The organism is Tabrizicola sp., from assembly GCF_041919135.1.
Taxonomy (GTDB): domain Bacteria; phylum Pseudomonadota; class Alphaproteobacteria; order Rhodobacterales; family Rhodobacteraceae; genus Tabrizicola.
The window spans coordinates 1-54,638 of the sequence record NZ_JAYRUJ010000011.1 but is presented as its reverse complement, the minus strand read 5'-3'; the positions used below and the strand labels follow the sequence as shown (position 1 = coordinate 54,638).

Genomic DNA, 54,638 nt, shown 5'->3' with positions numbered 1-54,638 from the left:
GCTGGCGCGGCTGGGGCGCGGCGGAAAGCCATGTCGCGCTGGCCCATGGCGGAGAGCGGCTCGACCTCAGGCTGCGCCACCTCGGGCCGGGAGAGTTCACCGCCTCCAGCCCGCTGGGCGAGACGGCGCTGAAGGTCATCGACCATCGGTCGGGCGCTGTCCGCTTCCTGTCCGGGGGCGTGCAGCGGACGGCGCATGCGGTGGCCTGTCCCGGCCGCGTTTCGCTGTTCCTCGACGGCGTGAAGCACGATTTCTCGGTGCCGGACCCGCTGCTTGGCGGCACGCACGACCATGACGGCGGCGATGCGATCATCGCGCCGATGCCGGGCCTTGTCGGCCCGCTGCGCACCAGGGCCGGCGAGCGCGTCCGGAAGGGCGAGCCGCTCCTCCTTCTGGAAGCGATGAAGATGGAGCATGTCCTGGCCGCCCCCCGCGACGGGGTGGTGGCCGAGGTCCTGGTCGCGGAAGGTGATCAGGTCGGCGACGGCACGGTCCTGCTACGGATGGAGCCCGGGGATGCCTGACCACGTCACCCTCTACGAGGTCGGCCCCCGCGACGGGTTGCAGAACGAGGCCCGGCAGATCGCAACCGCCGACAAGATCCGCCTGGTCGACCTGCTGTCGGACTGCGGTTTCAGCCATATCGAGGTGACCAGTTTCGTCAGCCCGAAATGGGTCCCGCAGCTGGCCGACGCGGCCGAGGTCATGGCCGGGATCACGCGCCGGCCCGGCGTGCGCTATGCCGCGCTGGTGCCCAACCTCCAGGGCCTGGAACGCGCCCTCGCCGCCGGGGCGGACGAGGTTGCGGTCTTCGCCTCGGCTTCGGAAGGGTTCTCGCGGCGCAACATCAATTGCTCCATCGCCGAAAGCCTGGACCGCTTCCGCCCGGTGCTGGCCCGGGCGGCGGAAAAGGCGATCCCGGTCCGGGGCTATGTCTCCTGCGTCACGGATTGCCCCTATGACGGCCCGGTCGCGCCCGGGGCGGTGGCCGATCTGGCCGCGGCTCTGGCGGCGATGGGCTGCCACCGGATCAGCCTGGGCGACACCCTGGGCGCGGGCACGCCCGAAACCATCGGCCGGATGCTGAAGGCGGTGCTGGACCGCCTGCCCGCCGACCGCCTTGCCGGGCACTATCACGACACGCGGGGCCTGGCGGTGCAGAACATCGCGACCAGCCTCGACCTTGGGCTGCGGGTCTTCGACACCTCGGCCGGCGGCCTTGGCGGCTGCCCCTATGCGCCCGGCGCGAAAGGCAATGTCGCAACCGAGACGGTGGCCGCCTTCCTGCAGTCCCAAGGCCTTGCCACCGGCCTTGATCCCGACCGGCTGGCCGCAGCCGCCGGCTTTGCCCGCAGCCTGAGGAGCGCGCCATGACCTGGCAGACCCTGGACGTCACCACCGATCCGCGCGGCGTGGTCCGGCTGGTCCTGAACATACCCGAGCGGCGCAATGTCCTGTCCCCCGCCATGATCGCCGAACTGACCGAATTCGCCTCCACCGTCGGGCAGGACCCCGCGACGCGGGCCATCGTTCTGTCCGGCGCGGGCCCCGTCTTCTGCGCGGGCGGCGACCTTGCCTGGATGAAGGCCCAGGTCGAGGCCGACCGGGCGCAGAGGATCCGCGAGGCTGGGAAACTGGCCGGGATGCTGCAGGCGCTGAACACGATCCCCGCGCCGCTGATCGGCAGGCTGCACGGCGGGGCCTATGGCGGGGGCCTCGGCCTCGCCTGCGTCTGCGACGTGGCTCTCGCGGCGCGGGGCACCGGCTTCTGCTTTTCCGAAACCCGCCTCGGCCTGATCCCCGCGACCATCGGTCCCTATGTCCTGGCCCGGATCGGCGAGGGCCGCGCCCGCCGCGTCTTCATGTCGGCCCGCGCCTTCGACGCGGACGAGGCGGAACGGCTGGGTCTCATCGCCCGCGCGGTGGAACCGGACGCGCTTGACGCCGCCATCGAGGCCGAGGTCGCGCCCTATCTTGCCGCCGCCCCCGCCGCCGTCGCCGCCGCAAAGCGGCTGGCCCGCGCGCTTGGCCCGCGGATCGACGCGGCGGTGATCGAGGACAGCATCCGCCGCCTCGCCGACATCTGGGAAGGCGAGGAGGCCCGTCTCGGCATCGCGGCCTTCCTGGACCGCAGACCCCCGCCCTGGAGCCGCCGGGACTAACCCTGCGGCGTCATCGCCTTTCTTTGCCGCGCCCGCTCCAGCCCCAGCCTGCGCTCGCGCCAGATGATCAGGATTCCGGCCGTCACGATCAGCGCCGCGCCGGCCAGCATCGGCAGGGTCGGCACCTCGGCAAAGACGAAATAGCCGATTCCCAGCGCGAACAGCATCGAGGCATAATCGAAGGGCGCCACCAGCGAGGCATCGGCCTCGCGGTAGCTCGAGGTCAGGAGGATCTGCCCCACTCCGCCCAGAAGCCCCGCCGTGACCAGCAGCGCGGCCTCGGCGGGCGTGGGCCAGACCCAGCCGAAGGGCAGCGTGACCAGCGACAGAAGCGTCGCGGTCAGCGAGAAGTAGAAGACGATGGCCGCCGTCACCTCGGTCTGCACCAGGCGGCGGACGAAGACCTGCGCCAGCGCGGCAAAGACCGCGCCGCCCAGGACCAGCATCGCGCCCAGGGTCTCGGCGATGCCGGCGCTGCCGGGGTCGATGGACAGGCGCGGGGCCAGCACGATCAGCACCCCGACCATGCCCAGGATGACCGCCGAGACGCGGAAGGCCCGCACCTCCTCGCCCAGGAACATCGCCGCGAAGATCACCGTCAGCAGCGGCGCGGCATAGCCGATGGCGGTGACCTCGGGCAGCGGCAGATAGCCCAGGCCCGCGAAGCCCAGCCCCATCGCCATGGTGCCCACCACCCCGCGCCAGAGATGCCCCATCGGATTGGCCGTCTTCAGCCCCGTCCCCAACTCGCGTTGAAAGGCAAGCCATGCGACGATCACCGGGATCGCAAAGAAGGACCGGAAGAACACCGCCTGCCCCGCGGGCACATGCTGCGCCGTCGCCTTGATCAGCGAGGACATCACGATGAACACCAGGACAGAGGCGAGCTTGAAGGCAATGCCGCGCAGGGGGCGCATGGAAAGGTCCGTTTCGGTCACGGCCACTGGACGCCGCATCGGCTTTCAGGTTCCCTGATCGGAAAGGAGAATGCCATGTCGAAATCACCCCTCGCGGACAGAATTGATCAGGGTCGCGGCCTTGTCCCCGCCGATCTGGTGCTGAAGGGGGGGCGGGTCTTCGACCTGATCACCGGCGATCTGGTGGAAACCGACGTGGCGATCTGCGGCGACACCATCGTCGGGGTCTTCGGGACCTATGCGGGGCGGCGCGAGATCGACGTCTCGGGCCGGGTGCTGGTGCCGGGCTTCATCGACACGCATCTGCATGTGGAAAGCTCGCTGGTCACCCCGCACGAGTTCGACCGCTGCGTGACCCCGCGCGGGGTGACGACGGCGATCTGCGACCCGCACGAGATCGCCAATGTCTGCGGGATCGAGGGCATCCGCTTCTTTCTTGAGTCCGCATCGCAACTGGTGATGGACCTGCGGGTGCAGCTGTCGTCCTGCGTGCCCTCGACCCATATGGAAACGACCGGGGCGCGGCTGTCCGCAGCCGATCTGGTGCCCCTCATGGACCATCCCAAGGTCATCGGCCTGGCCGAGTTCATGAACTATCCCGGCGTGCTGATGAAGGATCCGGGCTGCCTGGAGAAGCTGGAGGCGTTCCGGGGCCGCCACATCGACGGCCACGCGCCCCTGCTGCGCGGGCTGGACCTGAACGGATATATCGCGGCAGGAATCCGCACCGAGCATGAGGCGACCACCCATGACGAGGGGCTGGAGAAGCTGCGCAAGGGGATGCGGGTGCTGATCCGCGAGGGCTCGGTCTCGAAGGACCTGCACGCGCTGGCGGGACTGCTCACCGAACGATTCGCCCCTTACCTCTGCCTCTGCACCGACGACCGGAACCCCTTGGACATCGGCGAGCATGGGCATCTCGACTACATGATCCGCACCGCCATCGAACTGGGGGCGCCGCCGCTGGCGGTCTACCGGGCGGCTTCCCTGAGCGCGGCCGAGGCCTTCGGGCTGAAGGACCGCGGCCTGATCGCGCCGGGCAAGCGGGCGGATATCGCGGTGATCGACAGCCTGGAGGGGTGCCATGCCAGCCTCGTGCTGGCGGGGGGCGTGGCGGCCGATGACGCGGCCTTCGCGGCGCGGGCCACGACGGCGCCCGTCGCCCGGCACTCGGTCAAGGCCCCGCCGGTCGGGGCCGGGGATTTCCGGACCGGGGGCAACCGGGCCGAGACGCCGGTGATCGGCATCCTGCCGGGCAAGATCATCACCGAGCACCGGACCTTCGACCTGGCCCCGCAGGACGGGGACAAGAAGCCGGACCTCGCGCGCGACCTGGTCAAGATCGCGGTGATCGAGCGGCATGGGGTGAACGGGAACCGGGCGACGGGATTCGTGCAGGGCTTCGGGCTGAAACGCGGGGCGATCGGCTCCACCGTCTGCCACGACCACCACAACATCGCGGTGGTGGGGGCGGATTACACCGACATGGCGCTGGCGGCGAACCGGCTGGGCGAGATCGAAGGCGGCTTCGTGGTGGTCGAGGGCGGCCGGGTGCTGGCCGAACTGGCGCTGCCGGTCGCCGGGTTGATGAGCCTGGACAGCTTCGAGGCGGTGCGGGAGCGCCTGGTGGCGCTGCGGGCTGCCGCACGGTCGCTGGGGGTGGTGCTGGAGGAGCCGTTCCTGCAACTCGCCTTCCTGGCCCTGCCGGTGATCCCGCATCTGAAGATCACCGATTTCGGGATGGTCGACGTGGATCGGTTCGAGGTGATGGCGTGAGGTCTGCCTAAGCGTCGGGGATCTGGAAAGGCTGCTCGCGGCCGGCGGGCGTCCGGATGGTGCGCTGTAGCGCACCCTGCGACAGGCGTCAGGCGTCGCGGACCGGGTTCTGGTCGATCAGGTAGCGCAGCGAGAGGGGGACGGCGGCGGCGCCGAGGGCGCGGGCCTGGGCCCCGACCGTGCCCTCGCGGATCGCGGGCGGCGCGATGCCGGAAAGGTCGAGGCGGTAGAGCGCGGCCTCGGTCCGCCGCGTCACCTCGGCCCGCACGGTGGCCGGCATCCAGCCGTCGATCAGCACCGCCTCGATCTCCAGCAGGGCGGAAGCGGTAAGCGCGGCCGCCGCCAGCCCCTCGGCCGCGCCGGTCATCCAGCCGTCCAGCAGCCCCTGGTCCACCTGCCAGCTTTCCGGGCTTTCCCAAAGCGGCGCCGAGGATCGGCCCGCCGCCTCGATCTGCGCGGCAAGGACCGAGATCGAGGCGACCGACAGAAGCCTGCGCATCCGCCCGTCCGGCCCGGGCACCGGCATCGGCCCCACGCCTGCGGCATTGCCCCCCCGCCCGGTGAAGAGCTGGCCGTTCAGCACCAGCCCGCCGCCGATGAAATAGCCGAAGTAGAAGTAGAGGAAATCCTTCGGCCGCTCGCCGGTGCCGAAGACGAGTTCCGCCCCGCAGGCGGCCGATCCGTCGTTCTGGACATGCACCGGCAACCCGGTCAGCGCCGCAAGCTCGGCCTGGATATCGCGGTGCCGCCAGGCATCCATCTCGGCCTGGGGGGCGCCGATCTGCTCGACCCAGGACCAGAGCTGGAACGGCATGGCCACCCCCATGCCCCCTACCCTTCCGCGCTGGCCCGGCGGCAGCGAGGCGAGGAGCGCCGGCAGGGCCTCGGCCACGAAGGCGGTCACGGCGTCGGGGGTGGGATAGCGATAGATGCTGCGCCGCGCGCCCCGGACCCGGCCCAGGAAATCGACCAGCGCAAGGTCGGCCGACCGCCGCCCGAGCTTCAGGCCGATGAAGAAGGCCCCCTCGGCATTCAGGGACATCGGCACCGAGGGCTGGCCGATCTTGCCCCGGATGGGTTCGCCCCGGACCAGAAGCCCGTCCTGTTCCAGCGCCCGCATGATGACGCTGACGGTCTGCGCCGAAAGCCCGGTCATCCGCGCGATGTCGGATTTCGCCAGCGCCCCGTGCTGGCGGACAAGGCTGAGCACCAGCCGTTCGTTCCAGGCCCGCATCCCCGACTGGTTCGAGCCGCGCAGCCCCATCGCCTCGGGGCCGGGGCGCGGATCTGGCGCGGGTTCGACATGGATCTTCAAGGCATGGGTCCTGCGGTGCATTTCACGCCAGAGTGGGTCGTAGCGGCCCGCCTTGTCAATAATAAATCAGAGTGATTTAATTATCTTGACGCAGCGACGGGAATCAGGTTTCCTTTACCGCGGCACGGGCAAGAACCCCGGCTGAGCGAAGACCTGTTCGTCGGGACCGGAAATGGCCCGATCCTTGGGAGGAACCACATGAAACTGATCACCAAAGCCCTGATGGGCGCGGGCGCGCTGGCGCTGTCGGCGGGCATCGCCTCGGCGCAGGACGGCGTTTCGGCCTGCCTGATCACCAAGACCGACACCAACCCGTTCTTCGTGAAGATGAAGGAAGGCGCCGAGGCCAAGGCGGCCGAACTGGGCGTGACGCTGAAATCCTATGCCGGCAAGATCGACGGCGACCATGAAAGCCAGGTCGCCGCCATCGAGGCCTGCGTGGCCGACGGCGCCAAGGGCATCCTGATCACCGCCTCGGACACCAAGGCGATCGTCGATTCGGTCAAGGCCGCGCGCGACGCGGGCGTGCTGGTCATCGCGCTGGACACCCCGCTTGACCCGATCGACGCGGCGGACGCGACCTTTGCCACCGACAACTTCCAGGCGGGCCTGCTGATCGGCCAGTGGGCCAAGGCGACGCTGGGCGATGCGGCGGCCGATGCGAAGATCGCGATGCTCGACCTCGGCATCAGCCAGCCCTCGGTCGACGTGCTGCGCGACCAGGGCTTCCTGACCGGCTTCGGCATCGACACCAAGGACATCGCCAAATGGGGCGACGAGGAGGATCCGCGCATCGTCGGCAACGAGGTCACCGCCGGCAACGAGGAAGGCGGGCTGAAGGCGATGGAGGCGCTTCTGGCCAAGGACGCCGGGATCAACGTGGTCTACACGATCAACGAACCCTCGGCCGCCGGCGCCTATGAGGCGCTGAAGGCCGCCGGCAAGGAAGGCGTGCTGATCGTCTCGGTCGACGGCGGCTGCCCCGGCGTGGCCGATGTGAAGGACGGCGTGATCGGCGCCACCTCGCAGCAATACCCGCTGATGATGGCGTCGCTGGGCGTGGAGGCGATCGCCAAATATGCCGCCGACGGCACCAAGCCCGCGCCGACCGAAGGCAAGGACTTCTTCGACACCGGCGTGGCGCTGGTGACGGACAAGCCGGTCGAGGGGGTCGACTCGATCGACACCGCCAAGGGCACCGAGCTTTGCTGGGGCTGAGCCCGTTTCGCGATTGATCGGTGCGGCCGGCATGGCCAGACTGCAGTCAGGGGCGGCCCTCGCGCCGCCCCTGATCCGAACCGGGCCCCGGGCCCTTGGGAGGGGATCGCATGTCCAACGACGCAAGGTCGGTCTCGGGCAGCTATGAGGCAGGCCTGAAGGGCGCTGCCGAGGCCGTGGCCGAGTTCCACGAGCCCGAAAGCGCGTTGAAGAAATTGCAGCACTGGCTGCACCAGACACCCTCGGCGGTGCCGATGATCGTGCTGGTGGTGGCGCTGCTGGTCTTTGGCGTCCTGGCCGACAATTTCTTCAAGGCGGGAACATTGTCGACGATCCTGCAACAGATCGCCATCGTCGGCATCCTGGGCTGCGCCCAGACCATCGTGGTTCTGACGGCGGGAATCGACCTGTCGGTCGGGGCGATCGCGGTGTTTTCCTCGGTGCTGATGGGGCAGATCACCTTCCGCTACGGGGTGCCGGCCGAGTTCTCCATTGTCATCGGCCTGATCCTCGGCACCGCGATGGGGGCCCTGAACGGTATCCTGATCGCCCGGCTGCGGCTGCCGCCCTTCATCGTGACGCTGGGGACCTGGCAGATCCTGCTGGCGGCGAATTTCATCTATTCCGCGAACGAGACCATCCGCTCCTCCGACATCCAGGAACAGGCCGCCGCGCTGCAACTCTGGGGCGGCTCGATCAACCCCGGCGGGGTGAAGGTGCTTTACGCCGTCTTCCTGATGATCGCGCTGGTGGCGGTCATGGCCTATGTGCTGCGCCACACCGCCTGGGGCCGGCACGTCTATGCCACCGGCGACGATCCGGCGGCGGCCGAACTGGCGGGGGTGCCGACCAGACGGGTGCTGGTCCAGGTCTACGCCCTGGCGGGGCTGTTCTGCGCCATCGCGGGCTGGGTGATGATCGGCCGCTTCGGCTCGGTCTCGCCCACCGCCTCGACCGGGCAGCTTGGCAACATCCAGTCGATCACCGCCGTGGTGATCGGGGGGATCTCGCTGTTCGGCGGGCGCGGCAGCATCGTCGGGATGTTCTTCGGCGCGCTGATCGTCGGCGTCTTCGAGATGGGCCTGCGCCTGGTCGGCACCGACCCGCAATGGACCTTCTTCCTCATCGGCGTGCTGATCATCTTCGCCGTGGCCGTGGACCAGTGGATCAGAAAGGTGGCTGGCTGATGGAACCCATCCTCAAGGCGCGCGGGCTGACCAAACGCTACGGCAAGGTCACCGCGCTGAACGACTGCGACTTCGAGCTGATGCCGGGCGAGATCCTGGCCGTCATCGGCGACAACGGCGCGGGGAAATCGACGCTGATCAAGGCGATCTCGGGCGCGGTGGTGCCGGACGAGGGCCAGATCTGGCTGGACGGCCAGGAAGTCGCCTTCAGGACCCCGATCGAGGCCCGCGCCGCCGGGATCGAGACGGTCTACCAGACCCTTGCCATGTCCCCTGCCCTGTCGATCGCCGACAACATGTTCATGGGCCGCGAACTGCGCGCGCCGGGGATCATGGGCAGCCTGTTCCGCAAGCTCGACCGTCCCCGGATGGAGAAATTCGCGCGCGAGAAGCTGAGCGAACTGGGGCTGATGACGATCCAGAACATCAACCAGGCGGTGGAAACCCTGTCGGGCGGCCAGCGCCAGGGGGTGGCGGTGGCGCGCGCGGCGGCCTTCGGCTCCAAGGTGGTGATCCTGGACGAACCGACGGCGGCGCTTGGCGTCAAGGAAAGCCGCCGGGTGCTGGAGCTGATCCGCGACGTCAAGAACCGGGGGATTCCGATCATCCTGATCAGCCACAACATGCCGCATGTGTTCGAGATCGCCGACCGCATCCACATCCACCGGCTGGGGCGCAGGCTCTGCGTGATCAGGCCGCAGGATTACAGCATGTCGGACGCGGTGGCCTTCATGACCGGCGCGAAACTGCCCGAAGGCGTCACCGAACTGGCCTGACCTTCGGCAGCGGCAAGATCAGAACGGCGCCCGCCTGTCTCTGCGGTGCCCGGCCCGAGGCTTCGGCCCGGCAGGAAATGGCAGTCCCCGCCCGCGCGGCCGGAGCCTCCGGCGGGGATATTTCTTCCAGTATGAAAGACCTGAGTGCTTTCATACTGGTGCAAATATCCTGGGGGTTTGGGGGTGAAACCCCCAACGCCCGAGGAGGAGGCGAAGCCCGACGACGAGACAGGAGGCTTGCGCGGAACGCGCTCGATTCAGCGGCCGTCCGTCACCCGGCGGCTTCGTCTGCCTCGTAGGCCTCGATGATCCGGCCGACCAGCGGGTGGCGCACCACGTCGCGCGAGGTGAAATAGTTGAAGCTGACGCCCTTCACCCCCTTCAGGATCCGCTCCGCATCGGCCAGGCCCGAGGCCGTGCCGCGCGGCAGGTCGACCTGGGTGCGGTCGCCGGTGATCACCATGCGGCTGCCCTCGCCCAGGCGGGTCAGGAACATCTTCATCTGCATGGTGGTGGCGTTCTGCGCCTCGTCCAGCACGATGAAGGCGTTCGACAGCGTCCGGCCGCGCATGAAGGCCAGGGGCGCGATCTCGATCCGCTTTTCCTGCATCAGCTTTTCCACCTGCTTCGACGGCAGGAAGTCGTTCAGCGCGTCGTAGAGCGGCTGCATATAGGGATCGACCTTCTCCTTCATGTCGCCGGGCAGGAAGCCCAGACGCTCCCCGGCCTCGACCGCCGGGCGCGACAGGACGATCTTCTCGACCGCGCCGGAGATGAACATGGTCACGCCCACCGCGACGGCGAGATAGGTCTTGCCGGTCCCGGCCGGACCGATGCCGAAGCCGAGTTCATGCTGGAACAGGTTGGCGACATAGGCCTTCTGGGCCTCGGTCCGGGGCTCGATCGGCTTCTTGCGGGTGCGCAACTCCATCCCGGTCGAGAACAGCTCGATCTGCTCGGCGCTGTCGGCATCGACCGGGCGGCCCATGCGCAGCGCGCCGTCGATGTCGCCCGCGGCCACGCCGCGGCCCGATTCAAGCCGGGCGTAAAGCGAACGCAGCACCGCGGCCGCCTGCTCGCGCGCCGGTTTCTCGCCGATGACTGCCAGGCGGTTGCCGCGCCGCAGGATATGCACCCCCATCTGGTGCTCGATCTGGGCGAGATTGCGGTCGAATTCGCCGCAAAGGTCGATCAGCAAGCGGTTGTCGGGAAATTCGAGGACGGTCTCGACGATATCCTCGGCGGTCGGGGGGGTCAGCGCGCTGATGCCCAAGCGGGCGCTCCTTCTCTCAAGGGCCACAGGATGAAGTCTGCGCCCGGACACGAACTCTGGCAAGGGAAACCCGCTGCCCCCACAATTTGTTGCGCTTCAGGGTGCAATTTTTGTGACGCCGGCCGCAAAAAGACGAGGGGGCCCCGGCCGCGCCGGAGCCCCCTTTACCGTCGCGCCGGATCAGTCGGTCTGCGCCGGACCGGAGACGCGGTCGGGGAAGGGCGCCGAGGCGGTCTCGTAGACGCCAAGGACCGTGCCGGGGGGATATTTGCCGTCGCAGACCGGCAGGCCGGTCTTCGGGTCGAAGCGCGGCGAGGCATAGCCCTCGATCCCGTCGTCGATGATCCAGACCTGGCAGCCATCCGGGTCATAGGCGATGGCGGCGACGCCGTCCCTCAGCGAGACATTGTCGACGCCCTGGTCCTGGCCGGTGGCGATGACCGAGTCGGGACCGCCATAGCCTTCGGTCCCCTCGAAGCCGAAGCCCTCGGTATAGCCGCCGCAGCCCGACAGGGCGGCGGTGATGGCCAGCGCAAGCGCGGCACGCGGATGGTGTCTTCCTGCAAGCATCATCTGGTCAGCCCTTCTTGCAGACGACTTCGACACGGCGATTGGCGGCCATGCCTTCATCCGTGGCGTTCGTGGCGACGGGCCGGGTCTCGCCCTGGCCGGTGACATTCTCGACCACGGCGCCGACGGAACGGGCGACCTCGGCCACGCTGGCGGCGCGGGCCTCGGAGAGGGCCTGGTTGTCGTCCGTGCTGCCGCGGCTGTCGGTATGGCCGGTGATGATGTAGGAAAAGGCGTCCGAACTGGTGAAGAAGGCTTCCAGCTTGCGCCGCCCCTCGTCGGTCAGCGTGGCGCTGGCGGTGGCGAAATGGGCATCCGCCCGGGCGGTGAGGCAGCTTGTCTCTTGCAGGCAGACCGGCTTGCCGGTCCGCGGGTCGCGGCGCGGCACCATATAGCCTTCGGTCCCGCCGTCGGCCCACCAGTGCTGGCAGCCGTCCGCGTCGATCCAGACTCCCCATTCGATCTTGCCCGTGACCGGCGCCTCCTGCGCCATGGCCATCGGAGCGACAGCAAGGCATATGCCTGCCAGGGCCAACGCGAAGGCGCGCCGCGACCTGCTTCCGTTACTCACACCGAACTCCCTTCAACCCGCCCCACTTTCCAAGACCCGCCCGAGTTAAGCAGGGCGAGGCGGCAAAAGAGAAGCCGTCTCGTCGCCGCCGGCCTGCGTTTCCGGGGGATAACTCGATGGCCGGGCGGGATTGGGCGGCCGCCGCGGCGGTCAGAGCGGCTCGGCGGCCAGCGAGTTCGTGGAGGAGGCGGTGATGCGGACACGGACCAGCTGGCCGATTCGGCCCGCCGGATCCTGGACGTGGACGGCGTGGAGGTGGTCGGACTTGCCCACCATCTGCCCCTCCTTGCGACCCGGCTTCTCGTAAAGGACCGAGACCTCGCGCCCGACCATCGCCTCTTGCGCGGCGCGTTGCTGGGCGGTGACCAGGGCCTGAAGCTCGTGCAGGCGGGCATCGGCGATCCCGGCCGGGACCGGGGGCTTTTCGGCGGCCGGGGTGCCGGGGCGGGCGGAATAGCGGAAGCTGAAGGCGGCGCCGTAGCCGACGGCGCGGATCAGCTCCATCGTGGCCTGGAAGTCGGCATCGGTCTCGCCGGGGAAGCCCACGATGAAATCCGAGGACAGCAGGATGTCGGGCCGCGCCGCCCGGATGCGCTCGATCAGGCGCAGGTAGCTCTCGGCGCTGTGCTTGCGGTTCATCGCCTTGAGGATGCGGTCGCTGCCGGACTGCACCGGCAGGTGCAGATAGGGCATCAGCTGCGGCAACTCGCCATGGGCGGCGATCAGCTCGTCGTCCATGTCGTTGGGGTGGCTGGTGGTATAGCGGATGCGCGCCAGCCCCTCGATCTTCGCCAGCTCGCGCACCAGCCGGGCGAGGCCCCAGCTGCCCCCCTGCCCTTCGCCGTGATAGGCGTTGACGTTCTGGCCCAGCAGCGTGATCTCTCGCACGCCCTGCGCGACCAGCGCCCGCGCCTCGTCCAGCAGCCGTGCCGCGGGGCGGCTGACCTCGGCGCCGCGGGTATAGGGCACCACGCAGAAGGCGCAGAACTTGTCGCAGCCTTCCTGCACGGTCAGGAAGGCGGTCGGGCCGCGCAGGGCCTTGCGCGCGGGCAGCAGGGTGAACTTGTCCTCGACCGGAAAGTCGGTGTCGACCTGCCGCCCCCCGGCCTCGACCATGGCGGGCAGGCGGTGATAGGCCTGCGGGCCGACCACGAGGTCGACGACGGGCGAGCGGCGCAGGATCTCCTCGCCCTCGGCCTGCGCGACGCAGCCCGCGACGCCGACCTTCATCCCCGGACGCGCGGCCTTCAGCGCGCGCAAGCGGCCAAGGTCGGAATACAGCTTCTCGGACGCCTTCTCGCGGATGTGGCAGGTGTTGAGAAGGACCATGTCCGCCTCCTCGACCGCCTCGGTCGTCACATAGCCCTTCGCGCCCAGGGCCTCGGCCATGCGTTCGGAGTCGTAGACGTTCATCTGGCAGCCGTAGGTCTTGACGAACAGCTTCTTGGCGTCGGTCATGGGCCATGTCCTTTCGGGATGACCGGCCGTTTACACCCTGACGCCGGGCGCGGCAACGCCGGGTTCAGGTCGCGGCGGTCACGACGCCGGGACCGTCGCCGGGATATTGCGGCAGGCCGTCGCCGATCGCATAGAACCCGGGCCGGCCAGCGGTGCAGATGTGGTGGCCGGGGTGCAGGCAGTCCGGCCGGTCGAAGGCCCCCGCCAGGATCGCATAGCGCGCCTCATGGTTCGGCTTCCAGAACAGAAGCGTCCCGCAGGTGCCGCAAAAGCCGCGCCGGGCGAAGTCCGAGGCGGCGAACCAGGTGATCTCGGCCTCGCCCTCCAGCGTCAGCCGGTCGGCGGGGATGCTGGTGGCGGCGAAATACAGCCCCGACTGGCGGCGGCATTGCGAGCAATGGCAGAACACCACCTCGCGCAGCGGGCCATGGGTGGTGAACCGCACCTTGCCGCAAAGGCAGCCCCCCGTCTCGTGTTCGCTCATCCTGCCCTCCAATCTCCGCACGGCCAGGCTGGCAGCAAACGGCCGCTGCCGACCCGACAAAGCCGACACCGGCGGCCGGCGAGACGACACCTTGCGCCGCCGCCCCGGATCGCGGAATCTGGCGCCATGCGCTATCCCTCGCTTGCCTCGCTTCTGGCCGCCAAGGCCCCGGATCTTGCCAGGGGGCCCCTGTCGCTGGTCATGGCCGAGGATGCGGTCGAGGTCGCTTCGACCCTCGCGCACCAGCTGAAATGCGGCTTCCGCGACGTGGTGCTGTTGGCGCCCGAAGGGATCACGCCGGGGCCGGAGCTTTCCGACCGGGTCCATGTCGTCACCCATGACGTCTTTGCCGAGGATGCGCTGGTCGGCGCCGTCAACCAGATGATCGACCGGGTCGCTGGGGCCTGGCTGCACTACTGCCACAACACCGAATACCTGTTCTTCCCCTTCTGCGAGACGCGGCGCGTCGGCGAGATGCTGACCTTCCACGCCGAGGAACGGCGCGAGGCGATGCTGACCTATGTCATCGACCTTTACGCCGGCGACCTTGGCGCCCATGGCAATGCGGTCGACCTGCAGGACTGCTGGCTCGACCGCTCGGGCTATTACGCGCTGGCCCGCAAGGACCCGGCGCGGCACAATCACCCGAAAGAGCGCCAGCTGGATTTCTACGGCGGCCTGCGCTGGCGCTTCGAGGAGCATGTCCCCCCGGCCCGGCGGCGGATCGACCGGATCTCGCTGTTCCGCGCCAGGCCGGGCCTGCGGCTTCTGCCCGACTTCACCCTGTCGGAAGAGGAGATGAACACCTATGCCTGCGCCTGGCATCACAACCTGACGGCGGCCGTCTGTTCCTTCCGCACCGCCAAGGCGCTGCGCAGCAATCCCGGCTCGCGCCATGCGATCCCCGGCTTCCGTTGGCACAACTCGGCCCCGTTCCGCTGGGAGAGCCAGCAGTTGATGGACCTTGGCCTGATGGAGCCGGGGCAATGGTTCTGACCCCTTGTCGGGGGGCGGCCCGAGGCGCGACGCGGCATCGGCCGCCTTTCGCTGCGGGCAAGCGGTGCGGGCGGGGGCTACCCCCGGTCCCGCCCGGCGCGTCTCAGGCCTTGCGCAGGCGGATCACCACATCGACGCGGGAGACGGCCATCCCCTCGGGCACCTTCGGCAAGGAGGCGATGCTGAGTTCCTCGGCCGGGGCGTCGGTCAGGCTGTGGCTGTCTTCCCAGTAGTAATGCGGATGATCGTCGGTGCGGGTGTCGAAATAGCTTTTCGAGCCATCGACCACGACCTCGTTCATCAGGCCGGCCTCGCAGAAGGCGCGCAGCGTGTTGTAGACGGTGGCAAGGCTGACCCCCTCGCCCGCAGCGCGCGAGGCGGCGTGCAGGCTTTCGGCGGTGACATGCCGGTTCTCGCCATCGCCGACCAGAAGCTCGGCCAGGGCGATGCGTTGCCGCGTCGGGCGCAGCCCGGCCGAGGCCAGCCATGCGGTGCTGCGCTGCGTCTGCCGGGGATCAAATGCCTGGGTCATCGGTTTTCCTGTGCATCCCTCCATATAAGGGGTTCTGCGGCCCGGTTTCAAACCCTAATCCCCCACCCGGCAAGGTGACGCACCCCAAGGCCGGGCGGGCTGGACGCCGGGCGGGCCAGACTTGCCACTCTTCGCGCCCGGATGCTAATCAGGACCAGATGTAACGAGGGGATCACGAGCGATGGCGTCCTATCCGACCTTTTTCGACAAGGAGGCGCTGCTCGCCTGCTCGCGGGGGGAGCTTTTCGGCCCCGGCAACGCGCAATTGCCCGCGCCGCCGATGCTCATGATGGACCGGATCACCGACATCTCCGAAGACCGGGGCGAGCATGGCAAGGGCCATGTCGTGGCCGAATTCGACATCACGCCCGACCTCTGGTTCTTCGCCTGCCACTTTCCCGGCAACCCGATCATGCCGGGCTGCCTGGGGCTGGATGGCCTGTGGCAGCTGACCGGCTTCAACCTCGGCTGGCGCGGCTGGCAGGGGCGCGGCTATGCGCTTGGCGTGGGCGAGGTCAAGCTGACCGGCATGGTGCGGCCGGACCGCAAGAAGCTGACCTATTTCGTGGATTTCACCAAGGCGATCCAGACCCGCCGCCTGACGATGGGCGTGGCGGACGGGCGCGTCGAGGCGGATGGCGAGACGATCTATCTCGTCAAGGACATGAAGGTCGCGCTGAGCGAGGCCTGAGTCACGGTCCCGCATCGCGGGGATGCAGCGTCATGCCGGGGAACGGGGGCAACCAGCCCTCGCGCCGGATGCACCATAGCTCATAGGTCGGTCGGAACTGGTCGGGGGCGTCGAGGGTGCCGAGGTTGACCTCGACCTCGTCGCCGCTGCGGCCCAGGACCGAGGAGCCGCAGGCCGGGCAGAAGCAGCGGCCCTGGTAGTCGCGCAACTCTCCCGTCACCCTGACGGCCGGGGCCGGGAAGATCGCCGAGGCGTGGAACAGCGTGCCGTGGTGCTTGCGGCAGTCGAGGCAATGGCAGATGCCCACCCGCAGCGGCGGTCCCGCCGCCGTCAGCCGCACCGCGCCGCATTGGCATCCGCCGGTCACCGGGTCCATGAGCGCACCTCCTGCCCCGCAGGATCGGCCCGCAAGGCCCGGCGCGCAAGACCGAAAACGGGGCCCGCGCGGGGCCCCGCCCGACGGGCGTCAGATCACGCCCAGCATCCGCATCGCCTCGGCCACCCGGACGAAGCCCGCGATGTTGGCGCCCAGCACATAATCGCCCGGCGCGCCGTATTCCTCGGCGGTGGCGTGGCAGGTGTCGTGGATGTTGCGCATGATCGTGGCCAGCCGCGTCTCGGTCTGCTCGAAGGTCCAGCTGTCGCGGCTCGCGTTCTGCTGCATCTCCAGCGCCGAGGTCGCGACCCCGCCCGCATTCGCCGCCTTGCCCGGCGCGAACAGCACCCCGGCCTCCTGGAAGATGCGCACGGCTTCCGGCGTGCAGGGCATGTTCGCGCCCTCGCCCACCGCGATCACGCCGTTCTTCACCAGCGCCGTCGCATCCTTGCCCGACAGCTCGTTCTGCGTGGCCGAGGGCATGGCGACATCGCAGGCCACGTCCCAGACCGACCCCTTGTCGGCCGGCACGAAATGCACCCCCGCCCCGCGGCGACGGGCATATTCCGAGATCCGCTCGCGCCGGACGTCCTTGACCTCCTTCAGAAGCGCGAGGTCGATCCCGGCCTCGTCCACGACATAGCCGCTGGAATCCGAACAGGCGAGGACCTTGCCGCCGAAGGACTGGACCTTCTCGATCGTGTAGATCGCGACATTGCCCGACCCCGAGACCACGACGCGCTTGCCGTCGAACGAGGTGCCCCTGGTCTGCAGCATCGCCTGGACGAAATAGGTGTTGCCGTAGCCCGTCGCCTCGGTCCGCGCGCGCGAGCCGCCATAGGCCAGCGCCTTGCCGGTGAAGACCCCGGCCTCGTAGCGGTTGTTCAGCCGCTTGAACTGGCCGAACATGTAACCGATCTCGCGGCCGCCGACGCCGATGTCACCGGCCGGCACGTCGGTATATTCACCGATGTGACGATGCAGCTCGGTCATCAGCGACTGGCAGAAACGCATGATCTCGGCATCGGACTTGCCCTTGGGGTCAAAGTCCGACCCGCCCTTGCCGCCGCCGATCGGCATGCCGGTCAGCGCGTTCTTGAAGGTCTGCTCGAAGCCGAGGAACTTGATGATCCCCACGTTCACCGACGGATGGAACCGCATCCCGCCCTTGTAGGGACCGATGGCCGAGTTGAACTGCACCCGGAAGCCGCGGTTGATCTGCACCCGGCCCTTGTCGTCGACCCAGGGAATGCGGAAGATGATCTGACGCTCGGGCTCGCAGATCCGCTCGATCAGGGCGAGGTCGAGGTATTGCGGATGCTTGGCCACCACACGGCCAAGGCTTTCAAGCACTTCATGGACGGCCTGGTGGAACTCCGGCTCGCCGGCATTGCGCCGGATCACCTCGGCCAGGATCGGCTGAAGCTTTTCGTCAATCTTGTTCATCGCTGCACTTTCGGGCGGGATTGGACTGGGATGTATCCGGTCAAGGCCGGGCAGACCTCCCGCCTAGAGCAATTTCCCGGCAGACTGAAAGGTATTTTCCCCATTTCCTTGCAAAAAAACGACACGCCGCGCCGAACTGGCGAAGAATCGCGACGCATGGCCGCAGGCGGTCGGCGGGATGCGCGGCTTTCGGGACGCATCCGGCAGCGGCACTCTGCCCCGGCGGGGGAATCGGCGGCCCGCGGCGTGCCAACCTCCTTGCCCACTCCCCCCCTCTGCCCTAAACAGACCTGAAGTCACGAAGGGAGGCCGCATGCGCCGCGTCGTCATCACCGGGATCGGGATCGTCTCGTCCATCGGCAATTCGGCCGCCGAGGTCGAGGCCAGCCTTCGCGCCGGGAAATCCGGCATCGTCTTCGCCCCCGACTATGCCGAGCATGGCTTCCGCTGCCGCGTCCACGGCCAGCCGAACATCGTGCTGGAGGATCATATCGACAAGCGCGACCTGCGCTTCATGGGCGATGGTGCCGCCTATACCTTCATCGCGATGGACCAGGCGGTGAAGGACTCCGGCCTTTCCGAGGCCGACATCTCGAACGACCGCACCGGCATCATCGTCGGCTCCGGCGGGCCGTCGACCAAATCCTTCTTCAAGGCGCACAACATCGTGCGCGAGACCGGCAGCCCCAAGCGCATCGGCCCCTTCGGCGTGACCAAGGGCATGTCCTCGACCGTCTCGGCCTGCCTGGCGACGCCGTTCAGGATCAAGGGCGTGAACTACTCGATCACCTCGGCCTGCTCGACCAGCGCGCATTGCATCGGCAACGGCACCGAACTGATCCAGATGGGCAAGCAGGACATCGTCTTCGCCGGCGGCGGCGAGGAGCTGGACTGGACGCTCTCCTGCCTGTTCGACGCGATGGGCGCGATGTCGTCGAAATACAACGACGCCCCGGAAACCGCCTCGCGCACCTATGACGCCAACCGCGACGGCTTCGTGATCGCGGGCGGCGGCGGCATCGTCGTGCTCGAGGAACTGGAGCACGCCCTGGCGCGCGGCGCGAAGATCTATGCCGAGGTGACGGGCTACGGTGCGACCTCGGACGGGCATGACATGGTGGCCCCCTCGGGCGAGGGCGGCGAACGCGCGATGCGGCTGGCGCTCTCGACCCTGCCGCAGGGGCGCAAGGTCGATTACATCAACAGCCACGGCACCTCGACCCAGGTCGGCGACATCGTCGAGGTCGAGGCCATCCGCCGCGTCTTCGGCCGCGGCGCCACGCCGCCGATCGCCTCCACCAAGTCGCTCACCGGCCATTGCCTGGGAGGCGCGGGCGTGTGGGAGGCGATCTATTCGCTGCTGATGATGAACGGCAGCTTCATCGCCGCCTCGGCCAATGTCATCACCCCCGACCCCGCGCTGGACCCCGGCGAGATCGTGACCAGCCTGCGCGAGGGCGTCGAGATCGACTCGGTCCTGTCGAACAGCTTCGGCTTCGGCGGCACCAACGCCACCCTCGTCATGTCCAAGTATCTCGGGTAACGCATCATGGCCGAACTGATGAAGGGCAAGCGCGGGCTTGTCATGGGCGTGGCGAACGAGCGTTCCATCGCCTGGGGCATCGCATCCGCCCTGGCGGCCGAGGGGGCGGAGCTTGCGTTCAGCTACCAGGGCGAGGCTTTCGGCAAGCGGGTGCAACCGCTGGCGGCCAGCGTCGGCTCGGACCTGCTGATCGACGTGGACGTGACCGACGAGGACAGCCTCGACGCCTGCTTCGCCGAGATCGGCCGCCGCTGGGGCACGCTGGACTTCATCATCCACGCCATCGCCTTTTCCGACAAGAACGAGCTGACCGGGCGCTTCATCAATACGACCAAGGGCAACTTCCTGAACTCGCTGAACATCTCCTGCTTCAGCTTCATCGACGTCGCCCGCCGGGCCGAGGCGCTGATGCCCCAGGGCGGCACGCTGATCACCCTGACCTTCCAGGGGTCGAACAAGGTGGTGCCGAACTACAACGTGATGGGCGTGGCCAAGGCGGCGCTGGAATCGGCGACGCGCTATCTGGCGAACGACCTCGGGCCGCAGAAGATCCGGGTGAACGCGATCTCGCCCGGCCCGATGAAGACGCTGGCCGGATCGGCCATCGGCGGCGCGCGGGCCACCTTCCGCCATACCGAGGACAATGCCCCGCTGCGCGCCAATGCGACGCTGGAGGCGATCGGCGGCACGGCGGTCTGGCTCTGCTCGGACTATGGCGCCTGCACGACGGGCGAGATCGTCCATGTCGACGGCGGCTTCCACATCCTCGGGATGCCGCAGGCCGACAACCTGTGATCGACCCATCCCCGGTCGGCTGGCCTCCCCGTCGGCCAGCCCGCGACGCGTGAAGAGGCCATCGGCCGGATGGCAGGCCGGATATCAGGGCGGTGGAAGTCCCTGACGAATCCTTAACGCCCGCGGCCAACCCCTTGATTGCAAAGGGAAGCGAGGCGCTGTCCACTGTGGACAGGCAAGTCGGATCCGGACAGGAAGGCTGGAGCGGGTGACGGGAATCGAACCCGTGTCTCTAGCTTGGAAGGCTAGGGTCTTACCATTACACAACACCCGCGCTGCCTTTCAGATAGCATCGCCCCGCCCCGACCTCAAGCCTTGGCCCGCGGAATCTGCGCCCGCCGGCGGCAGGATCGGCCCCTGCCCCCCTCGCGGCCCGGATCCCTCGTCGTTCGACTTCGTCTCCTCCTCGGCAGACCCCGCGCGAGGAGTGACGAAGTCATCGACGAGCAGAGACCCGGTTACTGCCCCAGCTTCCTGATCCGCCCCTCGACCGCGACATTCACCGTGCCCAGCTTCTCGACATAGGCCATCACGTCATTGGCCACGAGCTGCCCGGTCGGCCCGTCCGTCAGGATCCGTCCGCCGCCCAGCGCGGCATAGCCGTCGCCGCCGCCCAGGATGTAATCGTTGACCGCGACCTTGTAGAGCTTGTCGGCCTCCAGCGGCGCGCCCCCCACCATGACCTCGCTGACCCGCGACCCCGCCGGGGCCGAGGCGTCGAAGGCATAGGTCAGGCCCGAGACCTGGGCGAAGCGACCCGCGCCGTTCTCGACCTGGCTCACCCCGTTTTCCAGCGCCAGCAGCACCTGGCTGCCCGGCAGTTCCGTCACCACGGTGACGTTGCCGAAGGGCAGTTCGGTCAGGATGTCGCGCCGCGTCAGCTTGCGCCCCGCCTCATAGGTCGTGTCGCCCCGGATGCCGCCACCGTTCATGATCGCGATATCCGCCCCCGTCGCGTCCCGCATCGCATCGGCGATCAGGTTGCCCATCGTCGCTTCCTCGGCCCGCACCACGTTACGGCGGCTGTCCAGCGGCGCCTCGACCGTGCCGATCTCGACATTCAGGTTCTGGTCCATCGTCGCCCGCAGCTTGTCGGCCATCGCGACCGATTCCGGGTCGGGCTCCACCGTCGCCGTGTCGATGAAGCGGAAGGCCGGGGTCCAGCTGATCTCGCGCTTGCCGTCCTTCTCCTCGACCTCGACCGCCAGGTCGATGGGCGTCAGGAACTGCCCGTCGATACTGGTCTCGACATAGGCCGTCCGCCCGTCATAGGCCGTGGCATAGGAATGGTCGTCGCCCGACAGGATCACGTCGAAGGCCCCGCTCGCCATCAGCGCGCGGTCGTTCTCCATGTTGGTCTGCACCACGCCGACGACGATATCCGCCCCCTCCTCGCGCGCCTTCTCGGCCGCCGCGACGCCGGTCTCGACCGTCGGCAGGAACTTCAGGCTGCCGGTCGAGCTGACCTCGGGCGAGGTATCCTGCGCCACCGGGATCAGCGCCACCTTCAGGCCGCCGACCTCCTTCACCATGACGCCGCCCAGCCCCTCGATGACCGACCCGTCGTCATTGGTGATGTTGATCGCCGCCCAGGGGTATTTCGAGGCCTTCATCTTCTGGAAGAAGTTCTCCGGGCCGAAATCGAACTCGTGGTTGCCCGGCACCGCCAGGTCGAAGGGCACCAGGTTGGTGAAGTCGATGGTGTTCTGGCCCTGGTCGAACCCCGAGGCCAGCGAGGGCGAGAGCATGTCGCCGTTGAACAGGTAGAGCGTGTTCGGATTCGCCGCGCGCTCGGCCCTGGCCACCGCGTTCAGCCGGGCGAAACCGCCGCGGCCGTCCTCCTCCTCGAAATTGTAGACGTCCCCCACGCCCAAGAGCGTCAGCTTCACCGTCTCGGCCTGCGCCGCCGAGGCCATCAGTGCCACGACAACCGCCAATCTCGAAATCCCATGCATCGCGAGTCTCCTTTTGATCGGTCCCCGAGGTCGAGACTGCGCCAGATTCCGCGCCGCTGTCAAAGCCGCGTTGTGCGTGGCCAGCCCGACTCGCGTGCTGGGGGCGCGGCGACACAACCCCTGGTAAGTGCGGCATATTGCCGCCGCAAATTAACCTTTCGTTAACCCCGATCCAGTCACCGAACGGCCGTGTCACGCGCGCAAAAGTATGGCTTGAACGACGAAAGGAATAGCAATAAAACAATTGCTGCTTGCGTGTACTTTCGTAACGATTGCGTTGAGTGCCAGTGCGGAAACAAAAGGCCCGAATGAGTGTCATTATTCCGACAAGAAAGATAACAATGACGAAGGATGGATGAGGTCGGATTGCGCCCAAAGTTCGGGCGACCACAACGCGCCATCCCGCCATCCGGTCGGGCCGGGGACCAAGCCGGATCCGGTGCCGACGCCCGAACCGGACGTCGAGGAACCGGACCCGCAACCGGAGCCTGAACCAACCCCGGATCCTGGTCCGACCCCAGACCCGGAACCGACCCCGGATCCTGGTCCGACCCCGGATCCGGAACCGGCTCCGGACCCGGAACCGGAACAGACGCCGGACCCGTCCCCCGACGATGGGAACAACGGCCACGGCAACGATCCGGGCGGCGACGACCCCAGCAACCCCGGCCAGGGTCAGGACAATGGCAATGGCAACCCGGGTCAGGGTAACGGCAATGGCAACGGGAACCAGGGCCAAGGCAATGGCGATCCGGGAAGCCAGGGCGACAACGGCCACGGCAACGATCCGGGCGGCGACGACCCCAGCAACCCCGGCCAAGGTCAGGACAATGGCAATGGCACCCCGGGCCAGGGTAACGAAAACGGTAACAACGGCAACAACGGTAACAACGGGAACAACGGGAACGGGAACCAGGGCCAAGGCAATGGCAATCCGGGAAGCCAGGGCGACAACGGCCACGGCAACGATCCGGGCGGCGTCGATCCCAGCAACCCCGGCCAGGGTCAGGCCAATGGCAACCCGGGCCAGGGTAACGGTAACGGTAACAACGGTAACAACGGTAACGGTAACGGTAACGGTAACGGTAAAGGCAAGGGCAAGAACAACTGACGCCCGGCAACAAGGGACACGGCGCGCCGGGCGCGCCGTGTCCGATTTTCCGGCTGTGAGCCGCCGCATACCGGCGCCGGACGACGGGCTCCATTGCCAGCATCCCCGAGCTTCGCTATTTCGGCAGCCATGCTCATCCTCAAGATCCTCCGCCGCTCCGAATGGGATGCCTTCCGCGCCGCCGGCGAGACGCTGGGCGCGCCGGTGGACCTTGCCGACGGCTTCATCCATTTCTCGACCCCCGCCCAGGTCGCCGAGACCGCCGCCAAATGGTTCGCCAGCGAAAGCGACCTGGTGCTGGTGGCCTTCGACCCCGACCGGCTCGGTCCGGAACTGAAATGGGAGCCTTCGCGCGGCGGACAGCTTTTCCCGCATCTCTACCGGCCGCTGAAACTGGAGGAGGTGGTCTGGGACAAGTCCCTGCCGCTGGGCGCCTCTGGCCATATCTTCCCCGAGGGCCTGTTGTGAGCCTCCTGGAACGCACGGGCCTGGCACTTCTGCACCGGCTCGACCCCGAGCGCGCGCATGGCCTGTCGCTGCGCGCCCTGCGCTCGGGCCTGGCTCCGCTGCCCGGCCCGGTGACCTCGTCCCGGCTGGCGACCACGCTTGCGGGTCTGGCGCTGCCGAACCCGGTGGGCCTTGCGGCGGGCTATGACAAGAACGCCGAGGCCATCGCCCCCCTCGCGCGCGCGGGCTTCGGTTTCATCGAGGTCGGCGCCGCCACCCCCCTGCCGCAGCCCGGCAATCCGCGGCCGCGCCTGTTCCGGCTGACCGAGGATCGCGCCGCGATCAACCGCTTCGGCTTCAACAACCAGGGCGCCGAGGCGATCGCGGCCCGGCTTGCCCGCCGCACCCCCGGCCCGGTCCCGGTCGGGCTGAACCTTGGCGCGAACAAGACCAGCGAGAACCGCGCCGCCGATTTCGCCCGCGTGCTGGCGCTTTGCGGCCCGCATGTCGATTTCGCGACGGTCAACGTCAGCTCGCCCAATACCGAGAAACTGCGCGACCTGCAGGGCCCCGCCGCCCTTGCGGCGCTGCTGGCCGGAGTGATGGAGGCCCGCGCCACCCTGCCGCGCCCGATCCCCGTCTTCCTGAAGATCGCCCCCGACCTTACCCAGGGCGAACTGGCGCAGATCGCCGGGGTCGCACTACAGGCGGGGCTTTCGGGCATCATCGCCACCAACACCACACTCTCGCGCGAAGGTTTGAAATCTGCAAATCGAGAGCAGCAGGGCGGGCTTTCCGGCGCGCCATTGTTCGAAAAGTCCACCCGCGTGCTGGCGCAATTGTCGCAACTGACCGAGGGCAGGCTGCCCCTGATCGGGGTCGGCGGCGTGGCCACGGCCGAGCAGGCCTATCAGAAGATCCGCGCCGGGGCCTCGGCGGTGCAGCTTTACACCGCCATGGTCTATGAGGGGATCTCGCTTGTCCCGCGGATCGCGACCGGCCTTGACGCACTCCTGGCCCGCGACGGCTTTGCCAGCGTCGCCGACGCCGTGGGGACCGGCCGCACCGGCTGGCTCTGATCAAGAAGCCAATGGGCCGGGGGGCGTGAACCCCCCGGGGCCCACCGCAGTCAGAATGCCTTGAAGGTCATCGTCGTCAGCGTCCGCTGGATGCCCGGGATGTCGAACAGCCGGGACGACAGGTAATGGCCCACGTCCTGATCCTCGGGGATATAGACCTTGGCGATCAGGTCGTAATCGCCGCTGGTCGAGTAGAGTTCGCTCACCACCTCACGGTCCCAGATCGCATCGGCGACCTCATAGGTCTGGCCGGGGGTGCAGCGGAACTGGACGAAAACCAAAGCCATGTGGAAGCTCCTTCTTTGCGCAAAGGATAGGCCAGTTGCCGCGCAAGCTGAACAGCGGGCGCCAAAATTTTTCGACGAAAAATTTTGGCTACTCCCCCGCGTCCAGCGCCAGGGGGGCGGGCGGGCGCTTCAGGTCCTCGATCGACAGCGGCGCCTGCGGCCGGGCGAGGCGATTGCGGACCACCCAGTAAAGCCGGTGCTGCGCCCGGGTGATCGCGACATAGGCCAGCCGCTTCCAGAGCGGCACCCCGGCCTCGGACCGGCCCGACCAGGCGGCGGCGGAAAGGTCGGGGGCAAAGACCTGCACCTCCTCCCACTGGCTGCCCTGCGCCTTGTGGATCGTCACCGCCGCCCCGTGCAGGAAGGCCGCCCCCATCCGCGCCGCATGCGGGATGAAGGGTTCCTCCTCGTCCGGCTTCTCGATCTTGATGATGCTGGCCGCCGAAACCTGCGGCTCCAGCGCCCCGACTACATGCAGCCGCGCGAATCCGTCGCGGGTGCCCTCGCCCAGATAGATCACCTGCGCGCCCTTGATCAGGCCCCGCGCCTCCAGGTCGTTGCGCTTGTTGCGGTGCTTCAGTGGCAGTTCGATCCCGTCGCAGATCAGGGGTTCGCCCGGCAGCAGCCGGTCCTCGGGCGCGCCATAGGCGCCGCGGAAGGCCTGGATCAGCCGCACCCGCGTCGCGTTGCGCCAGACAAGGACCGGAGAGCGCGCCATCAGCCCCGCTTCCACCCGCTCCGCCCAGACCACCCGGTCGTCCCCTTGGGCCTTTTCCCGCACCATCGCCTGGAAATCGTCGAACCCCAGCCCCTCGTCGGCCAGGGCATGGGCGAGGTCGAGGATCGGGTTGTCCTGCGTCTGGCGGTGGATGCGGTGCAGGATCAGCTTGCGGCCTTCGGGCAGCCGGTCGAACACCATCTCGCCCGACTGCCCGACCGGGGCCAGCTGCGCCGGATCGCCGAACAGCACCAGCGTCGGGAAAATCTCGCGCAGATCCTCGAACTGGCGTTCGTCCAGCATCGAGCTTTCGTCGACGAAGCCCACGTCCAGCGGCTCCTCGCGCCGCTTCCAGCCCTTGATGAAATCGCTGCCCTTCAGCCCCGCCGCCGCCAGCGCGCCGGGGATCGACGCTACCTGCTGGTAGAAGGCATGCGCCCGGTCCAGAGCCAGGTCGGTCAGCCCGGCGATTGCCAGGTTGCCTGCCACCGGCCGCGTCCCGGTCCCGGCCAGCCATTCGGCAATCTTCTCGTATTCCGGGTCATAGACCGGGGTATAGAGAATCCGGTGGATCGTCGTCGCGGGAACCCCGCGCAGCCGCAACACGCTGGCCGCCTTGTTCGTCGGGGCAAGGATCGCCAGCGTCCGGCGGTCCTTGCGCTTCTTGCCCTCGTAATCGCCCGAGATCACCTCGACCCCGGCCGCCTTCAAGCCCTTGTAAAGCTCGGCCAGCAGCATGGTCTTGCCGGATCCGGCCTTGCCCACCACCGCCAGAACGGATGTCCGCCCCTCGGCCGCAGGCGCAAGCGTGCCCTCGGCCAGGTCGATCCCCGCCCCCAGAAGGGCGGCGGCCAGGCGGTCGTAGGCTTCGGCCTGGTCGTCGGAAAAGGTCAGCGCGGGCAGTTGCATCGCCGCAACCTAGCCCTTTCGCGCGCCGGGCGTAAGGTCAATGCGCAGGCCGGGACAGGCGCGGCGGAACGGGGAATTCCTCGCCATCAGCCAGGGCCACCTCCCAGCGCGCCATGGCCAGCGTCTCCTTCAGCTTCAGGGCCAGTTCTTGCAGGTCATTGCTTTCGGCATAGGCGTGCAGGTCCGACAGCACATCGAAAATCCAGTCGTGGCGCATGAACCCCTCGGGTCGATCCAGCTTGCGGCGGCCGAGAGACTGCACCCGTCCCCGCGGCAATGCCAGAGGGTCCGGGTCAGGCAACCCCGCGGCGACAGGTTCGCCGCCGCGGGTAAATCCATGATTAACGGTTGTGGATCAGCGGCCCCCGCTCGCCTCCAGCGTATCCGCAAAGGTCCGAAGCCCGGTCCGCGGCGCCTGCACCAGCACCGCCATGTTGCCCGGCTTGTGCTGGTTCTTCCACATCAGCGTATGCGCGCGCGGGATCTCGGCCCAGGGGAATACCTCGGACATGCAGGGATCCAGCCGCCGCTCGCACATCAGCTTGTTCGCCGCCGCCGCCTGTTTCAGATGCGCGAAGTGGCTGCCCTGCAACCGCTTCTGGTGCATCCACATGTAGCGCACGTCGAAAGTGCAGTTGAAGCCGCTGGTCCCGGCGCAGATCACCACCATGCCGCCCTTCTTGCAGACCAGCGACGAGACCGGGAAAGTCGCCTCGCCCGGATGCTCGAACACCATGTCGACGTTCACGCCCTTGCCGGTGATGTCCCAGATCGCCTTGCCGAAGCGGCGGGCCTCCTTCAGCCAGGTGTTGTATTCCTCGCTGTTGACCTTGGGCAGTTGGCCCCAGCACTTGAATTCGTTGCGGTTGATGACGCCCTTCGCGCCCAGGCCCATGACGAAATCGCGCTTGGTTTCATCGCTGATGACGCCGATCGCATTCGCCCCCGCCGTATTGATCAACTGGATCGCATAGGAGCCGAGGCCGCCCGAGGCCCCCCAGACCAGCACGTTCTGCCCCGGTTGCAGGTCATGCGGCGCATGGCCGAACAGCATCCGGTAGGCCGTCGCCAGCGTCAACGTGTAGCAGGCCGATTCCTCCCATGTCAGGTGGCGCGGACGCGGCATCAACTGCTGCGCCTGCACCCGGGTGAACTGGCTGAAGCTGCCATCCGGCGTCTCATAACCCCAGATCCGCTGGCTGGGCGAGAACATCGGGTCGCCGCCGTTGCATTCCTCGTCGTCGCCGTCGTCCTGGTTGCAGTGGATCACCACCTCGTCGCCGACCTTCCAGCGTTTGACCTTGTCGCCCACCGCCCAGACGATCCCCGCGGCATCCGAGCCGGCGATGTGATACTCCGCCTTGTGCCCGTCGAACGGGCTGATCGGCTGGCCCAGTCCGGCCCAGACGCCATTGTAGTTGACGCCCGCCGCCATCACCAGGACCAGCACCTCGTGGCTGTCGATCTTCCAGGTATCGACGACCTCCTGCACCATGGCCTGTTCGGGCGGCCCATGCCGGTCGCGGCGGATCGCCCAGGCATACATCTTCGCCGGCACATGGCCGAGCGGCGGCATTTCGCCCAGTTCGTACAGGTCCTTCTTCGGAGCGTCGTAGATCACGGGTGCGTTTTGCGTATCCAAAGCCAACAGAGCCTCCAACCAGATGCCGCGCCGCAGAATCGCCGCGCTGTTTCCTGCAGCTAAACTTTCATCGCGCAATAATGCAATAGTCTGATCCAGTATTCTTGAAACTTTATGTCTGCCGCGTCGCAGCGGCCCCAGGCTCCGGCACCGAGGCGGCGTAGAAGTCCAGAAGCGGCCGCGCGCCCGGCAGCGGCTGCAGCTCCGCCCCCACCAGCCCCCGGCGCTGCAGCGGCGCCAGCCCCTCGTCCAGCGTCGCCGCCATTTGCGGCGGCAGTTTCAGCACTGCCCCCGCCGCGGTCAGCTTCGCGACCAGCGCCTCGATGCGCGCCAGGAGTTCCTCGCGGCTGGCCGCCCCCTCGCCCAGCGCCTTGGCCACCAGCGGCACCGGCAGGACCGGCACCACCGCCGCAATCGCCGCCATCAGCCGCGCGCCAAGCGTATCCACCGTCCCGCCCGCCGCCAGATGCCCGCGCAAACCGACCGGGGCGCCGAACCCCGCCGCCGCGGTGCCGAAGCCCCTGGTCCGGCCCCGGAACCGCGCCCAGAGGAACCGCATCGCATGCCAGGCCACCCAGAGCGGCCGGTTGCGGAACCGCCGGGTCCCGGCCTTGGCCGCCTCGACCAGCACCCGATCCTCCAGCACCCGGTCATAGGCCAGCCCCACCGGCACGAAGACCACATCCCGCTCGCCGGGGTTCCAGCCCTCGACGACATAGCTCAGAAGCCCGAGTTTCGCCGGCCCGACCCGCCCGTCCAGCGACAAGCCGCCCTCGGGAAAGATCGCCTGCGTCGTCCCCGCCTCGGTCGCCATCTGGACGTAGCGCGCCAGCACCTTGCGATACAGCGCGTTCCGGCTGCCGCGCCGGATGAAATAGGCCCCCATCGACCGGATCAGCGCGCTCAGCGGCCAGACCCGCGCCCATTCCCCCACCGCATAGCTGACCGCCGAGCGCCCCGCGACCAGCCAGGTCACCAGCACATAATCCATGTTGCTGCGGTGGTTCATCACGAAGATCACCGTGGCCTGCGGGTCGATCGACCGAAGCGCCTGGTCCACCTTGCCGACCCTTACCCGGAACAAGAGCCGCGACAGCCATTTCGCCGCCCGCGTGCCGAATCCGAAATAGACCGTGGCGGAAAACCCCGGCACGATCTCGCGCGCATAGCGGCGCGCCTCCTCGAAGGCCACCTCGCCCGGCACCCCGGTTTCGGTTGCATGGGCCATCGCCGCCTCGACCACCTGCCGGTCATAGGCCAGCCGCGCCACCATGTCGGCATGCTCGGCCAGCTTGAACAGGTCGATCTTCCGGTCCAGCCGGGCATTCAGCCGCGCCAGCGCCTTTTCTGCCCTCCGGCGAAAGACCCAGCGCACCGAGGGGAACAGGAAATGCGTGGCAAGGCTGATCGCGGCAAAGCCCAGGATCAGGACAAGCAACCAGACCGGAACCGCCACCGTGCCGAACATCGGCGCAGCCTGCCCGAAACCCGGACCCTCGTCGATGACTTCGTCACTCCTCGCGACGAGGCGGCGAAGTCGAACGAGGAGCAACGCCGCAGCGCAGCGATTGACATTGGCACGATCTGTCGCATATCCATTTCGCAACGCAATAAAATTACCCGCGCGACTCACGAGGCCGACATGACCCAAGAGAAACCCTGGCTTTTCCGCACCTATGCCGGCCATTCCACCGCCGCGGCCTCGAACGCGCTCTACCGGACCAACCTGGCCAAGGGGCAGACCGGCCTTTCCGTCGCCTTCGACCTGCCGACGCAGACCGGATATGATAGCGACGACCCCCGCTCGCGCGGCGAGGTCGGCAAGGTCGGCGTCCCGGTCGCCCATCTCGGCGACATGCGCGCGCTGTTCCACGGGATCCCGCTGGAGCAGATGAACACCTCGATGACGATCAACGCCACCGCCCCCTGGCTGTTGGCGCTGTATATCGCCGTGGCCGAGGAACAGGGCGCCGATGTCTCGAAGCTGCAAGGCACCGTGCAGAACGACATCATCAAGGAATATCTCTCGCGCGGGACCTACATCCTGCCGCCGCAGCCCTCGCTGCGCCTGATCACCGATGTCGCGGCCTATACCGGCAGGCACCTGCCGAAGTGGAACCCGATGAACGTCTGCAGCTACCACCTGCAAGAGGCCGGGGCCACGCCGGAACAGGAACTCGCCTTCGCGCTGGCGACCGCCTGCGCCGTGCTGGATGATCTGAAAGTGAAAGTCCCGGCCGCGGAATTCCCGGCAATGGCGGGCAGAATGTCGTTTTTTGTCAATGCGGGCATCCGCTTCGTGACCGAACTCTGCAAGATGCGCGCCTTCACCGCGCTTTGGGACGAGCTTCTGGAATCCCGCTACGGCATCACCGACGCCCGTTTCCGCCGCTTCCGCTACGGCGTGCAGGTCAACTCGCTGGGCCTGACCGAGCAGCAGCCGGAAAACAACGTCTATCGCATCCTGCTGGAGATGCTGGCCGTCACCCTGTCCAAGAACGCCCGCGCCCGCGCCGTCCAGCTTCCGGCCTGGAACGAGGCGCTTGGCCTGCCGCGCCCCTTCGACCAGCAATGGTCGCTGCGGATGCAGCAGATCCTGGCCTATGAGACCGACCTTCTGGAATACGACGACCTTTTCGACGGCAACCCTGCCGTGGACCGCAAGGTCGACGCGCTGAAGAAAGGCGCGCTGGAGGAACTCGCCCATATCGACGCCATGGGGGGCGCCGTCGCCGCCATCGCCTACATGAAATCCCGCCTGGTCGAGGCCAATGCCGAGCGCCTGGCGAAGATCGAATCCGGCGAAACCACCGTGGTCGGCGTCAACCGCTTCACCACCACCGAGCCTTCCCCCCTTGCCTCCGGCGAAGGCGCGATCATGCAGGCCGACCCCAGGGCCGAGGCCGACCAATGCGCCCGCCTTGCCGACTGGCGCGCCGGGCGCGACCCGCAGAAGGTCGCCGAAGCCCTCGCCGCCCTGCGCAAGGCCGCCCAGACCGGCGAGAACATCATGCCCGCCTCCATCGCCGCGGCCCGCGCCGGCGTCACCACCGGCGAATGGGGCGGCGCGATGCGCAGCCTCTACGGCGAATACCGCGCCCCGACCGGCGTCAGCCAACACCCCTCGAACCGCACCGAGGGGCTGGAGCCGGTCCGCGATGCCGTGGCGCAGGTCGCGACGAAACTCGGCCGCCCGCTCCGCCTTCTCCTCGGCAAGCCCGGTCTCGACGGCCATTCCAACGGCGCCGAGCAGATCGCCGCCCGCGCCCGCGACTGCGGCATGGAGATCACCTATGACGGCATCCGCCTGACGCCCGAGGAGATCGTCGTCGCCGCCGCCGAGAAACGCCCCGATGTGATCGGCCTGTCCATTCTCTCCGGCAGCCACCTGCCGCTGATCGGCGAGACGCTGGAGCGGATGCAGGCGGCCGGCCTGTCGCAGACCCCGCTGGTCGTCGGCGGCATCATCCCCGAGGATGACGCCAGGACCCTGCGGGGCATGGGCGTGGCCCGGGTCTATACGCCCAAGGACTTCCAGCTGAACCGGATCATGCTGGACCTGGTGGCCCTGGCCGATCCCGAGGCGGTGGCGGCCGAATAGCGGCCCCGGCGAAACTTGACGCAAATCAAGGCATGCCGGTCCCCGCCGGCTATCCTGCATGTCAAGTTCCCGGCCAAGGACACTGCCATGTTCGACCGCATCCGCACGCTGCTTCACCGCCTGCAAGAAGTGCAGCAGGTCAGCGCGCTCTCCGACCGCGATTTCGCCGATCTCGGGCTTAGCCGCCATCAGGCCATGGATTTCCTTCGCATGCCGCGCGACATCGACGCGCGTGTCATTGCCATGGGCAAGGTCTTTGGCGTGCCCGAGGAAGATCTCAAGCGCGATTACGAGCAATGGGTCGAGCTTCTGACCACCTGCGGCCATTGCACCGACCGGGCGATCTGCGCCGCGACGCTGGCCGGCGCGCATCCGGTTCCGTCGCAATGCAGCTTCTGCGGCAACCGCGACAGCTTTGCCGATCTGGCTGCCCATCCGCACTGACGGCCCCTTGCGAAGCACCCCGCGCCCCGCCTTAATGGCCGGGCCTGACCGGCCGCAGGGGGAGAGAGAATGACCGTCCATATCGCTGCCAGACCCGGCGAGATCGCCGAGACCGTGCTTCTGCCCGGCGACCCCTACCGCGCCCGCTGGGCCGCCCAGACCTTCCTCACGGATGCGGTCCTGGTGAACGAGGTGCGCGGGATGCTGGGCTATACCGGCACCTGGCGTGGCCACCGGGTCACCATTCACGGCACCGGCATGGGGATGCCGTCGCTTTCGATCTACGCCAACGAGTTGATCCGCGACTATGGCGCGCGGACGCTGATCCGCGTGGGCTCGGCCGGGGCGCTGCCCGAACATGTCAGGGTCCGCGACGTGATCCTGGCGCAGACCTGTTCCACGGCAGGCTCGCCCTCGCGCACCCTCTTCAAGGAGATGAACTTCGCCCCCTGCGCCGATTTCGGCCTGTTGTCGAAGGCCCATGCCGCCGCGACCGCCAAGGGCACCCCGGTCCATGTCGGCGGAATCTTCTCCTCGGACACCTTCTACGACGAACGCCCGGACCTGACCGAACTGCTCCTCCGCCACGGCTGCCTTGGCGTCGAGATGGAGGCGGCCGAGCTTTACATGCTCGCCGCCCGCCACGGCGCCCGCGCGCTGGCGGTGCTGACCGTCTCGGACCACATCACCACCGGCGAGGCGCTGCCCTCGGACCAACGCGAGAAGAGCTTTGGCGCGATGATCGAGATCGCGCTGGAAGCGGCTTTCGCCTAGGCCCCCAGGAAGGCGGCCACCCGGGCCACGGCGCTGCCCCGCTCCATCGCCCGCGCCGACCAGAGGCGGAACCCGGCCCCGAGCGGCACCCGTTGCGGAAAGGGCGCGACCAGCGCCCCCCGCTCCAGTTGCGCCGCGACCAGCGGCCCGTGCCCCATCAGCACGCCCGCGCCGTTCACCGCCTCCTCCACCGCCAGCGCGTAAAGCGAGAAGACCGGCCCCCGCACCGCCACCTTCGCCCCGACCGCGTGCAGCCAGACCTCCCAATCCCGCGCCCAGACCGAATCCGACAGGCAGGGCAGCCGGCCAAGGTCCTCCACCCCTGAAAGCCGCTCTGCAAGCGTCGGGGAGCAGACGGGGAAAAGCTCATCCGCCGCCACCAGCCGGCCGCCGCTTTCAGCCGGAAACAGGCTCAGGTCATGCAGGCTGCGCTTGAGGTTCGGCGCCGCCTCCAGCGCGGTGATCGACACCGAAATCTCCGGCGCCGCCGCCCGCAACGCCGGCAACCGGGGCGACAGCCACAACTGCGCAATCGCGGGCAGGGTGGCGACATGCACCTCGCGCGGCAGGGCCAGCGCGCGCAGCCGCGCCTCGGCCCCGGCCAGCGCGTCGAAGGCCCCGGTCAGCTCCCCGGCCGCCGCCAGCCCCAGCGCGGTCAGCCGCACCCCCCGCGCCTGCCGCTCGAACAGGGGCGCCCCCAGCCGCTCCTCCAGCGCCTTCACATGCGCCGTCACCGCGCCAGGGCTCACCCCCAGCTCCGCCGCCGCCAGCGTGAACGCCCCCGTCCGCGCCGCCGCCTCGAAGGCACGCAGCGCGTTCAGCGGCAGGCGGGTCAGGGGCGGCGGGGCAACTGGCATGGCTTAGCTTTCCTGACCCTAATTTTCCGCAGAACTGATTTGTCCGCAAGCCCCTGGCCCCCTACCCTGCCACAAAAGGAGACCGCCATGCCCCATCTCGCCCCCCGCCCCTGGGTTCCCGCCGCCTGCGAAACCCATATCCAGCGCCTCGCCAGCGATGCCGGCAAAGCCTCCGCGCAGGTCGCCAACCGGCTCGACGCCCTGATCGCGAAGAACCGCGAAATCCACGACCAGGACTGCTTCAACCTGAACCCCGCGACCAATGTGATGAACCCCAGGGCCGAGGCGGCGCTGGCCTCCGGCATCGGCTCGCGTCCCTCGCTCGGCTATCCCGGCGACAAGTACGAGATGGGGCTGGAGGCAATCGAGGAGATCGAGGTCATCGCCGCCGAACTCGCCGCCGAGGTCTTCGGCGCGCGCTACGCCGAAATCCGCGTCGCCTCCGGGGCGCTGGCCAACCTCTACGGCTTCATGGCGCTGGCAAAGCCGGGCGATGCGATCATCGCGCCCCCCGGCAGCATCGGCGGCCATGTCACCCACCATGCCGCCGGCTGTGCGGGCCTCTACGGGTTGACGACCCACCCCGCCCCGATCGACAGCGACGGCTATACCCTTGATCTGAAAGGCCTGCACGACCTTGCCCATGCCGTCCGGCCGAAGGTCATCACTGTCGGCGGCAGCCTGAACCTGTTCCCGCATCCGGTGGCCGAGGTCCGCAAGATCGCCGATCAGGTCGGCGCCAAGGTCCTGTTCGACGCCGCCCATCAATGCGGCATCATCGCCGGCGGCGTCTGGGCCAATCCGTTGACCGAGGGCGCGCATCTGATGACGATGTCGACCTACAAGTCGCTCGGCGGCCCCGCCGGCGGCCTGATCGTCACCAACGATGCCGCGATTGCCGAGCGGCTGGATGCCATCGCCTTCCCCGGCCTGACCGCCAATTTCGACGCCGCCAAATCCGCCGCCCTGGCCTATACCCTGCTCGACTGGCGCGACCACGGGCGGGCCTATGCCCGGGCCATGGTCGATCTCGCGCGTGCCCTCGCCTCGGAACTCGGCAGGCTCGGCCTGCCGGTCTTCGCCGCCGACCGGGGCGCCACCGCCTCGCACCAGTTCGCCATCGAGGCCGCAGCCTTCGGCGGCGGGCAGGCAGCCTCGAAAACCCTGCGCAAGGCCGGGTTCCTGGCCTGCGGCATCGGCCTTCCGATCCCGGACGTCGCCGGCGACCTGAACGGCATGCGCATCGGCACGCCCGAGTTGGTGCGCCGTGGCGTCACCCCCGCCGATGCCCCCGCCCTCGCCGCGCTGATCGCCGAGGGCCTGCGCTCGAACGCGCCCGAAACCGTCGCCCCGCGCACCAAGGCCCTGCGCGCCCGCTTCCAGGGGATGCATTTCGTCAACTCTTGACCTCCCCCTCCTGCCACGAAATCGCAGGAGACGGGGCATGAAACGACCCGGGCAGCGCGGCCCCCCGCCCCGGCCCGGGGCGACCGCCACGACGGGCATCGGCAGGCTATCCCTGACGGTCCCGCAGGCAATCCCTCGGCTCGCGCCCCCGCGCGGTCGCCCCGCAGGCGACGCAGCGCCAGAAATCCGGCGCGACGCTCCGGTCCAGCCGCCAGCGGCAGTCGCGCGTCAGGGTCGAGTTGCGCCGCGTGATCCAGAGATAGAGGAAGACCGAGACCCCCAACGCCAGCAGGAGCAGCGGCACGGGCGGATCACACCACCCGCTCGACCATCATCTTCTTGATCTCGGCGATCGCCTTCGCGGGGTTCAGCCCCTTGGGGCAGGTCTTGGCGCAGTTCATGATCGTGTGGCAGCGATAGAGCTTGAACGGATCTTCCAGCGCGTCCAGCCGCTCGCCCGTCGCCTCGTCCCGGCTGTCGATGATCCAGCGATAGGCATGCAAGAGCGCCGCCGGGCCAAGATACCGATCCGAGTTCCACCAGTAGGACGGGCAGGCGGTGCTGCACGAGGCGCACATCACGCATTCGTAAAGCCCGTCCAGCTTCTTGCGATCCTCGATCGACTGCCGCCATTCCTTGGCCGGGCGGTTAGTCTTGGTCTCCAGCCAGGGCATGATGCTGGCGTGCTGGGCGTAGAAATGCGTCAGGTCCGGGATCAGGTCCTTGACCACTTCCATATGCGGCAGGGGATAGATCCGGACATCGCCCTTCACCTCGTCCAGCCCGTAGATGCAGGCCAGCGTGTTGATCCCGTCGATGTTCATCGCGCAGGAGCCGCAGATCCCCTCGCGGCAGGACCGGCGGAAGGTCAGGGTCGGGTCGATCTCGTTCTTGATCTTGATCAGCGCGTCCAGGACCATCGGGCCGCATTGGTCCATGTCGATGAAATAGGTGTCCACCCGCGGGTTTTCGCCGTCATCGGGGTTCCAGCGATAGATCTGGAACTTGCGGACGTTCTTGCCTTCCGGCTTCGGCCAGGTCTTGCCGGTGCGGATCTTCGAGTTCTTGGGCAGGGTGAGCTGGACCATGGGAAATCAGCCTTTCCAGTCGGGTCTTGCATAAAGCGGACGGCTGGGCGGCTCGCCCGTCCTTGCCATCACGCAGGTCTCGTAGATGGCCGAGGGATCACGGCCGAGCAGGAAGTCCGAGCTTACCGCCAGTTCGATCGAACCATCGGCATGTCCGCCCGATCCCACCCCCACCCCGAGCGTGCCGCGCGGCTGCTGCGCCAGGCGCGCGCGCTCGAAGCACTGGCGCTCGGCCTCGGCCTGGGTCATCGGACCGCAGCCGAGGAGGAGAAGGCAGGGAATCAGGGCCAGCCGCATCTTCATCATCGGATCGGCGGCACGGCATGGGCGGCGAAACAGGCCTGCGCGGCGGGGCGCAGGGCGATGTCGCGGATCGTGGCCTTGGTCGAGGTCCCGGCCTCGACGCCGACATCGCGCGCCAGAAGCCGCAGCTCGTCGGGGCTCGCGGCATCCAGGATGCAATTCGTCGCCGCCTGCGCCGGATCGGCCGGCATGTCGACGTTCACCACCGGAAAGACCACGCTTTCCGCCGTCCGCCGCACGGCCTTGTCGGCCATCTCGGCCGGATCGCAGGCAGAGAGCGCCAGCAGGACAAGCAGGGCGGCCCCGGCGCGCATCAGAACTTCCTCTCGGCCGGGGCGATCTTCGCCAGCGGGATCCCGCCCTCGGCCTCGGTGGTCAGGGGATCGGCATGGACCGGACGATAGTCCAGCCGCACGTTGTTGCCCTCGACCCAGGCCAGCGAGTGCTTGCGCCAGTTCGCATCATCGCGGTTCGGGTGATCCTCATGCGCATGCGCGCCCCGGCTTTCGGTGCGGGCATGCGCGCCGTAGATCGTCGCCAGGGCGTTCGGCATCAGGTTGGTCAGCTCCAGCGTCTCCATCAGGTCGCTGTTCCAGACCATGCTGCGGTCGGTGACCCTCAGGTCGCCCATCTTGCCCGCGATGGCGGTCATCTTCGTCTCGCCCGCCGCGAGGGTCTCTTCGGCGCGGAAGACGGCCGCATCGGCCTGCATGGTCTTCTGCATCTCAAGCCGCAGCTCGGCGGTCGGGATCGCGCCCTTGGCGTGGCGCAGGTCGTCGAAGCGGCCCAGCGCCTTGTCGACCCCGGCCTTGTTCGTCGCCGGAACGCTTGCCTCCCGGTCCACCACCTGCCCGGCCCGGATCGCCGCCGCCCGGCCAAAGACCACCAGGTCGATCAGCGAGTTCGACCCCAGCCGGTTCGCGCCATGCACGGAGGCGCAGCCGGCCTCGCCCACCGCCATCAGGCCCGGGAACACCGCGTCCGGGTTGGCGGCGGTCGGGTTCAGCACCTCGCCCCAGTAGTTCGTCGGGATGCCGCCCATGTTGTAATGCACCGTCGGCAGGACCGGGATCGGCTCTTTCGTCAGGTCGACGCCGGCGAAGATGCGGGCGCTTTCGCTGATGCCGGGCAGGCGCAGCTCCAGCGTTTCCTTGGGCAGGTGCGAGAGGTTCAGATGGATATGGTCCTTGTGGGCCCCCACCCCGCGCCCCTCGCGGATCTCCAGCGTCATGCAGCGGCTGACATAGTCGCGCGGCGCCAGGTCCTTGTAGTGGGGCGCATAGCGTTCCATGAACCGCTCGCCGTTGGCGTTGGTCAGATAGCCGCCCTCGCCGCGCGCGCCTTCGGTGATCAGGCAGCCCGAGCCATAGATGCCGGTCGGGTGGAACTGCACGAACTCCATGTCCTGCAACGGCAGCCCGGCCCGCGCCACCATCCCGCCGCCGTCGCCGGTGCAGGTATGGGCGCTGGTGGCCGAGAAATAGGCCCGGCCGTAGCCGCCGGTCGCCAGGACCACCATCTTCGCGTTGAAGACATGGATCGTGCCGTCATCCAGCTTCCAGGCGACAACGCCGGTGCAGGCGCCATCGGTGATGATCAGGTCGATGGCGAAATATTCGATGTAGAATTCCGCGTTGTTCTTCAGGCTTTGCCCGTAAAGCGTATGCAGGATCGCATGGCCGGTCCGGTCGGCCGCCGCACAGGTGCGCTGCACCGGCGGGCCCTCGCCGAATTCGGTCGTATGGCCGCCGAAGGGGCGCTGGTAGATCTTGCCCTCCTCGGTGCGGCTGAAGGGCACGCCGTAATGCTCCAGCTCGTAGACGGCCTTCGGCGCCTCCCGCGCGAGGTATTCCATCGCATCGGTGTCGCCCAGCCAGTCCGAACCCTTCACCGTGTCGAACATGTGCCATTGCCAGCTGTCCGGGCCCATGTTGCCCAGGCTGGCCGCGATCCCGCCCTGGGCGGCCACGGTATGGCTGCGCGTCGGAAAGACCTTGGTCACGCAGGCGGTGCGCAGCCCCTGCTCGGCCATGCCCAGCGTCGCGCGCAGGCCGGCGCCGCCAGCCCCCACCACGACCACGTCATAGTCATGCACTTCATAAGGATAGGCAGTCATCATCATTCCCTTCAAAGCGCGATCCGGACCAGGGCGAACAGCCCCGTCGCGGCGATCGCCCAGGACAGCGCGATCACGCCGATGATCAGCATCTTGCGCATCGTGCCGCGGGTGTAATCCTCGATCATCGTGGTCGCGCCCATCGCGAAATGGCGCATCCCGACGACCAGCAGCAGCCCGGTCACGATCGCCGGGAAGGGCCGGGCGAAGGTGGCCAGCACCTCCTCGCGCGTGCCGCCCAGGGCCGAGCCGAAGACGTAAAGCCAGACCGGAACCAGCAGGGCCAGCCCCACGGCCGAGACCATCATCGACCAGTGGTGTTCCGTGCCGTGATGCGCCGAACCCCGGAACTCGGCGCGCTTGCGTGCGGTCAGATAGCGCATGTCTTGCCTCACTGGACCAGAAGGATGGTCAGCACGGTCAGCACGACCGAGCCGATGATGCAGGCCCAGCCCAGCTTTTCCGCCGTCGGGATGTCCAGCCCCTTGCCCGCATCGAAATAGAGGTGCCGCAGCCCGGCCAGATAGTGATACCACACCGCCCAGAGCGAGAGGGTGAACACCAGATCGCCGAACCAGCTGGTGGCGACTGCGTCGGCGATCGCGAAATACTCGTCCGAGGTCGCCGCCGCCAAAAGCCACCAGACCGCCAGCAGCACGCCGGCCACCAGCCCGTTGCCGGTGATCCGCGTCAGGATCGACGACATCGAGGTCATCTGCGGCCGGTAATACGGCCCGATCATGAACGGGGAGAGGGGCCGTTCGACCCGCTTCGGTGCAGCCATTGCGCTTCCCTTCGTCGCTGTCCCGGCCCCCGGCGCAAGGCCCGGCCGGATGGCTTCGATTGCTACTCTTCAATAACGCGGATTTCGCCGGTGTCACGCCATGGAACGCCGCATTTGCGAGATGTTTTCGCTATCCGCGCAAGTTTTTCGACTTTGTGATCACGAATTTCCGGGCTGTGATCACAGAGAGGCCGCCCTTCGGCGCCCCCCGACTCAACGCGGCAGCAGGGCCCAGTAGTCCAGATCCAGCAGGACCTCGGGCAGGTATTTCCCGTCCGCCCCGCGCAGTTCCCCCGCCGCGCCCCGCGTCGCCACCAGCCGCAGCCGCAGCGCCCCGACCGAGGGCACCGCGGTCTCGGCGCGGTCCAGCACCTCGGACCAGGCCCGCACCGTATCGCCCGCGAAACAGGGGTTCACATGCGCGCCCGCATTCAGCCCCGCGATGAAATGCGCATTGGCCAGGCCGTTGAACGACAGGCTGCGCGCCAGGCTGATCAAATGGCCGCCATAGATCAGCCGCCTGCCGTCCTCGCGCTGGGTCACATCGAAATGCACCTTGGCGGTGTTCTGCCACAGCCGCGTCGCCAGCATGTGCTCGGCCTCCTCGACCGTCACCGCATCGACATGGTCGATCACCTCGCCCACCGCATAATCGCCCCAGCGATGCGGCTCTCCGGCCAGGCCGAAGTCATGGCGGCTGAAGTCCAGCCCCTCGGGCACCACCAGCGCCGCCGGCGCCACCACCGGCGCCAGATCCGGCACATGCACCGGCACCTCGACCTCGCGCCGCCGCTTGCGCACCAGCACCCAGCGGACATATTCCAGCACCGCCTCGCCGCGCTGGTTCAGCCCGCGCGTCCGGACCCAGACCACCCCCGTCGTCCCCGAGGAGGTCTCCTTCAACCCGATCACCTCGGATTCCGAGCGCAGCGTGTCCCCCGGCCAGACCGGCCGCAGCCAGCGGCCCTCGGCATAGCCCAGGTTCGCCACCGCGTTCAGGCTGATGTCCGGCACCGTCTTGCCGAAGACCGTATGGAAGGCCACCAGGTCGTCCAGCGGGCTGGCCGCCAGCCCGACCGAGCGCGCGAACTCGTCCGAGGACGACACCGCCCCCCGCGCCGGATAAAGCGCATGGTAAAGCGCCCGTTCGCCCGCGCCCACCGTGCGCGGCACCGCATGGCGGATCACCTCGCCCAGACGATAATCCTCGAAGAACCGGCCCGGATTGGTCTTCATTGCTCCCCCAGCTTCAACTCGGGGTGATAGTCCCCCGCCACATCCTTCACCACCGCCTGCCCGCAGCGCATCACGCCCGCGCCCGCGTCATAGGCATAGGTCGGGCCGCCATGCAGCTCCCACCCCTTGTTCAGCGCCGCCGTCACCTTGTGACAGAAGGCCGAGGTGTCCTCCGCGCTCAGGAACCGATACAGCTTCATCTTCCCCAGACCCCGACAATTCGCCTAAGATTTCCGCTTCCTCTTGGAGAAATTCTCCACGGATAGCCCGTTGGTTTTCGCCATCGGTTGAAAAAACCAATGGGCTGAAGGGGTGAAACCCTCGCTCCGATCTCAGCCATAAGGCCAGACGCCCAGCCAGTTGTGCACCCAGGCAATCGCCCCGAACACCACCAGCGCCCCCAGCACCGTGCCGATCTCGCGGCTCATCGGCGCGGGAGGCGGCGGGGCCGGGCGCGGCTCGGCGCGGTTGATCAGGATCACCTCGACCACGGCCCAGGCCAGAAGCCCGCCGAACAGCAGCAGGCTTGCCAGATCGCCGTTCACCAGCAGATGCGCCACGGCCCAGGTCTTTACCGCCGTCAGCTGCGGATGCCGGATCACGCCGGTGATCCGCGTCTTCGTCACGCTGGCGGCGAAAAGATAGACCGCGATCATCATCAGCAGGTTGTTCAGATGCGTCAGGAAGGCCGGCGGATACCACAGGTCCACCTGCTCGACCCCGCGATAGCCCAGGACCATCAGCACCACGCCGGCCAGCACGCCGGCCGCGACCAGCCCCTTGCCGGCGTCGCCCATCCCCGCGCGCGCGGCCGGGGCCAGGCGCTTGAACAGATGCGCGCCCCACCACAGCGCCAGTCCCAGAACGATCAATGTCATCGCAAAGCCTCCTGCCGGTTCACGGGCCGCAGCCTGCCCCTAAACCGCCGCCGCTGCAATCGACCGCGCCGCGATCGCCTCGGCCTTCGCGATCAGAAGCTTCGCCGTCGCGACATGCAGGTTCTCCACGATCCGGCCATCGACCACCGCCACGCCCTCGCCCCGCGCCAGCGCCTCGGCATGGGCCGCGATCTGGCGCCGCGCCAGCGCCACCTCTTCCTCCGAGGGCGCAAAGACCTCGTTCGCGATGTCCAGTTGCGCCGGATGGATCAGCGTCTTGCCGTCGAACCCCATGTCCCGGCCCTGCTCGCATTCCGCCCGCAGCCCCGCCTCGTCGCGGAAGGCGTTGAACACCCCGTCCACGATCACCTTGCCCGCGGCCTTCGCCGCCATGAGGCAGGTCCCCAACGCCGCCATCAGCGGCATCCGGTCGGCCCGCGCCCGCGCGCCCAGTTCGCGCGCAAGGTCGTTGGTGCCCATCACCAGCCCCTCCAGCCGCGGATGCGCCGCGATCGGGCCGGGGGTCAGGCAGCCCTTCGCCGTCTCCAGCATCGCCCAGAGCGGCTTGGCCACCCGCCCCGCCGCCGCATCCAGATCCTCGGGCCCGTTCACCTTGGGCAGCAGCACCGCATCCACCCCCGGATGCGCCGCGAAGGCCAGCAGGTCCGCCGCGCCCCAGGGCGTGTCCAGCCCGTTCACCCGCACGATCCGCAGCCGCTGGCCGAAACCGCCCCGCTCCAGATCCGCGACCAGCAGCTGCCGGGCGCGGGCCTTCTCCTCGGGGGCGACCGCATCCTCGAGGTCGAAGATGATCGCATCGGCCGCCAGCTCGCGCGCCTTCTCAAGCGCGCGCTCCTTCGAGGCCGGGATATAGAGGACAGAGCGACAGGGACGCGACACGACTCACCTCAGCGCAAGATTCTTGCGCTTGAAAGCACGGATCCGACACAAACGGCAAGTCGAAAATGCCGCGCCGCAGCGAAAACCCTCAGTCCGGCCGACCCGTTGGAAAGCATCGCCTGCAGGGCCGGAACCCCTCGGTCAGGCATTCGGCGACGCTGGCACGAAAGCTGACATTCCCGCGTTTCGCGGTGCGCGCCGGGCAGGTCAGGCGGCAGAAGATGCCGGTGGTCCGGACACAGGCGAAGGCGCGGCCCTCGAAGGCCGGGTCGCGGGCGGCAAGGGCGGCATAAAGCAGATCGGCATCGGGCAGCATGGCGGACTCCTTTCGCCCCAGCCTGCCACGGCCCGACGCGCGGCCAAAGCCCCACGGCCCCGATTGCGCAGCATCCGGGTCAGATCAGCCCGCGCGCGCCGTCCCAGACCAGCTTGACCGAGATCAGCGCCAAGGCCCAGATCACCAGCCGGAAGAACAGCCGCTCCGGCAGCACCTGCACCAGCCGCACCCCGGCAAAGACCGCGATCACCGCCGGCAGCGCCAGCACCGCCGCCAGTTTCAGGTTCCCCGCATCCAGCTGGCCCAGCGCGTAATAGGGCACCAGCTTCACCGCGTTGATCACCGCGAAGGCAATGGTCGCGGTCCCGGCGAAGACCGCCTTCGACATGCCCAGCGGCAGGGTATACAGCTGATAGGGCGGCGCGCCCGCATGGCTGACGAAGCTGGTGAACCCCGTCACCGCGCCCCAGAACAGGCCCGGCGCGACCTCGGCCCGCCGCGGGATCACCTCCTTCGGCCGGCGCAACAGGATGTTCAGCGCGAAGGCCAGGCCGATCAGGCCGACCAGCAGCGTCACCGCCGCCTCGGGCACCAGGCTGGCCGTGGCCCAGCCCAGCCCGATCCCCGCCACCGCTCCCGGCAGCAGGATCGCCAGCACGCGGGCGTCGAAGGCACGGCGATAGGCATAAAGCCCGAAGGCGTCCGAGACGACATAGACCGGCAGCAACAGCCCCGCCGCCATGACCGGGTTCATCACCAGCGCCATGACCGGCACGCCCAGCATCCCCACCACCGGCACGCCGCCCTTGCCCATCCCCACCAGCGCCGACGCCAGCACCGCCGCCAGCCAGAAGCCGATCCCGTCCATGCCACCCTCCGCACCCGCTACCGCTAACGCCGTTTCGTTCCGGCCGGAAGGGTGGAGATTTCGCATACAATTGTATACCAAACCCGGTCCGAGGCTGGACAGCCGCGCATTTAGGGGCTACGCCTCGCCCCGATTCACCCCCAAGGAGGCTTCCATGGCCAGACCCAAGATCGCCCTCATCGGCGCCGGTCAGATCGGCGGCACGCTTGCGCACCTGATCGCGCTGAAGGAACTGGGCGACGTCGTCCTGTTCGACATCGCCGAGGGCACGCCGCAAGGCAAGGCGCTCGACCTCGCGCAGTCCGGCCCGGTCGAAGGCTTCGACGCGGCGCTCTCGGGCACCAACACCTATGCCGACATCGCGGGCGCCGACGTCTGCATCGTCACCGCCGGCGTTCCGCGCAAACCGGGGATGAGCCGCGACGACCTCCTCGGCATCAACCTCAAGGTGATGAAGTCGGTGGGCGAGGGCATCAAGGCCAACTGCCCGAACGCCTTCGTGATCTGCATCACCAACCCGCTGGATGCGATGGTCTGGGCGCTGCGCGAATTCTCCGGCCTGCCGCACAACAAGGTCGTCGGCATGGCCGGCGTGCTGGACTCGGCCCGCTTCCGCCACTTCCTGTCGCTGGAATTCAACGTCTCGATGAAGGACGTCACCGCCTTCGTCCTCGGCGGCCACGGCGACACGATGGTTCCTTCCGTCCGCTACTCCACGGTCGGCGGCATCCCGCTGCCGGATCTGGTGGCGATGGGCTGGACCACGCAGGAAAAACTTGACGCCATCGTCCAGCGCACCCGCGACGGCGGGGCCGAGATCGTGGGCCTGCTGAAAACCGGCTCCGCCTTCTACGCCCCCGCCGCCTCGGCGGTGGAAATGGCCGAAGCCTATCTCAAGGACCAGAAGCGCCTCCTGCCCTGCGCCGCCCATGTCAAGGGCGCCTACGGGCTCGACGGCCTCTATGTCGGCGTTCCGGTCATCCTTGGCGCCGGCGGCGTCGAGCGCGTGGTCGAGGTCAAGCTCGACGCCACCGAGAAGACCATGTTCGACAAGTCCGTCGACGCGGTGAAGGGCCTCGTCACCGCCTGCAAGGGCATCGACCCGTCGCTGGCCTGACCGTCCGGTCCGATTTGCCTGACTTGAATGCGCGGCCCCTCGCCGCGCATTTTTGTTTCTGTCCCGGTGAAAGGCCTTTGCCGATGAGAATTGCCCTGCTCGCCCTTCTGGCGCTTGCCGCCCCTGCCACCGCCCAGACCCTGTCGCAGGAGATCGGCGCGAACGGGATCGCCCCCACGCTCGCCCGGCTCGAGGCCCAGCCCGAACCCGCGCTCGAGGACATCTTCGCCATCGGCGGGCTGCATTTCCTGTCGGGCATCGAGCGCGCGCTGCAACTGCAATGGCGCACCGGCATGGATCAGGCTGCGGGCGCCGCCGGCGACACGCTCGGCGTGCCGTTCCTGCGCCTGCCGCTGCCGCCGAATCCCGCGCCCGAACCTTTCCAGGGCGCGCTCCTCAGCCAGCTTTTCGCCGGGCTCGACGCCGACATGCGGGCCGCCCGCACCGCGCTTGCCACCCTGCCCGAGGGCGAGGAGTTCGGGCTGGAACTCAGCTTCTCGGACCTCTGGTTCGACGTGAACGCGAACGGCACCCGCGACGCGCAGGAAGAGGCGCTGCTGATCGTCGGCCCGCAGTTGATGGGCTGGCAATGGCAGGACCCCGACCCCGCCGCGCCGCCGCTGGTGGTGCGCTTCGACGCCGCCGATGCCGCATGGCTGACCGCCTACAGCCATCTCCTGTCCGGCATCGCCAACACGATCCTGACCTATGACCCCGCCGCCGGCATCGACCGCGCCCTCGCCGCAAAGGCCGCCTTCGGACCGACGCCAGGACCGAAGCCGGAGTATTTCGACTTCGAAAGCTTCGCCGATGCCTTCGCCATGCTGGAAGGCGCGGTCAATCAGCCGCCAGACGCGGCCCGCGCCAAGGCCGCGAAGGACCATTTCCTGTCTGTGATCACCGAGAACCGCCGTTTCTGGACATTGGTGGCGCGCGAGGTGGACAACGACCGCGAATGGCTTCCGAACGACGCCCAGACCTCGGCCCTCGGCTTCACGCTGCCGCCCGGCACCGGCGACACCTGGCAGGGTGTGCTGGCCGATGGCGAGGCGCTGCTGCAGGGCCGCCTCCTCCTGCCCTACTGGCGCGGCCTCGAGGGGCAGGGCATCAATCTCGGCCGCATGTTCGACGCGCCCGCGCCGATGTCGATCACCGGCTGGATCCAGGGCTGGGCCGCCGTGCCCTATCTGGAGCAGGGTCCGGTCGTGACCTCCGACAGCCTGCGCCGGTTCGAGGCGCTGATGGGCGGCGATGCCGGGCTGATGATGGTCTGGCTGAACTGACGCCGGCCGGGGCCTGGCTCTCTCCGGCCCCGGCGACACCTGGCAGGGCGTGCTGGCCGCTGGCGAGGCGCCGCTGCCGCAAGCGCAGGGTGGGCGCCAACCCACCATTCGTTGAACGACCCGCAAGGAACGGTGGGCTGGCACCCACCCTACTCCCCGAAAGCGCCCTTGCTCTCTGGCCAGGCGAATAGCCCGGTGGACCGCCCCCTCGACAAATCCGAGCTTCACCGGATTCGACCGGATCTGTAGGTCGGGCTTCAGCCCGACTCTTCCAATACTTAGGTCGGGGCCTGCACCGACTCCCCCTCACCCACCCCGCACCACCCCAACCACCGGGCGCCTCCCTCGCCCGCGTGGGGGAGGGCCGGGAAGGGGGGGCCGCACCGCAAAACCTCAAACTCCCAATTCTTAACACCACCCTAACGAAAACTCCCAACCCGCTGAAATCCCTGCCGAACCCGGTTTTGTCCACCGTGGACACCTCCACACCCCCTTGCCCCCGCCCCCCAAATCCGGCATCCCGATAGGCCACCCCATCTCCCGGAGGCCCCGATGGACTATTCGAAATCCGGCAACCCCAAGGGCGCCCGCCGCGCCCCCCGCGGCCCCGACCATGCCCGGAAGGGCGCGCCCAAGGCCACGACCCCGCCACGCGAGAGCAAGGAAGACCTCCTCGCCCGGATGAAGGCGGCGGCGAAGAAGGACGACAAGAGCTGACAAGGCTCGCCTCGCCCTACCTCGCCCCCGGCTTCTACGACGCGGCCATCGCCAAGGGCCGCCACCGCGACATCGTCGGCGGCCGCTGGGACGAGACCGGCCGCGTCCAGATGGCCGCCCTCCTCGCCGAGGGGATGACCCCCGACGACCACCTGCTCGACATCGGCTGCGGCGCCCTTCGCCTGGGCCACAAGGCCGTCCCCTTCCTGAAGCGCGGCCACTACTGGGGCACCGACGCCTCCCTCGCCCTGATGCGGCACGGGCGGATCCACGAACTCCCCGACCCCGCGCGCCTGCCCGAGGACCACCTGGTCGAGGACGCCGCCTTCGCCTTCCCCGGCATTCCCGAAACCATCACCCTCGCCATCGCATTCGGCGTCTTCACCCACCTGCCCGCTCCGATGCTGGCGACGGCCCTCGGGAACCTGCGCCGCTTCCCCAACCTCAAGGCGGCCCTTTTCACCGTCTTTCACTCCGACGAGGCCGGCCCCACCCGCCAGCCCGACGGCGTCGTGACCCATCCCGACCGCCCGCCCTACCATGTCGGCACGGCCGCGACCGAGGCCGCCATCCGCGCCGCCGGCTTCATTCCCCGGCTGAAGCCGATGCTCCTGCCGCGCGGTCAGGTGCTCTGGTCCGCCACCCCGCCCCAGATCCCATAGGCCAGGCGCATGTGGTCGATGCAGGCCCGGTTGGCCGCGTCGCGATCCGCGCCCTCGACGACTGCCGAATAGAGCGGCGCAACCCGCGACAAGGGCAGGATCGCCCGGGCAAGGTTCAGGCGGCGGTCGGCCCAGATCGGGATCCCGCGCCGGGCAAGATGTCCCGAAAGCCAGACGTCATCCACCGACCAGACCACCGGCGGAATATCGAAGGCCGCATCGTCCAGGAACTCGGGACGCAGCGCGACGCCGGCATAACCCTCGGCGATATCGGCATGGCCGGAACGGTCCAGCTTGCGGAACTGCGCCAGCAACCTTGGCTGCTCGGTCCGCGACGGCAGCAGCCGGCCGCCGACGACCTTGCCCAGACGGCGCAGGTGAAAGCCAAGCTGTTCGGGAAAACCCGGCGCGATGACGGCCACGGGCTCGGGGCGTGGCGCGGACCATGGCCGGCCCATGCGTTCAAGGGTCGTGGCCGCGGCACAGACCGCCGCTTCGGGATGCCGACGCCGGACCGCCAGAAACCGCGCGGCCCAGCCTGGCGCATAATGGTGGTCGTCATCCGCATACAGCAGCTCCACCCCCTGCCCCCGCCAGGCCCGGGCCGCGGGCAGGACCTTGGTCGCGGGGCCGAGATCGTCGTTCACCCGCACGATCCGCACCCCTTCCGGCACTTCGGGCAGGCCGCCGCCCCAGTCCGGAAAGCGCCGGTAGGACCGGGGGATATACAGCTCCACCGCCTCGGGGCGCGAGCTTTGCCGCAGCAGCGAGGCCAGGGCCGGGCCGAGCTGGTGGAAGCGCGGCGGAATCGTCGAGAGCGAGATCACATGGCGCATGAGGCCAGTGCTAGCAAGCCCCGCGGGGCAAGGCTATTCCCGACTTGCCCCGCCCCGCCCTCTCCGCCAGACTCGCCCCGACCAAGCCGGAGTTCCCCCGATGCGCGCCCTCACGCTCACCCTTGCCCTGCTCGCCGCCCCCGCCGGCGCCGAAACCCTGTCCGAGGAGATCGCCCGCGCCGGCCTCGCCCAGACCGAGGCCCGGCTGGCCGCCCTGCCCGCCCCCACGAACGAGGACCTTTTCGCCCTTGCCGGCCTGCGCTTTCTCGGCGGGATCGAGGCCGCGCTGCAGCTGCGCTGGCAGACCGGGGTGCAGTCCGACTGGTCGGAACTGCCGATCCTGCGGCTGCCGATCCCCGAGAATCCCGCCGCGCGGCCCTTCGAGCCGGCCGATTTCACCACGCTGCTGAAGGGGCTGGACGCCGACATGGAGGCTGCCCGCGCCGCGCTGGCACAGCTTGGCGACAAGCCCTTCGCGCTGGACATCCGCCTTGCCGACCTCTGGTTCGACATCGACGGCGATGGGGCGCGCAGTGCGGGCGAGGATCTGGGCGCGGTCGCCGGGCTCATCCTGGGCGGCGGGCGGGCCACGGGCGCCCCGGTCAGCGATCCGGTGATCACCTTCGACACCGCCGATGCCGCCTGGCTTTCGGCCTATACGAATTTCCTGTCCGGCTTCGCCTCGGCCGCGCTGGCCTATGATCCCGAACCCGCGATCCGCCGGGTGATGGAGAGTTCGGTCGCGATGCGCGCGCTCTGGGGTGACGTGCCGCCGCCCAATGCCTTCGACATGATGTTCGGCCGCCAGGTCGACCGCATCGCCATGGTCCTGCACGCCCTGTCGCAGACCCCCGACAAGGCGCTGGCCGCCGATGCCCATGCCCACCTTCTGGCCATGATCGCCGAGAACCGCCGCTTCTGGTCGCTGGTCGCGCTGGAAACCGACAACCGCAACGAATGGGTGCCGAACGCGACCCAGGTCTCGGGCCTTGGCCTCTTCGTCCCGCCCGAGACGGCAGAGCGTTGGCAGGCCGTGCTGGCCGATGCCGAAAAGGCCCTGAACGGCGAGCTTCTGATCCCGCACTGGCGCTATGGCGGCGCGGCCGGGATCAACCTGAAAAAGGCCTTCGAGAACCCGCCCGCCGTCGATCTGGTCAGCTGGATCCAGGGCGAGGGCCTGCTGCCCTATGCCGAGACCGGGACCCGGCTTTCCACCCAGTCCTGGCGCGACTTCGAGACCCTGGTCTCGGGCGACGGGGTCCTGTTCGCCATATTCCTGAACTGACGGGCGGGGCGACCCAAAATCCTTGCGGAGAGGGTTTTGACAAATTCCTTGCTCAAGGATTTTGGCCTTCTGCATGCGGCGATTCGCCCGGCAAATCCTCTGTCACCGCGCCATGTGATCACACGCTTCCCGCTTGTGATCACACGCCGCAAAACTGTGATCACAAGCGGCATTTTTCCGCCGGTTTGGCGGCAAAACCCCGTGATCCAAGTAGGAAAGCGCCGCGAACCATGCGATGAGGCGGCAAGCTTCTCCAACGGACAGGTGCTGCGCCATGAACATCCACGAATATCAGGCCAAGGCGCTGCTGCGCAGCTACGGCATCCCGGTTTCCGACGGCCGTGTCGTCCTGCGGGCCGAAGAAGCCAAGACCGCCGCCGGAGAGCTTGACGGGCCGCTCTGGGTGGTCAAGGCGCAGATCCACGCCGGCGGCCGCGGCAAGGGCCATTTCAAGGAGGCCGAGGCCGGCGAGAAGGGCGGCGTCCGCCTGGCGCGTTCGGTCGGCGAGGCCGCCGAATTCGCCCGCCAGATGCTGGGCCGCACCCTTGTCACGCTGCAGACCGGCGCGGCGGGCAAGCAGGTCAACCGCATCTACATCGAGGACGGCTCGGACATCGAGCGCGAGTTCTACCTCGCGCTGCTGATCGACCGCCAGACCAGCCGCGTCTCCATCGTCGCCTCGACCGAGGGCGGCATGTCGATCGAGGACGTGGCGCATGAGACGCCCGAGAAGATCCTGACCATCACCGTCGATCCCGCGACCGGCTTGCAGGATTTCCACGGCCGCCGCGTGGCCTTCGCGCTCGGCCTCCAGGGCCAGCAGGTCAAGTCCTGCGTCCAGATCGTCAAGAAGCTTTACCAGCTGTTCCTGGACAAGGACATGGACATGCTGGAGATCAACCCGTTCTGCGTGCTGAAGGACGGCACGCTGCGCCTGCTCGACGCCAAGATGGGCTTTGACGGCAACGCGATCTACCGCCACCCCGACATCGCCAGCCTGCGCGACGAGACCGAGGAAGACCCGAAGGAACTCGCCGCGTCGAAGTTCGACCTGAACTATATCGCGCTGGATGGCGAGATCGGCTGCATGGTCAACGGCGCGGGGCTGGCCATGGCCACGATGGACATCATCAAGCTTTACGGCGCCGAGCCCGCCAACTTCCTCGACGTGGGCGGCGGGGCGACGAAGGAGAAGGTGACCGAGGCTTTCAAGATCATCACCTCCGACCCGAACGTGAAGGGCATCCTGGTCAACATCTTCGGCGGCATCATGCGCTGCGACATCATCGCCGAAGGCGTGATCGCGGCGGTGAAGGAAGTCGGCCTCAAGGTCCCGCTGGTCGTGCGGCTGGAGGGGACGAACGTCGAGCTTGGCAAGGACATCATCCGCAAATCCGGCCTGAACGTCATCGCGGCGGACGACCTGAAGGACGGGGCCGAGAAGATCGTGAAGGCGGTGAAGGGGTGATCCGAGCCCCCCTCCTTGTCGGGCTTCTGGCCCCCCTGCCCACGCTCGCGCAGGACGCCGATCCCTCGAATCAGCTGATCGAGGGCTACACGGCCTGCGCTCTGGGTGAGGGATTGGCTGACAAGACCGTGACGGCCCTCGGCCTTTATGGCTGGACCTCGCAAGAGGACACAGAAATGGGCGTCGTCAACTTCCAGCCCGGGGTGGGCAAGGACACCTTCGCCTACATGTCGCCGACCCCCGGCTACTGCCATGTCGAAAGCACCAGCCTCGGCACCGCCCGGGCGCTGGAACTGCTCGGCTATCTCTCCTTTTCCGGCCAGGTTTCGGTGGACACCACCGAGACCGACGAGAACGGCTGCACCACCGCGACCCTGTCGAACGGTGTGGTCGCCGTCATCACCTCCGGCGGCAACGATCCCGTCTGCACCTCCGAAACCGACTCGGGCGTGCGCTTCTACTTCGGAGAGGGGCAATGACCCGCTCCGCCCCGCTCACCCTCGCGCGGCTTGCCGCCGTCCCGACCTGTCACTGAAGGAGGCCCCGATGGCCGTTCTCGTCAACAAGGCTACGAAAGTCATCTGCCAGGGCTTCACCGGCAGCCAAGGCACCTTCCACTCCGAACAGGCCATTGCCTATGGCACGAAAATGGTCGGCGGCGTGACCCCCGGCAAGGGCGGCACCGAACACCTCGGCCTTCCGGTCTTCGACTCGGTCCATGAGGCCGTCGCCAGGACCGGCGCCGATGCGACGGCGATCTATGTCCCCCCGCCCTTCGCCGCCGACTCGATCCTGGAAGCCATCGACGCCGAAATCCCGCTGATCGTCTGCATCACCGAAGGCATCCCGGTCCTCGACATGATGAAAGTGAAGCGCGCCCTCATCAACTCGCGCTCGCGCCTGATCGGCCCGAACTGCCCCGGCGTCCTGACCCCCGGCGAATGCAAGATCGGCATCATGCCGGGCAGCATCTTCTCCAAGGGCTCGGTCGGCGTCGTCAGCCGCTCCGGCACGCTGACCTATGAGGCCGTGAAGCAGACCACCGACGTCGGCCTCGGCCAGACTACCGCCGTCGGCATCGGCGGCGACCCGATCAAGGGGACCGAGCACATCGACGTGCTGGAGATGTTCCTGGCCGACCCCGACACCCATTCGATCATCATGATCGGCGAGATCGGCGGGTCGGCCGAGGAGGACGCCGCCCAGTTCCTCGCCGACGAGAAGAAGAAGGGCCGCTGGAAGCCCACCGCCGGCTTCATCGCCGGCCGCACCGCCCCCCCCGGCCGCCGCATGGGCCATGCCGGCGCCATCGTCGCGGGCGGCAAGGGCGACGCGGGATCGAAGATCGAGGCGATGAAACGCGCCGGGATCGTGGTGGCCGACAGCCCGGCGGGCCTGGGCGAGGCCGTGCTGAAGGCGATCAAGGGCTGACATGGGACCGGCGCAAGCCATAAGGACGGGCCTTGCCAAGTCCTTCCAGTTCTCAGGGCGAGCCTCTCGCGCCGAATTCTGGTGGTTTGCGCCGTGCGAGTTCGCGCTTCCGGCCCTTGTAATTGGCGTAGGCTATCCGCGGGTTGACGATCACGAAGCGGTGGCCTCTCTGCTTCTTGCTGCCGCACTCGCCGCCTTGCCTGTATCTGACGCTGCGGTCAGACGCCTGCATGACGCGGATAGGTCAGGAATCATGTTTCTGTCAGGTCTCGTTTCGGTCTTCATCACTGCCGCCGGCTTGCTCGTCGTGTTCATTGGGCTTTTTGGCCTCGCGACCATCATATACGCAGCCAAGGGCGTTATGTTGATTGGCCTCGGACTGGCAATTCTATCATTCAATGCTGCTGGCGGTCCCGGGCTCTTGGACCTCCTACGCGGCTTGACCGCACCCTCCACCCCCAATGCAAACCGTTACGGCCCCCTCCTTTCCGAGGTAACCCCATGACCGACCAATCCCCCACCGCCGCCTTCGCCGCCTCGTCCTTCCTTGACGGGGCCAATGCCGATTACGTCGACCAGCTGGCCGCGCGCCATGCCGCCGACCCCGCCAGCGTCGACCCGCAATGGGCCGCCTTCTTCCAGTCCCTCGGCGACAGCGAGGTGGACACCAAGCGCGCGGCGCATGGCCCCAGCTGGGCGCGCGCCGACTGGCCGCCGGTCCCGGCCGACGACCTTACCGCCGCGCTGACCGGGGAATGGCCGACCCCTCCGGCGAAAGAGGCCAGGGCCGCCGGCGCGAAGATCGCCGCCAAGGCCGCCGAACAGGGCGTCCAGATCAGCGAGGAGCAGATCCAGCGCGCCGTCCTCGACTCGATCCGCGCGCTGATGATCATCCGCGCCTACCGGATCCGCGGCCACCTCGCCGCCGACCTCGACCCGCTCGGCATCGCCGCCAAGCCCCCCCATCCCGAGCTTGACCCGGCCTCCTACGGTTTCACCGACGGGGACATGGACCGGCCGATCTTCATCGACAACGTGCTGGGCCTGACCCATGCCTCGATGCGCGAGATCATCGACATCCTGAAGCGCACCTATTGCGGCACCTTCGCGCTGCAATACATGCACATCTCCGACCCCGAGCAATCCGCCTGGCTGAAGGAGCGGATCGAGGGCTACGGCAAGGAGATCGCCTTCACCCGCGAGGGCCGCAAGGCGATCCTGAACAAGCTGGTCGAGGCCGAGGGCTACGAGAAGTTCCTTCACGTCAAGTACATGGGCACCAAGCGTTTCGGCCTGGACGGCGGTGAGGCGCTGATCCCGGCGATGGAGCAGATCATCAAGCGCGGCGGCGCGCTGGGGGTCAAGGACATCATCATCGGCATGCCGCACCGCGGCCGGCTGAACATCCTCGCCAACGTGATGCAAAAGCCCTACCGGGCGATCTTCCACGAATTCCAGGGCGGCAGCTACAAGCCCGAGGACGTGGACGGTTCCGGCGACGTGAAATACCACCTCGGCGCCTCCTCGGACCGGGAATTCGACGGCAACAAGGTCCACCTCTCGCTGACCGCCAACCCCTCGCACCTCGAGGCGGTGAACCCGGTCGTCCTCGGCAAGGTCCGCGCCAAGCAGGACCAGATGAACGATGTCGCGGAGCGCGTGGCCGTGCTGCCGATCCTCCTGCACGGCGACGCGGCTTTCGCGGGCCAGGGCGTCGTGGCCGAATGCCTGCAACTCTCGGGCATCAAGGGCCACCGCACCGGCGGCTGCATCCACATCATCGTCAACAACCAGATCGGCTTCACCACCGCCCCGTCCTTCAGCCGCACCTCGCCCTATCCGACCGACATCGCGCTGATGGTCGAGGCGCCGATCTTCCACGTCAACGGCGACGACCCCGAGGCCGTGGTCCATGCCGCCCGCGTCGCGACCGAGTTCCGGCAGAAATTCCACAAGGACGTGGTCATCGACATCTTCTGCTACCGCCGCTTCGGTCACAACGAAGGCGACGAGCCGATGTTCACCAACCCGGCGATGTACAACCGCATCCGCAAGCAGAAGACCACGCTGCA

General features: G+C 68.1%; 59 protein-coding genes and 1 tRNA gene (1 of these 60 running past the window's edge). 28 read left to right on the top strand and 32 right to left on the bottom strand.

Annotation, left to right across the window (positions count from 1 at the left end; translation table 11 throughout):
- The 3 genes in view from ACE3UA_RS10290 to ACE3UA_RS10280 are tightly spaced (each overlapping or abutting the next) and all read left to right on the top strand, a layout consistent with a single transcriptional unit that may run on beyond the window.
- Positions 1-524, top strand: partial view of a biotin carboxylase N-terminal domain-containing protein gene (locus tag ACE3UA_RS10290; protein ID WP_374644758.1) — the 3' portion only. It extends 1,480 nt beyond the left edge of the window; the window shows 524 of its 2,004 coding nt (coding positions 1,481-2,004); its start codon lies off the left edge, out of view; the stop codon is at positions 522-524.
- Positions 517-1,374 (top strand): hydroxymethylglutaryl-CoA lyase, encoded by an 858-nt coding sequence (locus ACE3UA_RS10285; protein WP_374644756.1) that lies wholly within the window; start codon positions 517-519, stop codon positions 1,372-1,374. The genes ACE3UA_RS10290 and ACE3UA_RS10285 overlap by 8 nt, the downstream gene beginning before the upstream one ends.
- On the top strand, positions 1,371-2,162 hold the full coding sequence (locus ACE3UA_RS10280) for a crotonase/enoyl-CoA hydratase family protein (protein WP_374644754.1): 792 nt from the start codon (positions 1,371-1,373) through the stop codon (positions 2,160-2,162). Before ACE3UA_RS10285 ends, ACE3UA_RS10280 begins: the two co-directional genes overlap by 4 nt.
- Here ACE3UA_RS10280 and ACE3UA_RS10275 read toward each other — a convergent pair.
- Positions 2,159-3,079 (bottom strand): DMT family transporter, encoded by a 921-nt coding sequence (locus ACE3UA_RS10275; protein ID WP_374644752.1) that lies wholly within the window; start codon positions 3,077-3,079, stop codon positions 2,159-2,161. The two genes, ACE3UA_RS10280 and ACE3UA_RS10275, sit on opposite strands and share 4 nt — an antisense overlap.
- A 75-nt stretch (positions 3,080-3,154) precedes the next feature.
- Here ACE3UA_RS10275 and ade point away from each other — a divergent pair, with 75 nt between their 5' ends.
- The gene (ade, locus tag ACE3UA_RS10270; protein WP_374644750.1) at positions 3,155-4,855 is read left to right on the top strand and encodes an adenine deaminase; all 1,701 of its coding nucleotides are present in this window, start codon (positions 3,155-3,157) and stop codon (positions 4,853-4,855) included.
- 88 nt (positions 4,856-4,943) lie between these two features.
- On the opposite strand, the gene ACE3UA_RS10265 is transcribed toward ade, so the two are convergent.
- On the bottom strand, positions 4,944-6,119 hold the full coding sequence (locus ACE3UA_RS10265; RefSeq protein ID WP_374644876.1) for an ROK family protein: 1,176 nt from the start codon (positions 6,117-6,119) through the stop codon (positions 4,944-4,946).
- Positions 6,120-6,368: 249 nt separating this feature from the next.
- On the opposite strand from ACE3UA_RS10265, the gene ACE3UA_RS10260 reads away from it, so the two are divergent.
- The 3 genes from ACE3UA_RS10260 to ACE3UA_RS10250 all read left to right on the top strand — a co-directional run bounded on the left by ACE3UA_RS10260 (position 6,369) and on the right by ACE3UA_RS10250 (position 9,351).
- Positions 6,369-7,388 (top strand): sugar ABC transporter substrate-binding protein, encoded by a 1,020-nt coding sequence (locus ACE3UA_RS10260; RefSeq protein ID WP_374644748.1) that lies wholly within the window; start codon positions 6,369-6,371, stop codon positions 7,386-7,388.
- 110 nt (positions 7,389-7,498) lie between these two features.
- Positions 7,499-8,575: an ABC transporter permease gene (locus ACE3UA_RS10255; RefSeq protein ID WP_374644745.1), complete on the top strand. Its 1,077-nt coding sequence runs from the start codon at positions 7,499-7,501 to the stop codon at positions 8,573-8,575.
- A complete protein-coding gene (locus ACE3UA_RS10250; protein ID WP_374644743.1) occupies positions 8,575-9,351 on the top strand; it encodes an ATP-binding cassette domain-containing protein in 777 nt (258 codons plus the stop codon). Before ACE3UA_RS10255 ends, ACE3UA_RS10250 begins: the two co-directional genes overlap by 1 nt.
- 271 nt (positions 9,352-9,622) lie before the next feature.
- On the opposite strand, the gene ACE3UA_RS10245 is transcribed toward ACE3UA_RS10250, so the two are convergent.
- The 5 genes from ACE3UA_RS10245 to ACE3UA_RS10225 form a co-directional block, all read right to left on the bottom strand.
- On the bottom strand, positions 9,623-10,624 hold the full coding sequence (locus ACE3UA_RS10245; RefSeq protein WP_374644741.1) for a PhoH family protein: 1,002 nt from the start codon (positions 10,622-10,624) through the stop codon (positions 9,623-9,625).
- 180 nt (positions 10,625-10,804) lie between these two features.
- Entirely contained in the window at positions 10,805-11,197 is a 393-nt protein-coding gene (locus tag ACE3UA_RS10240; RefSeq protein ID WP_374644739.1) for a hypothetical protein, read from the bottom strand.
- Between the two features lie 4 nt (positions 11,198-11,201).
- Entirely contained in the window at positions 11,202-11,693 is a 492-nt protein-coding gene (locus ACE3UA_RS10235) for an OmpA family protein (RefSeq protein ID WP_374644737.1), read from the bottom strand.
- 222 nt (positions 11,694-11,915) lie between these two features.
- Positions 11,916-13,223, bottom strand: coding sequence for a tRNA (N6-isopentenyl adenosine(37)-C2)-methylthiotransferase MiaB (miaB, locus tag ACE3UA_RS10230; protein WP_374644735.1), 1,308 nt, complete (start codon positions 13,221-13,223; stop codon positions 11,916-11,918).
- A gap of 64 nt (positions 13,224-13,287) precedes the next feature.
- Entirely contained in the window at positions 13,288-13,707 is a 420-nt protein-coding gene (locus ACE3UA_RS10225; protein WP_374644733.1) for a GFA family protein, read from the bottom strand.
- Positions 13,708-13,833: 126 nt separating this feature from the next.
- Between ACE3UA_RS10225 and ACE3UA_RS10220 the strand changes: the two genes are divergently transcribed.
- Entirely contained in the window at positions 13,834-14,703 is an 870-nt protein-coding gene (locus tag ACE3UA_RS10220; RefSeq protein WP_374644731.1) for a hypothetical protein, read from the top strand.
- A gap of 103 nt (positions 14,704-14,806) precedes the next feature.
- On the opposite strand, the gene irrA is transcribed toward ACE3UA_RS10220, so the two are convergent.
- Positions 14,807-15,235 (bottom strand): iron response transcriptional regulator IrrA, encoded by a 429-nt coding sequence (irrA, locus tag ACE3UA_RS10215; RefSeq protein WP_374644729.1) that lies wholly within the window; start codon positions 15,233-15,235, stop codon positions 14,807-14,809.
- A gap of 181 nt (positions 15,236-15,416) precedes the next feature.
- Here irrA and fabA point away from each other — a divergent pair, with 181 nt between their 5' ends.
- Positions 15,417-15,926 (top strand): bifunctional 3-hydroxydecanoyl-ACP dehydratase/trans-2-decenoyl-ACP isomerase, encoded by a 510-nt coding sequence (gene fabA, locus ACE3UA_RS10210; protein WP_374644727.1) that lies wholly within the window; start codon positions 15,417-15,419, stop codon positions 15,924-15,926.
- A 1-nt stretch (position 15,927) separates the two neighbouring features.
- On the opposite strand, the gene ACE3UA_RS10205 is transcribed toward fabA, so the two are convergent.
- Entirely contained in the window at positions 15,928-16,302 is a 375-nt protein-coding gene (locus tag ACE3UA_RS10205) for a GFA family protein (protein WP_374644725.1), read from the bottom strand.
- 90 nt (positions 16,303-16,392) lie between these two features.
- A complete protein-coding gene (gene gdhA, locus ACE3UA_RS10200; RefSeq protein ID WP_374644723.1) occupies positions 16,393-17,748 on the bottom strand; it encodes an NADP-specific glutamate dehydrogenase in 1,356 nt (451 codons plus the stop codon).
- Positions 17,749-18,061: 313 nt separating this feature from the next.
- On the opposite strand from gdhA, the gene fabB reads away from it, so the two are divergent.
- Both fabB and ACE3UA_RS10190 read left to right on the top strand, forming a co-directional pair.
- A complete protein-coding gene (gene fabB / locus ACE3UA_RS10195; RefSeq protein ID WP_374644721.1) occupies positions 18,062-19,291 on the top strand; it encodes a beta-ketoacyl-ACP synthase I in 1,230 nt (409 codons plus the stop codon).
- A gap of 6 nt (positions 19,292-19,297) precedes the next feature.
- On the top strand, positions 19,298-20,086 hold the full coding sequence (locus ACE3UA_RS10190) for an enoyl-ACP reductase (protein ID WP_374644720.1): 789 nt from the start codon (positions 19,298-19,300) through the stop codon (positions 20,084-20,086).
- 200 nt (positions 20,087-20,286) lie between these two features.
- On the opposite strand, the gene ACE3UA_RS10185 is transcribed toward ACE3UA_RS10190, so the two are convergent.
- A tRNA-Gly gene (locus ACE3UA_RS10185) sits at positions 20,287-20,360 on the bottom strand.
- Positions 20,361-20,544: 184 nt separating this feature from the next.
- On the bottom strand, positions 20,545-22,041 hold the full coding sequence (locus ACE3UA_RS10180; RefSeq protein ID WP_374644718.1) for a bifunctional UDP-sugar hydrolase/5'-nucleotidase: 1,497 nt from the start codon (positions 22,039-22,041) through the stop codon (positions 20,545-20,547).
- A gap of 244 nt (positions 22,042-22,285) precedes the next feature.
- Here ACE3UA_RS10180 and ACE3UA_RS10175 point away from each other — a divergent pair, with 244 nt between their 5' ends.
- The 3 genes from ACE3UA_RS10175 (at position 22,286) to ACE3UA_RS10165 (ending at position 24,678) form a co-directional block, all read left to right on the top strand.
- Positions 22,286-23,152, top strand: a complete 867-nt coding sequence (locus ACE3UA_RS10175; protein ID WP_374644716.1) for a hypothetical protein — start codon at positions 22,286-22,288, stop codon at positions 23,150-23,152.
- A 129-nt stretch (positions 23,153-23,281) separates the two neighbouring features.
- Positions 23,282-23,620: a DUF952 domain-containing protein gene (locus tag ACE3UA_RS10170; RefSeq protein ID WP_374644714.1), complete on the top strand. Its 339-nt coding sequence runs from the start codon at positions 23,282-23,284 to the stop codon at positions 23,618-23,620.
- Positions 23,617-24,678 carry a quinone-dependent dihydroorotate dehydrogenase gene (locus ACE3UA_RS10165; protein ID WP_374644712.1) on the top strand — a complete coding sequence of 354 codons (1,062 nt, stop codon included), beginning with the start codon at positions 23,617-23,619 and terminating at the stop codon, positions 24,676-24,678. The genes ACE3UA_RS10170 and ACE3UA_RS10165 overlap by 4 nt, the downstream gene beginning before the upstream one ends.
- Positions 24,679-24,728: 50 nt before the next feature.
- Here ACE3UA_RS10165 and ACE3UA_RS10160 read toward each other — a convergent pair whose 3' ends face one another.
- The 5 genes from ACE3UA_RS10160 to ACE3UA_RS10140 form a co-directional block, all read right to left on the bottom strand.
- Positions 24,729-24,965 carry an Lrp/AsnC ligand binding domain-containing protein gene (locus ACE3UA_RS10160; RefSeq protein ID WP_374644710.1) on the bottom strand — a complete coding sequence of 79 codons (237 nt, stop codon included), beginning with the start codon at positions 24,963-24,965 and terminating at the stop codon, positions 24,729-24,731.
- A gap of 88 nt (positions 24,966-25,053) precedes the next feature.
- On the bottom strand, positions 25,054-26,592 hold the full coding sequence (locus ACE3UA_RS10155; protein ID WP_374644708.1) for an ATP-dependent RecD-like DNA helicase: 1,539 nt from the start codon (positions 26,590-26,592) through the stop codon (positions 25,054-25,056).
- Positions 26,593-26,629: 37 nt separating this feature from the next.
- Positions 26,630-26,854: a hypothetical protein gene (locus tag ACE3UA_RS10150; RefSeq protein ID WP_374644706.1), complete on the bottom strand. Its 225-nt coding sequence runs from the start codon at positions 26,852-26,854 to the stop codon at positions 26,630-26,632.
- 93 nt (positions 26,855-26,947) lie between these two features.
- Complete coding sequence (gene ccrA, locus ACE3UA_RS10145; RefSeq protein ID WP_374644704.1) at positions 26,948-28,240, bottom strand: crotonyl-CoA carboxylase/reductase; 1,293 nt, start codon at positions 28,238-28,240, stop codon at positions 26,948-26,950.
- Positions 28,241-28,346: 106 nt separating this feature from the next.
- The gene (locus ACE3UA_RS10140; RefSeq protein ID WP_374644702.1) at positions 28,347-29,702 is read right to left on the bottom strand and encodes a 1-acyl-sn-glycerol-3-phosphate acyltransferase; all 1,356 of its coding nucleotides are present in this window, start codon (positions 29,700-29,702) and stop codon (positions 28,347-28,349) included.
- 174 nt (positions 29,703-29,876) lie between these two features.
- Here ACE3UA_RS10140 and ACE3UA_RS10135 point away from each other — a divergent pair, with 174 nt between their 5' ends.
- From ACE3UA_RS10135 to deoD, 3 genes are all read left to right on the top strand, one after another.
- Entirely contained in the window at positions 29,877-31,835 is a 1,959-nt protein-coding gene (locus tag ACE3UA_RS10135) for a methylmalonyl-CoA mutase family protein (RefSeq protein WP_374644700.1), read from the top strand.
- 87 nt (positions 31,836-31,922) lie between these two features.
- Positions 31,923-32,279, top strand: a complete 357-nt coding sequence (locus tag ACE3UA_RS10130; RefSeq protein WP_374644698.1) for a DUF6455 family protein — start codon at positions 31,923-31,925, stop codon at positions 32,277-32,279.
- A 69-nt stretch (positions 32,280-32,348) separates the two neighbouring features.
- The gene (deoD, locus tag ACE3UA_RS10125) at positions 32,349-33,053 is read left to right on the top strand and encodes a purine-nucleoside phosphorylase (protein ID WP_374644696.1); all 705 of its coding nucleotides are present in this window, start codon (positions 32,349-32,351) and stop codon (positions 33,051-33,053) included.
- Here the strand turns inward: deoD and ACE3UA_RS10120 are convergent.
- Positions 33,050-33,910, bottom strand: a complete 861-nt coding sequence (locus tag ACE3UA_RS10120; protein WP_374644694.1) for a LysR family transcriptional regulator — start codon at positions 33,908-33,910, stop codon at positions 33,050-33,052. The two genes, deoD and ACE3UA_RS10120, sit on opposite strands and share 4 nt — an antisense overlap.
- Positions 33,911-33,997: 87 nt before the next feature.
- Between ACE3UA_RS10120 and glyA the strand changes: the two genes are divergently transcribed.
- Entirely contained in the window at positions 33,998-35,317 is a 1,320-nt protein-coding gene (glyA, locus tag ACE3UA_RS10115) for a serine hydroxymethyltransferase (protein ID WP_374644692.1), read from the top strand.
- Positions 35,318-35,423: 106 nt separating this feature from the next.
- Here glyA and ACE3UA_RS10110 read toward each other — a convergent pair whose 3' ends face one another.
- From ACE3UA_RS10110 to ACE3UA_RS10050, 13 genes are all read right to left on the bottom strand, one after another.
- Positions 35,424-35,621 carry a hypothetical protein gene (locus ACE3UA_RS10110; protein ID WP_374644690.1) on the bottom strand — a complete coding sequence of 66 codons (198 nt, stop codon included), beginning with the start codon at positions 35,619-35,621 and terminating at the stop codon, positions 35,424-35,426.
- Between the two features lie 7 nt (positions 35,622-35,628).
- A complete protein-coding gene (locus ACE3UA_RS10105; protein ID WP_374644688.1) occupies positions 35,629-36,405 on the bottom strand; it encodes a succinate dehydrogenase iron-sulfur subunit in 777 nt (258 codons plus the stop codon).
- Positions 36,406-36,411: 6 nt separating this feature from the next.
- Entirely contained in the window at positions 36,412-36,702 is a 291-nt protein-coding gene (locus tag ACE3UA_RS10100; RefSeq protein WP_374644686.1) for a hypothetical protein, read from the bottom strand.
- 5 nt (positions 36,703-36,707) lie between these two features.
- A complete protein-coding gene (locus tag ACE3UA_RS10095) occupies positions 36,708-37,022 on the bottom strand; it encodes a hypothetical protein (protein WP_374644684.1) in 315 nt (104 codons plus the stop codon).
- On the bottom strand, positions 37,022-38,824 hold the full coding sequence (gene sdhA / locus ACE3UA_RS10090) for a succinate dehydrogenase flavoprotein subunit (protein WP_374644682.1): 1,803 nt from the start codon (positions 38,822-38,824) through the stop codon (positions 37,022-37,024). Before sdhA ends, ACE3UA_RS10095 begins: the two co-directional genes overlap by 1 nt.
- Positions 38,825-38,835: 11 nt before the next feature.
- Positions 38,836-39,207, bottom strand: a complete 372-nt coding sequence (sdhD, locus tag ACE3UA_RS10085) for a succinate dehydrogenase, hydrophobic membrane anchor protein (RefSeq protein ID WP_374644680.1) — start codon at positions 39,205-39,207, stop codon at positions 38,836-38,838.
- 8 nt (positions 39,208-39,215) lie between these two features.
- Complete coding sequence (gene sdhC / locus ACE3UA_RS10080; protein ID WP_374644678.1) at positions 39,216-39,608, bottom strand: succinate dehydrogenase, cytochrome b556 subunit; 393 nt, start codon at positions 39,606-39,608, stop codon at positions 39,216-39,218.
- A gap of 213 nt (positions 39,609-39,821) precedes the next feature.
- Entirely contained in the window at positions 39,822-40,844 is a 1,023-nt protein-coding gene (locus ACE3UA_RS10075) for a MaoC family dehydratase (protein WP_374644676.1), read from the bottom strand.
- Positions 40,841-41,044 (bottom strand): DUF1737 domain-containing protein, encoded by a 204-nt coding sequence (locus ACE3UA_RS10070; RefSeq protein ID WP_374644674.1) that lies wholly within the window; start codon positions 41,042-41,044, stop codon positions 40,841-40,843. The genes ACE3UA_RS10075 and ACE3UA_RS10070 overlap by 4 nt, the downstream gene beginning before the upstream one ends.
- A gap of 132 nt (positions 41,045-41,176) precedes the next feature.
- Positions 41,177-41,722, bottom strand: a complete 546-nt coding sequence (locus ACE3UA_RS10065; protein WP_374644672.1) for an NnrU family protein — start codon at positions 41,720-41,722, stop codon at positions 41,177-41,179.
- A gap of 39 nt (positions 41,723-41,761) precedes the next feature.
- Positions 41,762-42,622 (bottom strand): CoA ester lyase, encoded by an 861-nt coding sequence (locus ACE3UA_RS10060; protein ID WP_374644670.1) that lies wholly within the window; start codon positions 42,620-42,622, stop codon positions 41,762-41,764.
- 88 nt (positions 42,623-42,710) lie between these two features.
- Positions 42,711-42,938 (bottom strand): Ada metal-binding domain-containing protein, encoded by a 228-nt coding sequence (locus ACE3UA_RS10055; RefSeq protein WP_374644668.1) that lies wholly within the window; start codon positions 42,936-42,938, stop codon positions 42,711-42,713.
- Between the two features lie 79 nt (positions 42,939-43,017).
- On the bottom strand, positions 43,018-43,767 hold the full coding sequence (locus ACE3UA_RS10050; protein ID WP_374644666.1) for a sulfite exporter TauE/SafE family protein: 750 nt from the start codon (positions 43,765-43,767) through the stop codon (positions 43,018-43,020).
- Positions 43,768-43,921: 154 nt separating this feature from the next.
- On the opposite strand from ACE3UA_RS10050, the gene mdh reads away from it, so the two are divergent.
- The 4 genes from mdh to ACE3UA_RS10030 all read left to right on the top strand — a co-directional run bounded on the left by mdh (position 43,922) and on the right by ACE3UA_RS10030 (position 47,546).
- Positions 43,922-44,884, top strand: a complete 963-nt coding sequence (gene mdh / locus ACE3UA_RS10045) for a malate dehydrogenase (protein WP_374644664.1) — start codon at positions 43,922-43,924, stop codon at positions 44,882-44,884.
- 83 nt (positions 44,885-44,967) lie between these two features.
- On the top strand, positions 44,968-46,167 hold the full coding sequence (locus ACE3UA_RS10040) for a hypothetical protein (RefSeq protein WP_374644662.1): 1,200 nt from the start codon (positions 44,968-44,970) through the stop codon (positions 46,165-46,167).
- A gap of 552 nt (positions 46,168-46,719) precedes the next feature.
- A complete protein-coding gene (locus ACE3UA_RS10035) occupies positions 46,720-46,884 on the top strand; it encodes a hypothetical protein (RefSeq protein WP_374644660.1) in 165 nt (54 codons plus the stop codon).
- Positions 46,885-46,994: 110 nt separating this feature from the next.
- Positions 46,995-47,546 (top strand): class I SAM-dependent methyltransferase, encoded by a 552-nt coding sequence (locus ACE3UA_RS10030; RefSeq protein WP_374644658.1) that lies wholly within the window; start codon positions 46,995-46,997, stop codon positions 47,544-47,546.
- On the opposite strand, the gene ACE3UA_RS10025 is transcribed toward ACE3UA_RS10030, so the two are convergent.
- The gene (locus ACE3UA_RS10025; protein WP_374644656.1) at positions 47,507-48,382 is read right to left on the bottom strand and encodes a glycosyltransferase family A protein; all 876 of its coding nucleotides are present in this window, start codon (positions 48,380-48,382) and stop codon (positions 47,507-47,509) included. The two genes, ACE3UA_RS10030 and ACE3UA_RS10025, sit on opposite strands and share 40 nt — an antisense overlap.
- Positions 48,383-48,482: 100 nt before the next feature.
- Between ACE3UA_RS10025 and ACE3UA_RS10020 the strand changes: the two genes are divergently transcribed.
- From ACE3UA_RS10020 to ACE3UA_RS09995, 6 genes are all read left to right on the top strand, one after another.
- Positions 48,483-49,667, top strand: a complete 1,185-nt coding sequence (locus ACE3UA_RS10020) for a hypothetical protein (RefSeq protein ID WP_374644654.1) — start codon at positions 48,483-48,485, stop codon at positions 49,665-49,667.
- Between the two features lie 274 nt (positions 49,668-49,941).
- Positions 49,942-51,135, top strand: coding sequence for an ADP-forming succinate--CoA ligase subunit beta (gene sucC, locus ACE3UA_RS10015; protein WP_374644652.1), 1,194 nt, complete (start codon positions 49,942-49,944; stop codon positions 51,133-51,135).
- Positions 51,132-51,614, top strand: a complete 483-nt coding sequence (locus tag ACE3UA_RS10010; RefSeq protein WP_374644650.1) for a hypothetical protein — start codon at positions 51,132-51,134, stop codon at positions 51,612-51,614. Before sucC ends, ACE3UA_RS10010 begins: the two co-directional genes overlap by 4 nt.
- A gap of 67 nt (positions 51,615-51,681) precedes the next feature.
- Positions 51,682-52,566, top strand: coding sequence for a succinate--CoA ligase subunit alpha (gene sucD / locus ACE3UA_RS10005; RefSeq protein ID WP_374644648.1), 885 nt, complete (start codon positions 51,682-51,684; stop codon positions 52,564-52,566).
- Position 52,567: 1 nt separating this feature from the next.
- Complete coding sequence (locus ACE3UA_RS10000) at positions 52,568-53,071, top strand: DUF805 domain-containing protein (RefSeq protein ID WP_374644646.1); 504 nt, start codon at positions 52,568-52,570, stop codon at positions 53,069-53,071.
- A partial coding sequence (locus ACE3UA_RS09995) for a thiamine pyrophosphate-dependent enzyme (protein ID WP_374644644.1) occupies positions 53,068-54,638 on the top strand: 1,571 nt, incomplete at its 3' end. The genes ACE3UA_RS10000 and ACE3UA_RS09995, both read left to right, overlap by 4 nt.

Bases quoted from the DNA above. Each gene is read 5' to 3' on its own strand.
- ACE3UA_RS10025 (WP_374644656.1), bottom strand. From the start codon at position 48,382: ATGCGCCATGTGATCTCGCTCTCGACGATTCCGCCGCGCTTCCACCAG.
- ACE3UA_RS10075 (WP_374644676.1), bottom strand. From the start codon at position 40,844: ATGAAGACCAATCCGGGCCGGTTCTTCGAGGATTATCGTCTGGGCGAG.
- ACE3UA_RS10285 (WP_374644756.1), top strand. From the start codon at position 517: ATGCCTGACCACGTCACCCTCTACGAGGTCGGCCCCCGCGACGGGTTG.
- ACE3UA_RS10260 (WP_374644748.1), top strand. From the start codon at position 6,369: ATGAAACTGATCACCAAAGCCCTGATGGGCGCGGGCGCGCTGGCGCTG.
- mdh (WP_374644664.1), top strand. From the start codon at position 43,922: ATGGCCAGACCCAAGATCGCCCTCATCGGCGCCGGTCAGATCGGCGGC.
- miaB (WP_374644735.1), bottom strand. From the start codon at position 13,223: ATGACCGACGCCAAGAAGCTGTTCGTCAAGACCTACGGCTGCCAGATG.
- fabB (WP_374644721.1), top strand. From the start codon at position 18,062: ATGCGCCGCGTCGTCATCACCGGGATCGGGATCGTCTCGTCCATCGGC.
- glyA (WP_374644692.1), top strand. From the start codon at position 33,998: ATGCCCCATCTCGCCCCCCGCCCCTGGGTTCCCGCCGCCTGCGAAACC.
- ACE3UA_RS10190 (WP_374644720.1), top strand. From the start codon at position 19,298: ATGGCCGAACTGATGAAGGGCAAGCGCGGGCTTGTCATGGGCGTGGCG.
- deoD (WP_374644696.1), top strand. From the start codon at position 32,349: ATGACCGTCCATATCGCTGCCAGACCCGGCGAGATCGCCGAGACCGTG.
- ACE3UA_RS10035 (WP_374644660.1), top strand. From the start codon at position 46,720: ATGGACTATTCGAAATCCGGCAACCCCAAGGGCGCCCGCCGCGCCCCC.
- ACE3UA_RS10140 (WP_374644702.1), bottom strand. From the start codon at position 29,702: ATGTTCGGCACGGTGGCGGTTCCGGTCTGGTTGCTTGTCCTGATCCTG.
- ACE3UA_RS10040 (WP_374644662.1), top strand. From the start codon at position 44,968: ATGAGAATTGCCCTGCTCGCCCTTCTGGCGCTTGCCGCCCCTGCCACC.
- ACE3UA_RS10280 (WP_374644754.1), top strand. From the start codon at position 1,371: ATGACCTGGCAGACCCTGGACGTCACCACCGATCCGCGCGGCGTGGTC.
- ade (WP_374644750.1), top strand. From the start codon at position 3,155: ATGTCGAAATCACCCCTCGCGGACAGAATTGATCAGGGTCGCGGCCTT.
- ACE3UA_RS10070 (WP_374644674.1), bottom strand. From the start codon at position 41,044: ATGAAGCTGTATCGGTTCCTGAGCGCGGAGGACACCTCGGCCTTCTGT.
- sucD (WP_374644648.1), top strand. From the start codon at position 51,682: ATGGCCGTTCTCGTCAACAAGGCTACGAAAGTCATCTGCCAGGGCTTC.
- irrA (WP_374644729.1), bottom strand. From the start codon at position 15,235: ATGACCCAGGCATTTGATCCCCGGCAGACGCAGCGCAGCACCGCATGG.
- ACE3UA_RS10250 (WP_374644743.1), top strand. From the start codon at position 8,575: ATGGAACCCATCCTCAAGGCGCGCGGGCTGACCAAACGCTACGGCAAG.
- ACE3UA_RS10225 (WP_374644733.1), bottom strand. From the start codon at position 13,707: ATGAGCGAACACGAGACGGGGGGCTGCCTTTGCGGCAAGGTGCGGTTC.
- ACE3UA_RS10065 (WP_374644672.1), bottom strand. From the start codon at position 41,722: ATGACATTGATCGTTCTGGGACTGGCGCTGTGGTGGGGCGCGCATCTG.
- ACE3UA_RS10135 (WP_374644700.1), top strand. From the start codon at position 29,877: ATGACCCAAGAGAAACCCTGGCTTTTCCGCACCTATGCCGGCCATTCC.
- sdhA (WP_374644682.1), bottom strand. From the start codon at position 38,824: ATGACTGCCTATCCTTATGAAGTGCATGACTATGACGTGGTCGTGGTG.
- ACE3UA_RS10275 (WP_374644752.1), bottom strand. From the start codon at position 3,079: ATGCGCCCCCTGCGCGGCATTGCCTTCAAGCTCGCCTCTGTCCTGGTG.
- sdhD (WP_374644680.1), bottom strand. From the start codon at position 39,207: ATGCGCTATCTGACCGCACGCAAGCGCGCCGAGTTCCGGGGTTCGGCG.
- ACE3UA_RS10160 (WP_374644710.1), bottom strand. From the start codon at position 24,965: ATGGCTTTGGTTTTCGTCCAGTTCCGCTGCACCCCCGGCCAGACCTAT.
- ACE3UA_RS10170 (WP_374644714.1), top strand. From the start codon at position 23,282: ATGCTCATCCTCAAGATCCTCCGCCGCTCCGAATGGGATGCCTTCCGC.
- ACE3UA_RS10155 (WP_374644708.1), bottom strand. From the start codon at position 26,592: ATGCAACTGCCCGCGCTGACCTTTTCCGACGACCAGGCCGAAGCCTAC.
- ACE3UA_RS10130 (WP_374644698.1), top strand. From the start codon at position 31,923: ATGTTCGACCGCATCCGCACGCTGCTTCACCGCCTGCAAGAAGTGCAG.
- ACE3UA_RS10030 (WP_374644658.1), top strand. From the start codon at position 46,995: ATGGCCGCCCTCCTCGCCGAGGGGATGACCCCCGACGACCACCTGCTC.
- ACE3UA_RS10095 (WP_374644684.1), bottom strand. From the start codon at position 37,022: ATGCGCGCCGGGGCCGCCCTGCTTGTCCTGCTGGCGCTCTCTGCCTGC.
- fabA (WP_374644727.1), top strand. From the start codon at position 15,417: ATGGCGTCCTATCCGACCTTTTTCGACAAGGAGGCGCTGCTCGCCTGC.
- ACE3UA_RS10235 (WP_374644737.1), bottom strand. From the start codon at position 11,693: ATGGCCATGGCGCAGGAGGCGCCGGTCACGGGCAAGATCGAATGGGGA.
- gdhA (WP_374644723.1), bottom strand. From the start codon at position 17,748: ATGAACAAGATTGACGAAAAGCTTCAGCCGATCCTGGCCGAGGTGATC.
- ACE3UA_RS10050 (WP_374644666.1), bottom strand. From the start codon at position 43,767: ATGGACGGGATCGGCTTCTGGCTGGCGGCGGTGCTGGCGTCGGCGCTG.
- ACE3UA_RS10020 (WP_374644654.1), top strand. From the start codon at position 48,483: ATGCGCGCCCTCACGCTCACCCTTGCCCTGCTCGCCGCCCCCGCCGGC.
- ACE3UA_RS10205 (WP_374644725.1), bottom strand. From the start codon at position 16,302: ATGGACCCGGTGACCGGCGGATGCCAATGCGGCGCGGTGCGGCTGACG.
- ACE3UA_RS10100 (WP_374644686.1), bottom strand. From the start codon at position 36,702: ATGCGGCTGGCCCTGATTCCCTGCCTTCTCCTCCTCGGCTGCGGTCCG.
- ACE3UA_RS10000 (WP_374644646.1), top strand. From the start codon at position 52,568: ATGGGACCGGCGCAAGCCATAAGGACGGGCCTTGCCAAGTCCTTCCAG.
- ACE3UA_RS10055 (WP_374644668.1), bottom strand. From the start codon at position 42,938: ATGCTGCCCGATGCCGATCTGCTTTATGCCGCCCTTGCCGCCCGCGAC.
- ACE3UA_RS10220 (WP_374644731.1), top strand. From the start codon at position 13,834: ATGCGCTATCCCTCGCTTGCCTCGCTTCTGGCCGCCAAGGCCCCGGAT.
- ACE3UA_RS10255 (WP_374644745.1), top strand. From the start codon at position 7,499: ATGTCCAACGACGCAAGGTCGGTCTCGGGCAGCTATGAGGCAGGCCTG.
- sucC (WP_374644652.1), top strand. From the start codon at position 49,942: ATGAACATCCACGAATATCAGGCCAAGGCGCTGCTGCGCAGCTACGGC.
- ACE3UA_RS10105 (WP_374644688.1), bottom strand. From the start codon at position 36,405: ATGGTCCAGCTCACCCTGCCCAAGAACTCGAAGATCCGCACCGGCAAG.
- ACE3UA_RS10240 (WP_374644739.1), bottom strand. From the start codon at position 11,197: ATGATGCTTGCAGGAAGACACCATCCGCGTGCCGCGCTTGCGCTGGCC.
- ACE3UA_RS10180 (WP_374644718.1), bottom strand. From the start codon at position 22,041: ATGCATGGGATTTCGAGATTGGCGGTTGTCGTGGCACTGATGGCCTCG.
- ACE3UA_RS10120 (WP_374644694.1), bottom strand. From the start codon at position 33,910: ATGCCAGTTGCCCCGCCGCCCCTGACCCGCCTGCCGCTGAACGCGCTG.
- ACE3UA_RS10265 (WP_374644876.1), bottom strand. From the start codon at position 6,119: ATGGGGCTGCGCGGCTCGAACCAGTCGGGGATGCGGGCCTGGAACGAA.
- sdhC (WP_374644678.1), bottom strand. From the start codon at position 39,608: ATGGCTGCACCGAAGCGGGTCGAACGGCCCCTCTCCCCGTTCATGATC.